The 57,671-nt window shown below is 41.8% G+C and carries 44 protein-coding genes and 1 other annotated feature (1 of these 45 only partly in view); of the genes, 22 read left to right on the top strand and 22 right to left on the bottom strand.

Translation table 11 applies throughout. From position 1 onward, the window contains the following. From rsxC to nth, 5 genes are all read left to right on the top strand, one after another. A protein-coding gene (gene rsxC, locus PSI14_RS05065; protein ID WP_273574757.1) for an electron transport complex subunit RsxC crosses the window boundary here: on the top strand, positions 1-95 show its 3' portion. The gene continues 2,149 nt to the left of window position 1, outside the view; 95 of the gene's 2,244 nt are visible here — the last part of the coding sequence; the start codon falls outside the window, past its left edge; the stop codon is at positions 93-95. 12 nt (positions 96-107) lie between these two features. Beyond that, a complete protein-coding gene (gene rsxD, locus PSI14_RS05060) occupies positions 108-1,187 on the top strand; it encodes an electron transport complex subunit RsxD (RefSeq protein WP_273574756.1) in 1,080 nt (359 codons plus the stop codon). 16 nt (positions 1,188-1,203) lie between these two features. After that, on the top strand, positions 1,204-1,830 hold the full coding sequence (gene rsxG, locus PSI14_RS05055; RefSeq protein ID WP_273574755.1) for an electron transport complex subunit RsxG: 627 nt from the start codon (positions 1,204-1,206) through the stop codon (positions 1,828-1,830). A gap of 2 nt (positions 1,831-1,832) precedes the next feature. Further along, positions 1,833-2,519 (top strand): electron transport complex subunit E, encoded by a 687-nt coding sequence (locus PSI14_RS05050; RefSeq protein ID WP_273574754.1) that lies wholly within the window; start codon positions 1,833-1,835, stop codon positions 2,517-2,519. Positions 2,520-2,583: 64 nt separating this feature from the next. Beyond that, positions 2,584-3,216 carry an endonuclease III gene (gene nth / locus PSI14_RS05045; RefSeq protein ID WP_273574753.1) on the top strand — a complete coding sequence of 211 codons (633 nt, stop codon included), beginning with the start codon at positions 2,584-2,586 and terminating at the stop codon, positions 3,214-3,216. A 151-nt stretch (positions 3,217-3,367) separates the two neighbouring features. On the opposite strand, the gene PSI14_RS05040 is transcribed toward nth, so the two are convergent. From PSI14_RS05040 to PSI14_RS05015, 6 genes are all read right to left on the bottom strand, one after another. Next, positions 3,368-3,820 (bottom strand): SMI1/KNR4 family protein, encoded by a 453-nt coding sequence (locus PSI14_RS05040; protein WP_273574752.1) that lies wholly within the window; start codon positions 3,818-3,820, stop codon positions 3,368-3,370. A 134-nt stretch (positions 3,821-3,954) separates the two neighbouring features. Then, positions 3,955-8,292: an RHS repeat-associated core domain-containing protein gene (locus PSI14_RS05035; protein WP_273574751.1), complete on the bottom strand. Its 4,338-nt coding sequence runs from the start codon at positions 8,290-8,292 to the stop codon at positions 3,955-3,957. Positions 8,293-8,302: 10 nt separating this feature from the next. Next, positions 8,303-8,659 carry a DUF4150 domain-containing protein gene (locus PSI14_RS05030; RefSeq protein ID WP_273574750.1) on the bottom strand — a complete coding sequence of 119 codons (357 nt, stop codon included), beginning with the start codon at positions 8,657-8,659 and terminating at the stop codon, positions 8,303-8,305. Further along, positions 8,649-9,869 carry a DUF2169 family type VI secretion system accessory protein gene (locus tag PSI14_RS05025; RefSeq protein ID WP_273574749.1) on the bottom strand — a complete coding sequence of 407 codons (1,221 nt, stop codon included), beginning with the start codon at positions 9,867-9,869 and terminating at the stop codon, positions 8,649-8,651. The genes PSI14_RS05030 and PSI14_RS05025 overlap by 11 nt, the downstream gene beginning before the upstream one ends. A 12-nt stretch (positions 9,870-9,881) precedes the next feature. Next, positions 9,882-11,771, bottom strand: a complete 1,890-nt coding sequence (gene tssI / locus PSI14_RS05020; protein ID WP_273574748.1) for a type VI secretion system tip protein TssI/VgrG — start codon at positions 11,769-11,771, stop codon at positions 9,882-9,884. A gap of 11 nt (positions 11,772-11,782) precedes the next feature. Beyond that, positions 11,783-13,519, bottom strand: coding sequence for a type VI secretion system baseplate subunit TssF (locus PSI14_RS05015; protein WP_273574747.1), 1,737 nt, complete (start codon positions 13,517-13,519; stop codon positions 11,783-11,785). A gap of 877 nt (positions 13,520-14,396) precedes the next feature. Between PSI14_RS05015 and PSI14_RS05010 the strand changes: the two genes are divergently transcribed. Together PSI14_RS05010 and bla are read left to right on the top strand one after the other, a co-directional pair. Further along, the gene (locus tag PSI14_RS05010; protein WP_273574746.1) at positions 14,397-16,334 is read left to right on the top strand and encodes an exoribonuclease II; all 1,938 of its coding nucleotides are present in this window, start codon (positions 14,397-14,399) and stop codon (positions 16,332-16,334) included. A gap of 275 nt (positions 16,335-16,609) precedes the next feature. Continuing rightward, entirely contained in the window at positions 16,610-17,443 is an 834-nt protein-coding gene (bla, locus tag PSI14_RS05005) for a class A beta-lactamase (protein ID WP_370688818.1), read from the top strand. A 72-nt stretch (positions 17,444-17,515) separates the two neighbouring features. Here bla and yciH read toward each other — a convergent pair whose 3' ends face one another. From yciH to PSI14_RS04985, 4 genes are all read right to left on the bottom strand, one after another. Next, positions 17,516-17,854 carry a stress response translation initiation inhibitor YciH gene (gene yciH / locus PSI14_RS05000; protein WP_273574745.1) on the bottom strand — a complete coding sequence of 113 codons (339 nt, stop codon included), beginning with the start codon at positions 17,852-17,854 and terminating at the stop codon, positions 17,516-17,518. Then, positions 17,847-18,587, bottom strand: a complete 741-nt coding sequence (gene pyrF, locus PSI14_RS04995) for an orotidine-5'-phosphate decarboxylase (protein ID WP_273574744.1) — start codon at positions 18,585-18,587, stop codon at positions 17,847-17,849. The genes yciH and pyrF overlap by 8 nt, the downstream gene beginning before the upstream one ends. Before the next feature lie 109 nt (positions 18,588-18,696). Further along, entirely contained in the window at positions 18,697-19,866 is a 1,170-nt protein-coding gene (gene lapB / locus PSI14_RS04990; protein WP_273574743.1) for a lipopolysaccharide assembly protein LapB, read from the bottom strand. A gap of 6 nt (positions 19,867-19,872) precedes the next feature. Continuing rightward, complete coding sequence (locus PSI14_RS04985; protein ID WP_273574742.1) at positions 19,873-20,187, bottom strand: LapA family protein; 315 nt, start codon at positions 20,185-20,187, stop codon at positions 19,873-19,875. Positions 20,188-20,600: 413 nt separating this feature from the next. Here PSI14_RS04985 and ribA point away from each other — a divergent pair, with 413 nt between their 5' ends. Beyond that, a complete protein-coding gene (ribA, locus tag PSI14_RS04980) occupies positions 20,601-21,197 on the top strand; it encodes a GTP cyclohydrolase II (protein ID WP_273574845.1) in 597 nt (198 codons plus the stop codon). 124 nt (positions 21,198-21,321) lie between these two features. Here the strand turns inward: ribA and acnA are convergent, their stop codons facing one another. Then, entirely contained in the window at positions 21,322-24,039 is a 2,718-nt protein-coding gene (gene acnA, locus PSI14_RS04975) for an aconitate hydratase AcnA (RefSeq protein WP_273574741.1), read from the bottom strand. A 294-nt stretch (positions 24,040-24,333) separates the two neighbouring features. On the opposite strand from acnA, the gene PSI14_RS04970 reads away from it, so the two are divergent. Beyond that, the gene (locus PSI14_RS04970; RefSeq protein WP_273574740.1) at positions 24,334-25,173 is read left to right on the top strand and encodes an Evf family palmitoylated virulence factor; all 840 of its coding nucleotides are present in this window, start codon (positions 24,334-24,336) and stop codon (positions 25,171-25,173) included. A 308-nt stretch (positions 25,174-25,481) separates the two neighbouring features. Here the strand turns inward: PSI14_RS04970 and cysB are convergent, their stop codons facing one another. Next, the gene (gene cysB, locus PSI14_RS04965) at positions 25,482-26,456 is read right to left on the bottom strand and encodes an HTH-type transcriptional regulator CysB (protein ID WP_273574739.1); all 975 of its coding nucleotides are present in this window, start codon (positions 26,454-26,456) and stop codon (positions 25,482-25,484) included. 360 nt (positions 26,457-26,816) lie between these two features. Next, positions 26,817-29,414: a type I DNA topoisomerase gene (gene topA, locus PSI14_RS04960; protein WP_273574738.1), complete on the bottom strand. Its 2,598-nt coding sequence runs from the start codon at positions 29,412-29,414 to the stop codon at positions 26,817-26,819. A 307-nt stretch (positions 29,415-29,721) separates the two neighbouring features. On the opposite strand from topA, the gene PSI14_RS04955 reads away from it, so the two are divergent. Beyond that, positions 29,722-29,973: a YciN family protein gene (locus tag PSI14_RS04955; RefSeq protein ID WP_273574736.1), complete on the top strand. Its 252-nt coding sequence runs from the start codon at positions 29,722-29,724 to the stop codon at positions 29,971-29,973. A 172-nt stretch (positions 29,974-30,145) separates the two neighbouring features. On the opposite strand, the gene sohB is transcribed toward PSI14_RS04955, so the two are convergent. Beyond that, entirely contained in the window at positions 30,146-31,192 is a 1,047-nt protein-coding gene (gene sohB, locus PSI14_RS04950) for a protease SohB (protein ID WP_273574735.1), read from the bottom strand. 206 nt (positions 31,193-31,398) lie between these two features. Between sohB and PSI14_RS04945 the strand changes: the two genes are divergently transcribed. Together PSI14_RS04945 and cobO are read left to right on the top strand one after the other, a co-directional pair. After that, the gene (locus tag PSI14_RS04945) at positions 31,399-32,163 is read left to right on the top strand and encodes a YciK family oxidoreductase (RefSeq protein WP_273574733.1); all 765 of its coding nucleotides are present in this window, start codon (positions 31,399-31,401) and stop codon (positions 32,161-32,163) included. After that, complete coding sequence (gene cobO / locus PSI14_RS04940) at positions 32,163-32,759, top strand: cob(I)yrinic acid a,c-diamide adenosyltransferase (protein ID WP_273574731.1); 597 nt, start codon at positions 32,163-32,165, stop codon at positions 32,757-32,759. The genes PSI14_RS04945 and cobO overlap by 1 nt, the downstream gene beginning before the upstream one ends. A gap of 116 nt (positions 32,760-32,875) precedes the next feature. On the opposite strand, the gene rluB is transcribed toward cobO, so the two are convergent. The 5 genes from rluB to PSI14_RS04915 form a co-directional block, all read right to left on the bottom strand. Continuing rightward, positions 32,876-33,799: a 23S rRNA pseudouridine(2605) synthase RluB gene (gene rluB, locus PSI14_RS04935; RefSeq protein WP_273574730.1), complete on the bottom strand. Its 924-nt coding sequence runs from the start codon at positions 33,797-33,799 to the stop codon at positions 32,876-32,878. A 69-nt stretch (positions 33,800-33,868) separates the two neighbouring features. Next, a complete protein-coding gene (locus tag PSI14_RS04930; RefSeq protein ID WP_273574728.1) occupies positions 33,869-34,489 on the bottom strand; it encodes an L-threonylcarbamoyladenylate synthase in 621 nt (206 codons plus the stop codon). A 30-nt stretch (positions 34,490-34,519) separates the two neighbouring features. Further along, positions 34,520-35,380, bottom strand: coding sequence for an RNase RNM (gene rnm, locus PSI14_RS04925; RefSeq protein ID WP_273574727.1), 861 nt, complete (start codon positions 35,378-35,380; stop codon positions 34,520-34,522). A 234-nt stretch (positions 35,381-35,614) separates the two neighbouring features. Continuing rightward, positions 35,615-40,708, bottom strand: coding sequence for a trypsin-like serine protease (locus PSI14_RS04920; protein WP_273574726.1), 5,094 nt, complete (start codon positions 40,706-40,708; stop codon positions 35,615-35,617). Between the two features lie 31 nt (positions 40,709-40,739). Further along, positions 40,740-42,542 (bottom strand): hypothetical protein, encoded by a 1,803-nt coding sequence (locus PSI14_RS04915; RefSeq protein ID WP_273574725.1) that lies wholly within the window; start codon positions 42,540-42,542, stop codon positions 40,740-40,742. 360 nt (positions 42,543-42,902) lie between these two features. Continuing rightward, positions 42,903-43,002: a sequence feature (Trp leader region), on the top strand. A gap of 68 nt (positions 43,003-43,070) precedes the next feature. Between PSI14_RS04915 and PSI14_RS04910 the strand changes: the two genes are divergently transcribed. From PSI14_RS04910 to PSI14_RS04880, 7 genes are all read left to right on the top strand, one after another. Further along, complete coding sequence (locus tag PSI14_RS04910) at positions 43,071-44,630, top strand: anthranilate synthase component 1 (RefSeq protein ID WP_273574723.1); 1,560 nt, start codon at positions 43,071-43,073, stop codon at positions 44,628-44,630. Next, positions 44,630-45,208: a glutamine amidotransferase-related protein gene (locus tag PSI14_RS04905; protein WP_273574721.1), complete on the top strand. Its 579-nt coding sequence runs from the start codon at positions 44,630-44,632 to the stop codon at positions 45,206-45,208. Before PSI14_RS04910 ends, PSI14_RS04905 begins: the two co-directional genes overlap by 1 nt. Positions 45,209-45,262: 54 nt before the next feature. Beyond that, on the top strand, positions 45,263-46,267 hold the full coding sequence (gene trpD / locus PSI14_RS04900) for an anthranilate phosphoribosyltransferase (RefSeq protein WP_273574719.1): 1,005 nt from the start codon (positions 45,263-45,265) through the stop codon (positions 46,265-46,267). Further along, on the top strand, positions 46,264-47,628 hold the full coding sequence (gene trpCF / locus PSI14_RS04895; RefSeq protein WP_273574718.1) for a bifunctional indole-3-glycerol-phosphate synthase TrpC/phosphoribosylanthranilate isomerase TrpF: 1,365 nt from the start codon (positions 46,264-46,266) through the stop codon (positions 47,626-47,628). Before trpD ends, trpCF begins: the two co-directional genes overlap by 4 nt. A gap of 31 nt (positions 47,629-47,659) precedes the next feature. Continuing rightward, positions 47,660-48,850: a tryptophan synthase subunit beta gene (gene trpB / locus PSI14_RS04890; RefSeq protein ID WP_273574717.1), complete on the top strand. Its 1,191-nt coding sequence runs from the start codon at positions 47,660-47,662 to the stop codon at positions 48,848-48,850. Beyond that, positions 48,850-49,656 carry a tryptophan synthase subunit alpha gene (trpA, locus tag PSI14_RS04885; RefSeq protein WP_273574716.1) on the top strand — a complete coding sequence of 269 codons (807 nt, stop codon included), beginning with the start codon at positions 48,850-48,852 and terminating at the stop codon, positions 49,654-49,656. Before trpB ends, trpA begins: the two co-directional genes overlap by 1 nt. Before the next feature lie 232 nt (positions 49,657-49,888). Beyond that, complete coding sequence (locus PSI14_RS04880) at positions 49,889-50,203, top strand: BON domain-containing protein (protein WP_273574715.1); 315 nt, start codon at positions 49,889-49,891, stop codon at positions 50,201-50,203. A gap of 213 nt (positions 50,204-50,416) precedes the next feature. Here PSI14_RS04880 and ompW read toward each other — a convergent pair whose 3' ends face one another. After that, complete coding sequence (gene ompW, locus PSI14_RS04875; RefSeq protein WP_273574713.1) at positions 50,417-51,058, bottom strand: outer membrane protein OmpW; 642 nt, start codon at positions 51,056-51,058, stop codon at positions 50,417-50,419. Positions 51,059-51,564: 506 nt separating this feature from the next. Here ompW and PSI14_RS04870 point away from each other — a divergent pair. After that, positions 51,565-52,323 (top strand): YciC family protein, encoded by a 759-nt coding sequence (locus tag PSI14_RS04870; RefSeq protein WP_273574711.1) that lies wholly within the window; start codon positions 51,565-51,567, stop codon positions 52,321-52,323. Positions 52,324-52,400: 77 nt separating this feature from the next. Here the strand turns inward: PSI14_RS04870 and PSI14_RS04865 are convergent, their stop codons facing one another. After that, entirely contained in the window at positions 52,401-54,107 is a 1,707-nt protein-coding gene (locus PSI14_RS04865; RefSeq protein ID WP_273574709.1) for a SulP family inorganic anion transporter, read from the bottom strand. 225 nt (positions 54,108-54,332) lie between these two features. On the opposite strand from PSI14_RS04865, the gene PSI14_RS04860 reads away from it, so the two are divergent. Both PSI14_RS04860 and yciA read left to right on the top strand, forming a co-directional pair. Further along, positions 54,333-54,869, top strand: coding sequence for a septation protein A (locus PSI14_RS04860; RefSeq protein WP_273574708.1), 537 nt, complete (start codon positions 54,333-54,335; stop codon positions 54,867-54,869). A 77-nt stretch (positions 54,870-54,946) separates the two neighbouring features. Further along, a complete protein-coding gene (yciA, locus tag PSI14_RS04855) occupies positions 54,947-55,381 on the top strand; it encodes an acyl-CoA thioester hydrolase YciA (protein ID WP_273574707.1) in 435 nt (144 codons plus the stop codon). Between the two features lie 242 nt (positions 55,382-55,623). Here yciA and fadD read toward each other — a convergent pair whose 3' ends face one another. Then, entirely contained in the window at positions 55,624-57,315 is a 1,692-nt protein-coding gene (gene fadD, locus PSI14_RS04850) for a long-chain-fatty-acid--CoA ligase FadD (protein ID WP_273574706.1), read from the bottom strand. Between the last annotated feature and the right edge of the window lie 356 nt (positions 57,316-57,671).

The following is a 57,671-nucleotide window of genomic DNA, read 5'->3' as shown; positions in this document are numbered from 1 at the left end:
ATCCACGTAAAGCCGCTGTCGCCGCAGCCATTGCTCGTGTCAAAGCTAAAAAAGCGGCTCAAGCTCAAGAAGAACAAAGAATTACAACAGAATAGTGAAATTTATCGATGAAATTTAGGCCAGTAAAAACTGACAACAACCTGTTAAAAGTCGCGAGTTCGCCTTTTACACATAATCAAAAAAGCACCAGCCAAATTATGTTTTGGGTGGTTTTAGCTGCCATACCGGGTATGGCAGTACAAACCTATTTTTTTGGCTATGGAACTTTGTTCCAGATTGCTTTGGCTGTCATTACCGCATTATTAGCTGAATCCGCGGCTATTGCGCTAAAAAAACAGTTGATACTTCCCTATCTCAAAGATAATTCTGCTTTAGTTACAGGATTGCTTTTAGGGATTAGCCTGCCACCATTAGCACCATGGTGGTTAATCGTGCTCGGAACATTTTTTGCCATCATTATTGCTAAGCACTTATATGGGGGACTTGGACAAAACCCATTTAACCCTGCCATGGTTGGCTATGTTGTTCTGCTAATCTCATTTCCTGTACAAATGACCAGTTGGATGCCACCGGATTCTTTACAGGCATTCACTTTAACGCCGTGGGATAGTCTGATGGTCATTTTCACAGGACATACGCCAGATGGTTCTACTTTATTACAACTGCAACAAGGCATTGATGGATTGAGTCAGGCAACACCGCTGGATAGTTTTAAAACTGGCAGACTGACCCATGATATTAATGAGGTATTGCAACAACCTATTCTACAGGGCGTTCTGGCAGGCATTGGCTGGCAGTGGGTCAATATTGCTTATTTGGCCGGTGGCCTGATTATGCTCAACCGAAAAGTCATTAACTGGCAAATCCCAACGGCATTTATTTTGTCACTGGGCGCTTGTGCATTGATGAGTTGGTTTATTGATCCTACTCATTATTCACCACCTTTATTGCAACTCTTTTCCGGTGCAACCATGTTAGGTGCCTTTTTTATTGCTACCGATCCGGTTAGTGCATCAACAACACCAAAAGGTCGTCTGATTTACGGAGCCATCATTGGTGGGCTTATTTGGGTAATTCGTGTTTATGGTGGTTATCCAGACGCTGTTGCCTTCGCGGTATTACTGGCAAACATATGTGTACCGCTTATTGATCATTACACTCAGCCTCGTGCTTACGGCCATAAATAGGAAAAGGGAGATTACTATGTTAGAAACTATGCGTCGTCACGGTATTACCCTCGCAATTTTCGCCGCCTGTACGACTGGATTAACAGCAATTGTTTATTCGTTGACAAAAGACCGCATCGCTGAACAAGCAGCTTTGCAACATAAGGTATTGCTGGATCAAGTTGTTCCTCCTAACTTTTATGACAATGATATGCAAAATGAGTGCTATCTGGTGACAGACAAGGCATTGGGCAATAATCAACCTCACCGTCTTTATCTCGCCCGTAAAAATGACGTTCCAGTTGCTGCTGCATTGGAAAGCACAGCGCCTGATGGCTATTCAGGCGCGATTCAATTACTGGTGGGTGCTGATTTCTCCGGCAAAGTATTAGGTGTTCGTGTGACTGAGCATCATGAAACCCCAGGTTTGGGAGACAAAATTGAAACCCGAATTTCCGATTGGATCTATGTTTTTTCTGGTAAGAAAATCATATCAAAGAACGATGACAACTGGGCGGTTAAGAAAGACGGCGGAGAGTTTGACCAATTTACCGGTGCTACTATTACACCTCGTGCCGTTGTTAATGCCGTTAAACGGACAACCCTTTATCTGGAAAAAGTACCAGCGCAACTTTCTTCGCTGCCAATTTGTGGAGAGAAATAATCATGAATGAAACCAAAAACCTATTTATTCAGGGGCTATGGAAAAACAACTCCGCATTGGTGCAGCTTTTAGGGCTTTGTCCCCTTTTAGCCGTTTCTTCTACTGCCACCAACGCATTGGGGTTGGGGTTAGCGACAACATTGGTTCTGTTCAGTACCAACATTGCAGTATCAGCCTTACGCCGCTGGGTTCCCCATGAAATTCGCATTCCGATTTATGTGATGATTATTGCCTCTGTCGTCAGTGCCGTTCAGATGCTAATTAATGCCTTCGCATTCGGGTTATATGAATCATTGGGGATCTTTATTCCGCTAATCGTTACTAACTGTATTGTTATTGGTCGGGCGGAAGCCTACGCATCCAAGAACTCAATCTACCACTCAATGATTGATGGGCTTGCGATGGGGTTCGGTGCAACTTTTGTCTTGTTCGTATTGGGCGCGATACGTGAAATTCTGGGTAATGGCACATTGTTTGATGGCGCGGATTTACTACTGGGCAGTTGGGCCAAATCCCTGCGTATTGAGATTGTTCATATGGATTCGCCATTTTTGCTCGCTATCCTGCCACCCGGTGCCTTTATTGGACTAGGCTTAATGCTGGCCGGAAAATATCTCATCGATGAACGTATGAAGAGCCGAACAGAAAACAAAGAACGCCAATACTATATAGAAAAAAATACAATATAAAAAAATACAATGTAGAAAAAGGCTGCGGAAGCCATATCACAAGAAGCTGAAGGTGCAATCAGATATGAATCAACAAAAACGGGTCGAGATACTCACCCGCTTACGGGATAACAATCCACACCCGACTACTGAGCTGGTGTTCAACTCCCCATTTGAGTTGCTCATTTCCGTATTACTGTCTGCACAGGCTACGGATGTCAGCGTCAATAAGGCAACGGCAAAATTGTATCCTGTGGCTAATACGCCACAGGCGATCCTTGATTTGGGGGTTGATGGTTTAAAAGAGTATATAAAAACCATCGGGTTATATAACACCAAAGCGGAAAACGTGATTAAAACCTGCCGGATTTTACTGGAAAAACATCAGGGAGAAGTGCCGGAAGATCGCGTAGCACTGGAGGCGCTGCCGGGGGTGGGGCGAAAAACAGCTAATGTTGTGCTGAACACCGCTTTTGGCTGGCCGACCATTGCCGTTGATACCCATATTTTTCGCGTCAGCAATCGGACGAAATTTGCGCCCGGCAAAAATGTGGATGAAGTGGAAAAGAATTTATTGAAAGTCGTACCCGATGAATTCAAGGTGGATTGCCACCATTGGCTAATCTTGCATGGACGTTATACTTGTATCGCCCGTAAACCTCGCTGTGGGTCTTGTATTATTGAAGATCTTTGTGAGTATGGGGATAAGACTGAGTGATGATTATCTCCCGCCAAATCAGGCGGGAGTTTAGTTTACTTAGTCAATTTTCTATCGCTGGAAATAAATATTTTTCAAGCAAATACCAACAGTCAAAAGTTTTTGAAATCAAATATCATATTAGAATACCTCTTACAGGCAGCAAAAATTGCTATTTCGACCTGTACTCCTTATAAGATTCAATTTCACCTAGTATAAAATTACTGAAAGTACATGTTGTTTCTTTTATTGATTCCCCTTCTGTATAACAATACACAATGGGATCTTTTTGAAACCTATCGACAAAAAATAAGGATGAATATCCTTGATGTAATAAGAAAGCAAACATATTTTCTGGTGGAATGATATCATCAGTCTCCATTAATGCTATAACACCTTCATTTATATCATCTATTTCACTAAATAATATTGAAGTGCCTATTATAAAATCTCCGGCTTCAATTCCCATAAGAGATAGAAAAAGTTTATAGCTTTCAGGCAATAAACCATATTTCTTTTCGAGCTCAACAAGTTGCTGATCATCACACCCTCGCACACTCATACCACTAGCTCTTATGTCATTAATAAGGTTATTAAGCTCTTTTAAAAAAAGGCAATTATTCATCCTTTGTTCCCATTTCTACTATTAATTCAATAAATATTAGAACACATTTTTAAAAGCTACTCGTACAAAATGTAAGCTTAAATAGATAATGATCAACCATTTTTCACTATTCAATCTTCATACTAATGTCCCAACTACCCTCTGGATAATACTCCTCCGAGATAAGTCCCAAAGTTTCTCCCATTGCCGTAAGTTACGTTTATTTGGATGTTCGGATAACGTGTACTAAATTGTGTAAAAACACCTTGACATGAATCACAAATTCGAAGCTTTGAATGTAGATTAATAGTACCGCTCACTTCAGTATTATTAAACTTCTTTGTTATCGCTTCTAAAATCTTCACTTCAGTGTCTTGGTTTCTAAGATTATTCAGGGAATCTCTTAGAGCAAAAGTATTATATTCCCCTGTTGCATTGGGTGTATTGTAATCACCAAGGTTAGGGTTCATCTTGCCTCCTCCACTAATTGCATCTAAAGATCCTTTTTGGCCACCAATATCATAATCAGCAGAAGCAAAATTTTTTTTGCCTATGATAGGATCATTTTCATATATTTTTACAAATCTATTGACTCTCTCCTGACATCCCACAAGCCCAAATGGATCAATAAAACTCACAGGATTATACACATACCCATACGGATTCACCCCGCCCATCAACCCGATGGGGTCCGACGTAAGATACTGCCCCGTATCACAGTCATAATACCGAAACCGATTATAATATAACCCACTCTCCTTATCTTCATACTGCCCGGTAAACCGCAAATTGCAACTAACATGATAATCCTCATCATTTGCAGCCAATAATGGCATTTGTTCAGCTCTACCCCAAGTTGTTAGCCGATTTGCCCATACCAACTTACCGGATTCACTCAATATTTCCCGCGGTGTTCCCTGATGGTCGCTGACAATATAATGCAGTTTGCCTTTTTCATAACGGGCGGAAGGGGTTAATGCTCCGGGCTTATATAACCAACAAATACTGCGGTTATAAGAAGGTGTACCATCTGCATAGATCGGAGTTTCTTCAACTAACTGGTCGCCACTCCAGAGGTAGTCATATCCCATAATGGTATCGTGTTTTGCCGTTAAATCCGGTTTACCCTCCAGCCACCGTTGCAGGTTAGCCGCGGCCAGTTTGCCATCGTGCACTTTCAGCTTGCGGATACGCCGTCCAAAGGCATCATAGCGATAGTGCCAGCGTGAACCATCCGGCGTTTCACAATGGGTTAACTGGTTCTGCGTATCCCAACGATAACGCCATACCTGTGGGCGAAAGCCATCACGGTGTTCGGTTTTTTCCACCTGTCGACCATTGTCATCATAGCGGTAAGTGACATTGCCGCGTTTAATAACTCGCCCTGCCTGCTGATGCTGTTCAAATTGCTTAATTGCTCCTTGTGCATCCACCAGCACATGTTGATTCAGATTACCATTGGCATCATAACTGAACTGTTCTTCATAGGGTAACCGGCCATTAAATGTGGCACTAATAATCTGGTCATTCTGGTTATAGCGGTAACGAGTCTGTCCCCAAATATCATCATCAATCCTTCTGACGCTGTACGCACGGTCATATTGCCAGCTACGGTTAACCGCGGTGGCCTGTGGTGGGAAATGGGGATCATTTTGTGCCAAAGTTTCACGAAACAGCGCTGTGGCTCGCCCGGCGGATTGGTGCGCCAGCAACCCTGTCGAGGTATATCGACTGGCAAGAATAAAACCTTCTGTACTTTCCCGAACAACTTCCCGCCCCAAAGCATCATGACTCAAGGTCAGCGGCGTATGTTGGTTAAACTGAAAATGGTTAACAGCACCCATCACGTTATAATCAAAGCGCAGGGTATGCTCACCGATAGTTTCCGTGGTTATTTGTTCAAAATCGTTCCATTCACGGGTAATTTCCCGCCCATTAATGCGTTCACAAACGGGCAAACCAGTCGCATCATATTCATATTCCACAACCGCATCGTCATTCGCTGCCCTGATAATCTGGCGACGGGCGTTATATTCATAAGTGGTAACCGATTTCAGCTCTTCCTTATCTCCCGCCTGATACCAAGTTTCCTGTCGGGTCAATAAACCTGCCGAAGAGTAATGCCAGCGCAGTGAGTGATTATCAGGGTAGCTGACCTGAATGCGACGCCCCAACGCATCATACTGATAATCAATGGTGCGGCCGGTAAAGTCTATTTCACGGATAATCTGACCAGCGGCATCCCGTTCATAACGATAAGTTTCTCCTGTCGAGGCAGTAACGGAACAAAAGCGGGTAAGGCGATCATAGCCAAAGTGTAATATCGTACCATCCGGGCGGGTAATGTGGGTAAGCAGATCAAAAGCGCCATAACCGTAGCGAGTGGTACACCCTTCCCCATCGGTCATAGCGATAACACGCCGTTCGCTGTCATATTCTAGGTGTTGAGTCACCCCATCCGGCCATTCAATTTCTGTCAGACTGCCATTATCAATGCTGGCATGAACAGGGCTATAGCGGTAACGGGTTTCGTGCTTAAGTGCATCGGTAGTACGGCGTAAACGCCCCAGTTCATCCAGTTCCAGACCGGTTGTTTGACCATCCGGCGTCATAATTGCAGCAAGCCGCTGATGTTCGTCATAGGCATAGTGCCATTGCCGACCATCCGGTAGCAGATGTTGCCGCAATTCACCGTGAAGACCGTATTGATACTCTTCTTTATGCCCTTGTGGATTAGTGACAGCCGTTAGATTGCCCTGCTCATCATGATGGAACTGCCAGATATCGCCTGTCGGTAAAGTTGCTTCAATAAGCTGGCCGTGTTCATCATAGTCATAGTAAAAAGCTTCACCGGTTGGCAGAATAATTTCGGTTAACGCACCGTCATTGTTATAGTCAAAAGTGGTGTAGCCTCCCAGTGGATCAATTTCCCAAACCTTCTGGTTGTAACGCCACTGTGTCCGTGTTTCACGCCCTAACGGATCAACCTCACGTATCACCTGATTATTCTGGTTGTAATAGGAAAGGGTTTTTTCGCCTTCAGCATCAAGATAAGTGGTAACGCGAGCCTCATCGTCATAGATAAAACGATCGTCCCAATAACCTGCGGAAGAATGGGTGGAAATTACCCGTCCACGTTCATCATAGTGAATATAAAAATCGGTCTTATCCGTATCATGCCAGCGGGTCATATAACCCTGTGCGGTGTATTCATGCCACAGATGGTTTTGCTGAAAGGCATCACATTCTGCCAGATAGCCGTGCTGGTCATAATGGCAGGTGACCAGACGCTGTTGTATCTGCTGAAAGTGGTAATCCACCGTTCGCAGTTGATGATTCTGGTAGTGAAGTGTTAATCGGAAACCGTCATTGCGTACAACTTCCATCAGCTGATGCTGGTCGGTATAGATAAACTGAATATGATTCTGATGGCGATCCGTGATAGCCGATAGCCGACGCCGATTGCCGTCAATATGGTTAAAGTGGAAAGTTTGCTGGTTCTGTTTGTTAATCAGGTACAGTTCACCATCAAGCTCTCCGGTCAACAAACAATGGGGAAGATGGAGATTACGTGCCAAAACCTGATTTTCAGGTGTTGAAAAATCATAAACCTGCCCATCGGCATCGGTAACATGGATTTTTTCATCGTCTATAACTAATTGACGTGACCAATCATCAGCCCATTTAGGTCCCAATAACCCATTTTGGGAAGCGGTAGAGCGATAGGTTCGGGTTAGGGTGATTGGTAATAGGCCGGGGATGACAATGACTGGGTAAGTTTGCAGATAATCACCGGAAGTAATATCGACAGGCTCGCCTTTTCCACAACTACCACCTTCACATTTAGAAGGATGCTCTTGATCAGATTGGTTGGCTGGATCTTTTTCTTTTCTTTTATTTGATTGAGTAGAATTTTCATTTTCTTGAGACTTAATTTTATTACCACTCGGTGATTCTTTAGGTTTTGTAGGCCCTGCATGTTCTTTAGGTTTTATATGTTCTTTATTAGATCCTATATGTTTTAATATCTGTTTTCCCCCACTACGAATACTACTACCAATAGCGCTGGATACTAGAAAGCCCCCTACCGGGATAGCTAGCGAGGCAACTGGTGGGACAAATACACCTAATAACCATAGCGCCCCTCCAATAATTAATTTTCCACCCATTACAACCATTTTACCTGTCTCTGCATTTGTTTCTTGTCCTGGATCCGCAGGAAAAAACTCATAGCCAGAGGGGGGAGGCGGAACAGGAATAGTATTGAAGAGCTCTTGCTTAACTCCCGCCTCAAAACCTTGCGAGTGGATTACGTCATACACTCCTCTCTTGCTCCTAGAATGGTTCTGAGATTGTAATTCTTGCGATGTTTCCGACTTAACGGGGGGATTAGCTTCTTTCAGACTTTTTTTTGCCCGCTCCGGCTGACCAACAATGGTTCCCACCGTATTCCCCGTACCAGTCGGACTATCATCCTTTGCCCCTTTTGCCATATTTCCCTCCTTACGCCCCATTCATCCAGAATTTATCCATATGGCGCAATGTCAATTTGCCACCCGCCCGTACCGTTTGCGTATGCTCTTTTGGGTGACATTTTCCCCCCACCGTGCCACTTTTAACCCCTGTAGCCGTACCCGCTTCATCCCCCAACGTCTGCGGGACAAAACTTTGCCCAAATACCACCACTGGCTGCCTGTTTGCCCGTACCGATGTGACGGGTGCAGAGGAGTCTTCCAGTTTGGCGATAACAGGATAAGGAATTGGAGGAGTGGCCGGTCCCATCGGGGTTTTGCAGACATCGGGAACCAGACTGATAATTAGCCATTGGGTATCTTTGCGGGCAATATAATTATCCGCCATGATCCTGCTCCTGTTCAGGTACAAATGTAATTAAGGGGGCTTTGGGGTTTATTTCAAACCGGGCTTCCGCCACTCGGATAGGGAAGTCAATGCTGAAATGCAGACGAAAAGTCAGCTCCAGTGTCATTGCATCGGTATCAATAATCAGGGTATCGAGGTTCATCAGAACCGGAAAAAGAGCACCATCCTCCATGCGGAACAGGATAAAAGGACGATGCCCCGGCAATTGGGTTTGCAAAGAGCCATCTGGAGTCAGGTTAGTCAGTTGCAGTGAAATATCGGTAGATGGCCAATTAATTTGTTGATCCTGCGGGGCACCATTCCAGTAACCGAAATCAAAATCCTGTGGCAGATAGGGATGGCGTTGTTCCAGCCATGTTTGATCATACGTTCCGGCCAGTGTTCGCCGTGGTAACCACGCCCGCCCAATAACGCCCATACCCTGCGGTTGACAGGCTGGCTCGGTGGCTGAGAAACGGCCTGCCAGCATATCAGTAAAATGGTGTGCGGTTATTGATGCATTCGGATGGATAATACGTGGTGCCGGATAACGAGGCAGATCTTTCGCCTTCGCATACCACGGCAAAACAAACCCTGCACCAATGGGATTGTATTCATAAACTGCATGAGCTATGGGAGCCTTTTCGCCATCGGGGTGTTGGCTGCGTTGTTCAGGAGAGAGCTTATCTTCCTCTGTTAATTCTTTCGCCGCTTTATCATCCTCGGCTTCAATCCGGCATCCCCCGCCAAAGGCATAACGATAATCAAGCGGTAAACGGTTAAATGGTTTAGGATCAGAAAGCTGCCATTGTCCGTTATCGGGGCGGAAAAATTCCCGTTCACCTGTAATATTCAGTGTCTTATCCAGTAAAATGTCGCCATTGGCATCCGTTACTGACAGGCGAATAGGAAAAGAGGGACAAGGCTTGCCTTCCGGCGCATAAGCCGTACCATTGACGATCACGTCACATTTAGGTTTAAACGGTGCCAGATCACTTTCCTGCAATACCTGCGAGATGTTCAGCCCTCCCCGATATTGATCCTGCACGCACAAATCCATCACCGGCAGCAGTTCAGCCAGATATTCACCCTTCCCTGCGGGCAACAGCTGATAACCCACTTTCATGGCAATAACATCGTATTCCTGATCTTCGGTATCCAACATCCGGTAGTTCATCACCGAAAAAGGGGTGAGATTTTTGAATTCCACCGTCCTGTCTCCTTAGTTCAAATCAATGTCTTTGCCATGGATTTGCACAGGGCCGCTGGCATCAAACAGAAACGTTTTCCCTTTGATGGTAATTTTACCGCTGCTGTCCATGCGCAATGTGCTGTTACCGCATTTCAGTTCGATCACCTTACCGGCCGAGATAGTCAGTTTTTGCCCCACGGAAATACTTTTTTGCATACCGACCGTTTCGTTTTGGCTCATGGAGACGGAGGTCTTCATATTGGCACCTACGGTAATGGTATAAGCCATACCCACCGTCAGGGTTTTGGCCTGCCCAACGGTTTCAGTACTGCTCAGTTGCACCATTTCCTGTTTATTTTTTTTCACAACAACGGCCTGATTACCGTCAATCGTTTCGGTGTGATTACCCTGCACCTGCGTGGTACGGTTATTTAACACTTTGGTATTCATATCCTTCTGGGCATGAATAAACACTTCTTCACTGCCTTTCGCATCCTCAAACCGCAGTTCATTGAATCCCTCACCTTTATGGGTACGCGTCTTGAAGGTGGTGCGGGTTTTCTGTGCGGGTAAATCGAGCGGCGGACGGTTCAGGCCATTGTAGTTACACCCCGTCACAATAGGACGGTCAATGTCACCGTTCAGGTAAGAGATAATGACTTCCTGACCAATACGCGGTATCGCCATAAAACCGAAGCCATTGCCGTTCCAGCCCTGTGCCACTCGTACCCAGCACGATGAGCCATCCCCCGCTTCATCATGACGATTCCAGTGAAAATGCACTTTAATGGCACCGTGCTCGTTGACAAAAATCTCTTCCCCCGGCGGTCCCACTACTGTTGCCAGTTCATCCCCGTCGGCCAGCGGTTTGTAACGGTACGGCGGCCGCCAGTCGTCTTTCCCCGGAATAAAAGTGACGTTATTGGTCAGCGTAGTGCCTTCACCCGCAATACCTGCCGCCTGTGGCTGGGAACCATAGTGATTCACGGTCACCACCTGCCAGCGGTCATTCATAGATGCAATGGGATGGGATTTCAGGATAAAAATTTTGCCGGGGCGCAACTGAATACAATTGGTTTGAGTTGAGCCCTGCTTACTTTCGCTGTTCAGTTGGTTAAGGCGCACTTCACCCAACGGATTACCTTCTTTACTCCCCGGAAAACGCCCATAACTTTCAAATATTGAATGACGTCCGCCTTGGGGTAGCTTTGTCTGAGTCTGCAAGGGCTGGGAAGGCCGAAGATAGTTGTAATCCTTATGGATATATTCATCCGGACAAAGGTATTCCCCGTATTGCCACTGCCAAGCGGTAGTATCTTTATCATCGGTATTGGGCTGAGTGTTGTAAGTCAGGTTAAGATCCGCGGTCATTCCCAAATGGGAGTCACTGAAAAACAGTTGTTCTTCCTCAAACCAGAAAGCAATCCCCTCTTCCGCCGCCAACCGGCACCAAAAGTCATAGGCAGATTCGCGTTTCTGTGTGGTGTATTCCCGAACGGGGTGGTGATCACTGTCATCATAAAACTTGCTGTCCGACTTGACGCGATGTTCTTTCAGCAGTTTTTTCAGCATGTCCGGTACGGATTCACGCTGAAAAAGACGACTGTCCTGATGAAGCGTCATCCGCCACATCTCCGGTCGGATGCTAAATGTATAGTAAGTCTGCCGCCCGTCCGTATTGCCCTGCGAAGCGCCAGCCACGATGCCTTTGACCGTGCGATCCACTTTGCCATTACAGGTAATGGTCAGAGAAGCATAGGTGCCCAATTGATCATTGAGTACCACACTGTTAAGCGGACTGACCACGGTCAAAGACAGGTGATAAAGCTGTGACAGCCCTTCCTGTAAACTGAAATTCACCACCTGAAAAGTTGTGGCTGGTAGCGCACCTATCTGGCAAGTAAACACTAATCCATCCATTTTGCAGCTCCTCACATAATCGGGCGATACCCTTGAAGCGGACAAGGCGATAAAAGCCAGCGGATATTGGAAGCATTCCCGATGACACTCATTCGCATACGCATATCTTCGGTAAGACAGAACGGCAAAAACTGGTACAAGGCATTGGCAAACCGGAACAGTTCTCCCTGACAGGTATAAACCGATTCCTCCAATGTCAGTTCGACATGCACACAGCGGTAAGGGACGCCACGGATCAGCCAGTCACCGGGCGTGGATTGAATCGCTAAAATACCTGCGGTTAACCGTTGGATATTGCGATGGGTATGACGGTCAAGGTCAGCATAAAAATCGTAATCCCACAGTAATTGCTTGAGAGCGGATACCGAGTTCAGCCAGAAACCGTTTGCGGCATGGTGTGACAGCAACCCCCAGTATCGTGAAGAGTCCGTGACCGGCGGATAGCTGGGCGCGGTGGGCGTCAGGTTTTTGACTTGCAGGCCATCAGGAATATCCTCGCTCGCGTGGCAGATATCGCCCACGGCCAATGTCGGCAAGCCTGTATCGAACGCCACAAAATGGCAGGTAAATTCCTGCTCTGGTGGCTGTTCCATCGGCCGGGCATGGCAGTCGTAAAACATGAGTGCATACTCCAAATGCCCCAACGCATCACGGGTAATGTCCAGTGCATAGAACCAAACTTCTTCATCAGCATTACGAAAAAAATGAGTGAATTGGCTCATCGGATAAAACTGAGATCGCTTGCCGCGTTCTTTACCGGGTTCATCTTTTAACCGGAGGTCAGTCATATGCAGGAGTCCCTGTCCAGACGGCAAAGGCAGGGGATAACGAGCAGTATCTGGCGCAAAGGTCTGTGTCACCTGCGACCGACGTTCAAGGTTTACGACGGGGACACAATGGGGCTGGAAAGCATCAGCCAATTGCGCCTCAGACAAAGGTAAGACATCATTAAGTTTCAGCGTCACGCTGAACTGCTGGCTTTCCGTCATGGATAATCGGCTGCGCATTACCGTAGGTAAGGCCAGCGTCAAAAAATGATGAACATGGGGCAAGTAGAGGGATTCCATCAGCATTTGCGGTGCCCAGTTACCTGCTGCTGAAATCGGCGGTGATAAAATCAGCCGGGAAGTACCGGACAGCGGTTCAAACCAGAAAGGTTCGACCGGATAAGTCAACCCGTTGTGGCGCAGCTCTGCGCGCTGTAAAAAGCGGCACAGGGCAAGCATCAATGTATCGGCCACCGCTTCATTGGGGCTGAGAAATAAGCTGATAGGACGAATAGGCCAGTGATCATCCTTGCCAATATATTGGAACGTGAGGGTGATTAGGGTGGTTTCTGCCTGATAAGTGATATTCCGCGCCAGCAATATCAGCGGTTCAATATGACAGTCTCTGGACGTCGCAAACGTCACTCCCGCCCCTGATGAAACTTCAGAGCCTCTCGGCAGTGTGCAGGAAAAGTCAAACCCTTCTCTTCCATCGAACTGAACGACACTTGTGGCAGGTATCCCTTTGATAGATTGAGCGGTTAATCGTTGCAACAGAGGCAGGGTAATTTCTGGAAATGCATCATCCACTTTCTGATGCACACGTGCGATTAAAGCAGCAAAGCCTTGATTCAATCTTTCAATATCAGGATCATAGCCATTAAAGTGTTCTGCCAAATGGGGCTTTTCTTCACCAACCATTTTTTCAAGTTGTCGCAGATAATCCAATTCCCACTGATAATAAAATTGAAAAGAATCCATATCAGCTCCATTTAAAAACGATGCCGAGTGTAATATTAATTTTCAGTTAAGATATTTATTTTTAAGGTTTAATATCAAAAAATTATTTATAACAATAAATCACATCGCTAAATTATCTTTACCAGTTTTAATCAAGAGGAATTTAAACCCATCAATAAATAACAATAACACCATGAAAAACAAAACAATATGCCGTTAAAACATTTATTATTAATTGCACTATTACATAACAATCTCACTAGGAAAAACAATTTTAATTAACGCAAACGTTACAATATTTAACACAAATAAATAAAAATGTAATATCATGACATCCATAAAAAAATAAAGGCTCATCATTAGCGACCTTTACATTTTTAATTATTTAAATAAATTTATTTAATTTAGTTTATATCAACAAGAAAAGTGAATTAAAGACAAGTTATTACATATAAAAAATGGAATTATGTCGAAAGTAAAATTTAACAATTTATCATTTTGTATTTTTCTGATGAATTTCCTTTAATTGTGCTAACACTTGTGACATTAACGTCAAATTCAACGAATTTACAATTCAGACGGTAACAGACATAATCGTATAAAATGATAGTTTCTTGGCAGAGCAATATTAAAACGCCTAAGCGATATTTCATTCATCATGGTGATTTTGGGGCGTACAACCCCATAACATTAATGTATGCATTAATCCAATAGCTTTCCTGATTCCGTGATGATTTTTCCATAAAATCACCTCATTCTATGTATATACCACATACAATTTTTAGGCTTACTCCACAAATTTTCCTGTTTTGTTAAGATGTTGCTTGCCCCATACCTTCGATTCGCGTAAAACTACTATCTAAAATTATCCATAATAACCCCATACTCTCCAGATATTATGTTTCAAAATAATCCGCTGCTTGCGCAGCTAAAACAGCAACTTCACTCTAAAACTCTGCGCGTTGAAGGCTTAGTTAAAGGAACTGAGAAAGGTTTTGGATTTTTAGAAGTCGATGGCCAAAAAAGTTATTTCATTCCGCCTCCCAACATGAAGAAAGTAATGCACGGTGATCGGATTACCGCTGCTATTCACACAGACAAAGATAAAGAGATTGCCGAGCCAGAATCTCTGATTGAACCATTCCTGACTCGTTTTGTAGGAAAGATCCTAAAGAAAGAAAATGACAATCGACTGTGGATTATTCCTGACCATCCATTATTAAAAGACGCCATCCTTTGCCGCCCTACAGACCAAGTTAACCATGCGTTTGAAAATGGCGATTGGGCTGTAGCCGAAATGCGCCGACATCCCCTGAAAGGCGATCGTGGTTTTCATGCTGAAATTACCGGTTATATTACGCAAGGTGATGATCATTACGCACCATGGTGGGTCACATTAACCCGCCACAGTCTGGAACATGAAGCTCCGGCAATGACAGATTGCCAGCTGGACGACAGTTCTGTCGAACGCATCGATCTGACAGATCTTGATTTTGTCACTATTGATAGTGCAACAACCGAAGATATGGATGATGCCCTGCATATCACCAAAAATGATGATGGCAGCCTGAAACTTTCTATTGCTATTGCAGACCCCACCGCTTATATCAAAGCGGGTAGCGAACTGGACAAAATTGCCTATCAGCGCTGTTTCACCAATTATCTGCCGGGTTTCAATATTCCAATGCTCCCTCGTGAGCTGTCTGATAACCTATGTTCTCTGCGCCCTAATGTGCGTCGCCCTGCTCTGGTTTGTCAGGTTTCTATTCTGGAAGATGGTCAGTTAGGCGATGATATTCAATTCTTCGCTGCATGGGTTGAGTCTAAATTTAAGCTGGTTTATGACGAAGTCTCAGATTGGTTAGAAGGCCAAGAGGGTTGGAAGCCAGAGTCAGACGCCGTTACTACCCAAATCACGCTTCTGAAAAAGATGTGTGAGCGCCGCAATAACTGGCGCCTGAAAAACGCACTGGTTTTCAAAGAACGCCCAGATTATCGCTTTATTCTTGATGAAGGTGGCAATGTTGTTGATATCGTTATTGAACAACGCCGCTCAGCCAACCGCATTGTTGAAGAGGCCATGATCGCAGCGAATTTATGTGCAGCTAAAATTCTGCGTGATAAGTTAGGCTTTGGTATTTATAACGTCCACACGGGCTTCGAACCTACCCAGATTGAACAAGCCGTTGAAGTTCTCAAAGAGCATGGGATTGAGGTTAATGCTGAAACATTGCTGAAACTGGAAGGTTTCTGTGAACTGCGTCGTGAACTGGATAGAAAACCAACGCAATTCTTGGATAGCCGCATCCGCCGTTTCCAAACTTTTGCCGAAATCAAAACAGAACCGGGTCCGCACTTTGGGCTAGGATTTGATGCTTACGCTACTTGGACATCTCCTATCCGTAAGTACAGCGATATTATCAATCACCGCTTGTTGAAAGCCACTATTCAGCAAGTTGAGGCAGAAAAACCAACTGAAGATCTTTGTCTGCAATTGACTGACCGTCGCCGAGCTAACCGCATGGCAGAACGTGATGTCGGTGACTGGCTCTATGCCCGTTTCCTGCAACCTCATGCTGGCACAGATAAAACATTCCCGGCAGAAATTATCGACATTACCCGTGGTGGCTTGCGAGTTCGACTGGTAGATAACGGAGCCATCGCTTTTGTTCCCGGACCATTCTTGCACGCTGTTCGTGATGAACTTCAATGCAGTCAAGAAACCGGTTCCGTATTGATTAAAGGTGAAACTGTTCACCAATTAAATGACATCATCAATGTCCGTATTGAAGAGGTCAGAATGGAAACCCGCAATATTGTGGCGCGTCCTGTATAAGTTAATACAGTTAACTTTACCAGTTAACAGCAATATCTATAAAACATCTCTGCCGCCATTTCTGGCGGCAGTTTAATAACTTGATTTCCCAATCAACCCTAAGGGCTTCCCACGTGCGACTTTCTTTATTAAACCGGATAGGTTTCACGACCGCTCTTGCTTCCTTGCTCAGTGTATTATTCACTTGTCCAACCAATGCGACTATCCAGCAAAATCAATTTGTTCACCGAGATCAAGCTTCTCATCAGAAAGATCAAACCTCTCACCAAAATGAGATATCGTCCCCAAGAAATTCCCTCAAGACAAAAGAGATTATCCACCAGCTTTCCATGCTAGAAAAAAATGCTAATGGCCGTCTTGGTGTGGTGTTGATAGACACGTCTGATCATTCCACCATCACTTACCGTGCAAACGAACGTTTTCCTCTATGCAGTACCAGCAAGTTGATGGCGGTATCCGCTATTCTGAAAAAAAGCGAAACAGATGCTCACTTATTAAACCAACGAGTTCACTATCAACAATCAGATCTTGTTGAGTACAGCCCGATTACAGAAAAACATCTCAAAAATGGTATGACATTGGGAAAATTGAGCGCAGCAACACTACAATATAGTGATAATGCGGCTATGAATTTGCTTCTTAATCAACTTAATGGTCCAAGTGAAGTTACAAAATTTGCTCGCGCTATTGGTGACAATTATTTTCGCCTCGATCGCCAAGAGCCTGAGTTAAATACCGCCATTCCAGGCGATGAACGTGATACTTCCACACCACAAGCCATGGCAAAAAGTTTGTATAATTTAGCGCTTGGAAATGCTTTGGCTACAACACAACGTGAACAATTAATTGAATGGTTAAAAGGAAATACAACCGGTAATGCCAGTATTCTCGCCGGAGTGCCCAAAGGTTGGGTTGTCGGAGATAAAACAGGCCGCTGCAATTATGGTACAACCAATGATATTGCGGTGATTTGGCCAGTCCCCAAGCGTGCACCTTTGGTTTTGGTTACTTACTTTACTCAGCCGGATAACAAAGAAGCCCATGCTCGTCCCGATGTATTAGCAGCAGCTGCACGCATCATGACTCAAAATGGGGAGCTGAATAAATAAAATTTTTTCGCCAAATAACAAGCTATGCAGCAAATAAACTACATAGCTTGTATTGTATGTAACAAACTGGAATTAACCTCCAGCCAGTTTCACCTTCATTCCCTTTGCTTCCAGCAATTGCTTCAACAAGTCACGTTTATCGCCTTGGATCTCGATTTCACCCTCTTTGACAGAACCTCCGCAACCACATTTTTTCTTCAATTCGGCTGTCAGTTTAGCCAAAGTTTGATCATCAGCATCAATACCCGTAATCACACAAACTCCTTTTCCTTTACGGCCACTGGTTTGGCGCTGAATACGCACAATACCATCACCTACAATACCAGCACCTTTCGGACGAGTAGGTTTTACTTTTTCTTCCTGAATGCGGCCGCCATCCGTCGAATAAACCAGGCGAGAGTTATTATCCATGAATGACCCCAATAGATTGATTAATCTGCTGTAATGCTAATGCTGGGTTTTCTGCTTGAGTAATTGGGCGCCCGATCACCATATAATCCACCCCAACCTGAACTGCCTGAGGAGGTGTCATAATCCGACGCTGATCTCCCGCTTCTGCACCTTCGGGACGAATACCCGGAGTAACAAGTTGGAACGCCTGCCCACATACCATTTTCAATTGTTGTGCTTCATGGGCTGAGCAAACCACACCATCCAGACCACACTGTTTTGTCAATAATGCTAAACGTTCAGCATGTTGCGCTGGAGTCATATCAATACCTATACCCAATAGATCCGATTGCTCCATACTGGTCAGCACAGTAACAGCAATCAACAGAGGCGCATCCTTACCGTAAGGCAACAACGCTTCTTTAGACGCTGTTATCATTCTTGCGCCACCACTAGCATGAACATTAACCATCCACACGCCTAGTTCAGCCGCCGCCGCGACTGCTCTTGCCGTTGTATTAGGAATATCGTGAAATTTGAGATCCAAAAACACATCAAAACCACGCTGATGCAGCGCCTGAACAAATTGCGGGCCATACAATGTAAACATTTCTTTGCCCACTTTCAGACGACAGGATTTCGGATCAATTTTGTCGACAAATGCCAGCGCTGCATTCTGGTTGTCATAATCCAATGCAACAATAACAGGTGAGTCAATCTGTTTAGCTAAAGTTTGAGCTGTGTGGGAAGTCATTTTTAGGCCCTTTGATTTACCAATTAACTTGAATTATTTATAAAAATGCGTTGCTAATACATGACATCGATCATAACGGTCGGGCATTGTAATAGTAATGGTGACAGTGTCACTGACCATCCAATCCCCGAATCGGTTTAATAGAGTCCCATGAGCGACATGATGGGCAATGCCAATATAACGAGCGGGAAGTGAAGCCACATTTATGGCATCGATAATCAGGTTTCGTGCGGATTTGTTCACCGACCATATTGCGCAAAAGAATCAAGCTTTCTTTAGCTCGCCCTTCTTCCGCCTCCGTCAGATGGTAATCCATCAAACGATAAAATAGTCTCATTGTTGGATGGCGTTCCAACTGACGGTTAATGTAGTTCTGAGCAACATCACGCCCTTCTTTCTTCTCAAGGATATCAGCCATATGCAATTCAGCAATTGCACCGCACTTTTCTTCTACACAACGTTGTATAAAAGCTTGCCACTCATCCGGTTGGGATAGATGTTGATAACACTCTTGCAGCATCGGCAAAGATTCACTGATCACTTGTTTATCCTGCTCAAGAATACGTTTCAAAGCATCAGTTGCTTTAGAGTATTCCTCCTGAGCCATATAAATACGGCCAAGCATAATAGAAACACGGGCGCAGTTTTTGTCTGCTTGGGCCGCTTTGTTCAAGTAGCCGATCGCATTAGTAAAATCGTCACTGCCCATACATTGCAGAGCTAATTCACAATAGAAATGGGCGATATCTTCCCGAAAATGGTGTTTGCCCAATTTTACTAGTTTCTCAGCGATATCAATGGCTTTATTCCACTCACTGGTGGATTGATAGATGGTTAACAAGGAGTTGAAGGCGTTTTCACGGAAATCTGTTTCGTCAATTAGCTGAATAAACATGTTTTCAGCTCGATCATAGACCCCGGCAGCCATATAGTCCCGTCCAAGCTGCTGGATCGCAAGCAAACGCTGTTCAAATGTCAGAGAAGCACTTTCCATCAGGGACTGGTGAATCCGGATAGCTCTTTCAACTTCACCACGGGAGCGGAATAGATTTCCCAGTGTTAAGTGAGCCTCAAATGTAGAACTATCTTCTTTCAGCATATCAAGAAATAAATCTACCGCCTTATCCTGCTGATTGGAGAGCAAAAAGTTAACACCATCAACATATTCACGTGAAAGGCGGGCAGCCGATTGTTGTTTATCTTGTTGAGCACTTCTGCGCCCCATATACCAGCCATAAGCGGCAGCAATGGGAAGCAACAGAAATAACAGCTCTAACATGGAGAATTATTCCTTGTTTAATGCTACGGTAGACATGGCTTTTGTGGATGATTCAGATGGCTGCTCCATTTGAGTTTCCAGTCGCTTGATTTTGCGTTTTGCATGTCGCAAAGAAAAGCAGGCGCGCAGGTAAAAAACGCCACAAATACTCCAACCGAGAATAAAACCAACAGCAAACAGCGTCGCCAACAGTGTGGACACAGGGTAGTTCCCCTTAGCAATCAAATAATTAAATGTTACTATTTGATTATTATTCGCTCCCAATGTCACTGAGATAATAAAAACAACCAATGCCAGTAATAAAATTAGAAAATATTTCACATTTCTTCCTGTTATCTATTGTTACTGATTAATTATGCCAAATAACAGACATAGTGGCGTGTTAAATTAGCATTTCTCGTCTACGCAAAGGAAGCAATTTATTGTAACAAACAATGATTTCCTTCTTTTTGTGATATTATCCTGCTTGTTTGCATTCAGTTCTACTGTTTTTCAAAAACAAGACCACACAATACACCTTCAAAACTCTACCTACAGTTTAGTTATCATTAAAAGAACCCGGCACTTTATATGCATAATATGCAAACGTATTAATAATTTCTGTTACAATGTGTCGGCATGCATGCGTTGTAATCAGAGAGATTTTTTTACGTAATTTCAGCTAATTTCTCAACCGGTATTGTTCTAGGTATCGCAATATTTATAACGGATCAAATCAACATATGAATACAAAAATGCAGCTAAAACGAATAGCTGAAGCGAAATTGCCTACGCCATGGGGCGAGTTTTTAATGATTGGGTTTGAGGAAATCAATACAGGTCGCGATCATGTTGCCCTTGTTTTCGGCGATATTACTGGCGATAAACCTATATTATCGCGGATCCACTCAGAGTGCCTTACTGGAGATGCTTTATTCAGTCTAAGATGCGATTGTGGTTTTCAATTAGAAGCCGCTCTTTCACAAATTAGTCAGGAAGGTCGCGGTGTTTTGCTATATCACCGCCAGGAAGGCCGCAATATTGGCCTGCTAAATAAAATCCGTGCCTATGCTTTACAGGATCAAGGTATTGACACTGTTGAAGCCAATCATCAATTAGGTTTCGCTGCCGATGAGAGAGATTTCACCCTTTGCGCAAACATGTATAATTTATTGAATATTAGTGAAATTCGTCTTCTTACCAACAACCCTAAAAAAGTTGAAATAATGATAGAAGCGGGTATCAATATCATTGAACGTGTTCCGCTAATTGTAGGGCGTAATCCCAAAAATGCTCACTACTTAGATACCAAAGCCAATCGAATGGGTCACCTACTGTTCAAATCAAGCTAAAAGTTCTCTAATTATTTTCTGCAAGATCTGCAAAAAACTGCGTCGGTGTGGGCGCAGTTTTTATTTCTGAGACAATTTTTTCTAAGTACGATTTTTTCTGATTGACATTTATTTAAATTTTATGTCATTTCAACATGTTACGAATAACATAATGCAAAATGCCATCATTATAGAAGTAAGCCAGTTCTGTTGCTGTATCAATGCGGCAACGGGCATCAAGCATAACTTCCTGTCCATTGACATAGATAATTTTCACCTTAATTGTTTGCCCAGGCTGAATATTAGCTAATCCAGTAATATCGATTCTCTCCTCCCCCGTCAGATTTAAGGTCTTACGGCTAATGCCTTGAGGAAACTCCAATGGCAAGACACCCATACCAATCAAGTTAGAACGATGAATGCGCTCAAAAGACTCCGCAATCACAACCCTAACCCCCAACAATCTTGTTCCTTTCGCCGCCCAATCGCGGCTTGATCCTGAACCATATTCTTTACCCGCAATAACGGCTAACGGTATTTTTTCTTCTTGATAACGCATAGCGGCATCATAAATAGCAAGTTGGGATTGTGAAGGAATATGGCGGGTATATCCTCCTTCAATTCCTGATACCATTTCGTTGCGAGTACGAATGTTGGCAAACGTTCCTCGCATCATAACTTCATGATTGCCACGCCTTGAGCCATAAGAGTTAAAATCTTTTGGTGCAACACCATGTTCTTGCAAGTAGCGTCCGGCAGGGCTGTCGGCATTGATATTTCCAGCCGGGGAAATATGATCCGTCGTGACTGAATCCCCCAAGATCGCCAAAATGTGGGCCTGATGAATATCTGTAACCGGTTTAGGCTCAGCCGTCATTTCACTGAAGAAAGGGGGATGTCGTATATAGGTAGAGTCCGGCTGCCAAGAATAAGTCGCTGAGCTTTCGACGTTCAGCGATTGCCAACTTTCGTCACCATCAAATACGGCATTGTATTCTTTATGGAACATTTCAGTTCTGACTTTTCCAACCGCTTCTGCAACTTCTGCACTGTTAGGCCAGATATCTTTTAAATAAACATTATTACCTTGTTGATCCTTTCCGATAGGCTCCCGCGTCAGATCCTTTGTCATACTGCCAGAAAGAGCATAAGCCACTACCAATGGCGGTGAAGCCAACCAGTTTGTTTTCACCAATGGGTGAATGCGTCCTTCAAAATTACGGTTACCGGAAAGCACGGCCCCAACAGTCAAATCATATTGTTTGATCGCTATTTCAATAGGATCAGGCAATGGACCAGAGTTACCAATGCAGGTAGTACAGCCATATCCCACTAAATTAAAACCAAGTTTTTCCAGATATGGCATAAAGCCTGCCAGAGCCAGATAATCTGTCACTACTTTCGAGCCAGGGGCCAGTGAGGTTTTAACCCATGGTTGACGCTGCAACCCCTTCTCAACTGCTTTTTTGGCAAGTAAACCTGCTGTCATTAATACACTTGGGTTAGAAGTATTTGTGCAGGAGGTAATGGCCGCAATAACCACAGCACCATCTTGCAGTGAAAAAGTTTGATTATCTAAAGTAATCGCTGCTGTAATTGGTACTGCTGATGAAGGCTCTTGGGTTTTATGGATATCCAATTCCATGGCAGATTGAAAAGCCTGTGGTACATTACCCAATGCAACCCTGTCTTGAGGGCGTTTCGGCCCAGCCAGACTTGCTTCAACCGTTGACATATCCAACTCAAGGGTACTAGTAAAGATAGGCTCATCCTCCGCGTTACGCCACAAACCCTGAGTCTTGCAATAAGCTTCAACCAAGGCAATTTCTGCTTCATGGCGCCCCGTTAAACGCATATAGCCTAATGTGATGTCATCAACAGGGAAAAAACCACAGGTTGCGCCATATTCAGGAGACATATTGGCAATGGTTGCCCTATCTGCCAGCGGCAAATCAGATAATCCATCACCGTAAAATTCAACAAATTTACCCACAACACCGTGTTTGCGCAGCATCTGTGTCACAGTCAGTACAAGGTCAGTTGCCGTAATCCCTTCTTGCAATTTTCCGGTCAGTTTAAAACCAACAACATCCGGGATCAGCATGGAAACGGGTTGCCCCAGCATGGCTGCCTCGGCTTCAATGCCTCCTACACCCCATCCAAGAACCCCCAATCCGTTGATCATGGTCGTGTGTGAATCCGTTCCGACCAGCGTATCAGGATAAGCAAAATCCTTACCATCCTGATTTTCATACCAAACGGCTTTCCCCAGATACTCAAGGTTAACCTGATGACAAATTCCTGTTCCGGGGGGTACAACGCGGAAACGATTAAAAGCCTTTTGTCCCCAACGCAAAAACAGGTAACGTTCATGGTTGCGTGCCATTTCTATCTGAACATTTTCTGAAAATGCTTGCTCAGTACCAAATTTATCAACCATCACCGAGTGATCAATAACCAAATCAACAGGAGATAACGGATTCACTTGTTCTGCATTTCCACCGAGTCTCAGCACGGCTTCCCGCATCGCAGCAAGATCCACTACGGCTGGTACACCCGTAAAATCCTGCATGAGTACACGAGCAGGACGATAAGCAATTTCTCGGTCTGCATGACCGTTTTTTTGCCATTCCACCAACGCTTTCAAATCGTCTTTTACAACAGACTCACCATCAATATTGCGTAGAAGATTTTCAAGCAGAACTTTCAGAGACTTTGGCAGGCGGGATATATCGCCCAATCGTTCAGATAACAGAGGTAAACTGTAATAGTGATAGGTTGTACTGCCAGCGGATTTGTTGCCACTCGATTTACGACTAATCGAGAGCGTTGAAGCACAGTCCGTTTTCAATTTAAACGACATAACTCCTCCTTTCTTATTATTTATGGTCAGCTACACCATTAAACATAACATATAAGTAAGTATTTGTTATTCTGCAACCACACATTTTGCTAAATAGCTGTAAATCCTCATTTATTGATAAATTTTAATGATGACACCTCCAAAGTAGATATGCTTTATTTACGTCATAAGAGTTTGATTGAATTGGCTATAAAGTTTCTACACATTTCTGGTGAATAAATTTCAAATTACAACTTAAAAAATGAAGGTATATTCAGAGTTCTCAATGAGTTTGTTAAATATTGGAGATAAATTATGGATACAGAAAAAAATAAAGATTACCAGTATTATTTAAGCCATATACAGCAAGCAGATAAATTCTTTTCCACTGGCATTAAAGATAAATTTTCCTTATCAGATTACCAGTTGAAAGATACAGATGGTCTTGTTCAATTTATTATTACTTCAAACATTGTTGACAAGATCAGTATTATACAGAAAATGAATGAAATCAAAAAAATACAGATCGCTCTTTCTTCAATAGCCGCCGACTACATCACTAAATACACCAATGTTCATGGCAAAGAGTATAAGACTGACATTCAATTTTGGGGAGATATCATGGCAAAATTGCCATTGATGAGCGTCATGAATATCGAAAGTCAAACTTATCAACATGAAATGAAAGGAGTTTCAATTGCAACAAATTTACTCGAACTCATCATGGATATTATTTTAAATGCAGGCTCTCCTAGCCTTAACAGTTTTTCCAATTTCCTGCAAAAACAAGGTGATGCCATCAGGCTAGGTTTAAAACGAAATGGAGATCATTATTCCACCCTCACATTAGCCAGTGCCATTGAGGCAATTGGTGTTGAAGATCGAGTCACGTATATCCCTAAAATAAAACTGTATAAAATAGATTTTAATAGAACCAACTCAGAAGTGACGTCAAACTGTGCTTCTAATGAAAATATTAATGTTGAATTTACTTACTCCTCTTGTATTTCATTATTTAATTATCAAGCGTTAGAAGATCATGATATCAAAACAGCCTTCGATAATTTCATTCTTAAAAACCAAAAATCCTCTATCGAAGATTCTGATGGTTTTTTCAGTGGTGAGTTTAAGACTGAGATTCCAAAAAAGTCATAAGTTAATTGTGGTTTCAGAAAGTTTAAGATATTTTTGATTAAATAAAAATCAGAAATTCTAACTTCAATTTATATGGAGCTACAAGTCTATGTACGTACCGCGTAAAATGAAAATGACGGAAAAAACAATGGCGTTAAAAACAATGGCGTTAAAAACAATGGCGTAAACAAGTAACTATTAAGAATTAGCAGAGGCCCTGCAAAGATTTTTGTAATCAAAGAATGGAAAGAAGATAAAGATCAACCACCCCCTTACATTCCAGGAGGTGGTTTAATCTTATAATCCATTCTTTATACTATCTATATTATCTATACTATCGGTAGTTCAATATCCTTGAACATTTCTTCGATTTCTTCATTGGAGCGCAATGCAATAGCTTTATCTACAACATCACGCGTCAAATGAGGGGCAAAGCGCCAAATAAAATCGTACATATAACTACGTAGAAAACTGCTGCGGCGGAAACCGATCTTAGTGGTGCTATAACTGAATTTCCCACTCATATCAATACGTACTAGATCACTGTCCTGAGTTGATTCTACAGCCATACTGGCAATTACACCAACCCCCAACCCTAACCGCACATAAGTCTTAATTACATCAGCATCTGTTGCTGTAAATACGATCTTAGGTTTCAAATCAGCCCGCTCAAAAGCAACATCCAATTCAGAGCGCCCAGTAAAACCAAATGTGTAGGTTACTATCGGATATTCTGCCAATTCTTCAATCGTCACATTCTGTTTATTGGCAAGAGGATGTTCTTTTGTTACCACGATAGAACGGTTCCAATGATAACAAGGCAACATAATCAGATCGCTATAAAGATGAAGTGCTTCTGTTGCTATCGCAAAATCACTGTTTCCTTTACATACCTCTTCCGCAATCTGAGTTGGAGAACCTTGGTGCATATGCAGTGATACATTAGGGTAACGTTCAATAAAGCCCTTGATAATAGGGGGCAAGGCATATCTTGCCTGTGTGTGGGTGGTCGCGATATATAACGAACCACGATCGGGATAGGTATGTTCGCTGGCAACAGAACGAATTGAATCGATTTTTGACAGAACCTCACGTGAAATACGGACAATTTCTTCACCAGCCGGAGTCACGTGAGTCAGATGTTTACCACTACGAGCAAATATCTGAATCCCTAACTCATCTTCGAGCATTCTGACTTGTTTGCTTATCCCTGGTTGAGAGGTATACAATCCTTCTGCCGTAGAAGATACGTTCAGATTGTGATTAACCACCTCTACAATATAACGCAATTGCTGTAGTTTCATATCAGCACTGTCCCTAATAATGAAATGTATGAATGTTTTGCAGTCTAATTAATATCTATATTGCTAATCGTTACTCACTTATAACCATACAGAATATATATTTGTCAATATATAACCACTATAACACCTGCTGTATATTTATATAACAAATAATTAGATTGAGTAACTATTATCAAACGTTTGTTGCAGATATATTGTGTTTAAATTTTGCTGAAATACAAAAAAAGCCAGTCCAATGGACTGGCTTTTTAGAAAGAAAAGTTACATTTCTGCCAAAAAAAGAAATATCCCTCTAAATATATATCTATGATATATACTCAATAAATGAGGGTATAACACATAGACTAATCATCAGATCAATTATTTCTCTTTCACAAGCCAAGCACCTTCAACAAAAAATGCTGCCCATCCGGTAGCTTTACCATTTTTCTCAGAAGAAACGTATTGCTGTTTAGTTTTACGGCTAAAACGGACAATTGTTTTATTTCCCTCTGGATCAGCAACAGGTGCTTCCGCTAAATAACGCAATTTCTCCGGCAAACGATCTTTAAACTGAACAAGCTCTTCAACCAATGGTGCGCGCGTTTCACGAGATTTAGGGAAAGTGTTGGCCGCTAAAAAGACTCCAGCTGCACCATCACGCAGGACAAAATAAGCATCTGATTTTTCACATGCCAGTTCAGGTAACGGAACAGGGTCCTCTTTCGGTGGTGCTACTTCCCCACTACGCAAAATCTTACGGGTATTTTTGCACTCTTCGTTTGTACAGCCCATGTATTTACCAAAACGCCCCACTTTTAGGTGCATTTCTGAACCGCACTTATCACACTCAACTATTGGACCATCATAGCCCTTAATACGAAACTCACCTTCTTCAACTTCATAACCATCACATGCAGGATTATTACCGCATACATGCAATTTCCGCTGGTTATCAATCAAATAACTGTCCATCGCTGTACCACACTTTTTACAGCGACAGCGAGCACGCAATGCATTGGTTTCAGCATCATCCCCTTCCAGAATATTCAGAATTTCATTTTCTGGAATAAGGTTAATAGTCTGCTTACATCTCTCTTTAGGTGATAACGCGTAACCAGAGCAGCCAAGAAATACGCCTGTTGTTGCAGTACGAATCCCCATTGGGCGGCTACAGGTCGGACACTCAATTGATGTAATCACCATCGGATTCGGGCGCATTCCACCTTCATCAGGATCTTTATTGGCTATATCAAGCTGCTCACTGAAATTAGAGAAAAATTCGTCCAGAACGCCTTTCCAATCCACCTCATTATTGGCTACATGATCGAGCTGGTTTTCCATTCTTGCCGTGAAATCATAGCTCATCAATTCGTTGAAATTCTCTCCCAAACGATCATTGACGATTTCACCCATTTTCTCTGCATAGAATCGGCGGTTTTCTACTCGAACATAACCACGATCCTGAATAGTGGAGATAATTGATGCATAAGTTGATGGGCGACCAATTCCGCGTTTTTCCAACTCCCTGACCAAGGATGCTTCACTGAAACGCGCAGGGGGTTTTGTAAAGTGCTGACTTGGTATCAATTCTTGCAAATCAAGTTCTGTTCCCACTTCAATTACCGGCAAAGTATTATCTTCATCCCCTTTGCGCAAAGTCAGCATCACTTTTGTCCAACCATCAAAACGCAGAGTACGGCCTTTGGCGCGCAGCTCAAAATCGCCAGCTTGAACGGTCAGTGTCGTGGAATCATATTTCGCAGGCATCATCTGACAAGCGATGAACTGACGCCAGATAAGCTGATACAATTTTTGAGCATCAGCTTCCATATCTTTCAGTTCTTCTGCCATGACATCGACATTAGAAGGTCGAATCGCTTCATGGGCTTCCTGAGAATTTTCTTTACTGCTGTAAATATTGGCACTTTTCGGCAAATATTTGTCACCGAAATTGCTGCTGATATAACCACGAACCATTTCCAAAGCATCCTGACTCAAGTTAGTCGAGTCAGTACGCATATAAGTGATATGCCCTGCTTCATATAAGCGTTGTGCCATCATCATGGTTTTTTTAACCCCAAACCCAAGCCGTGTACTTGCAGCTTGTTGCAATGTTGAGGTGATGAACGGTGCACTCGGTTTACTGGACGTCGGACGATCTTCACGATCAATCACTTTGTATTTCGCTTTCTCAAGCAAAGATACTGCTGACTGCGTTTGTTGAGCATTTACAGGTTTAAACGGCTTTCCCTTCTCATGGGTGACTTCCATATGGAGAGGAGTATCTCCCTTAGCCATTAAATCCGCATATAACTGCCAATACTCTTCCGGCACGAATGCCTTGATTTCACGTTCCCGCTCAACAACAAGGCGAACCGCAACCGATTGAACTCGCCCAGCGGACAACCCTCTGGCAACTTTTTTCCACAGTAGCGGGGAAACCATATAACCCACAACGCGATCCATAAAACGACGCGCTTGCTGAGCATTAACGCGATCAATATTCAATTCACCAGGTTTATCAAACGCCTGTTTGATTGCATTTTTGGTAATTTCATTGAATACCACTCGACTAAAACGGGAATCATCCCCACCAATCACTTCCCGCAGATGCCATGCAATAGCTTCTCCCTCTCGGTCAAGGTCTGTTGCAAGATAGATGCGATCAGCTTTTTCAGCCAGCGTTTGCAGCTCTGAAACAACTTTTTCTTTGCCTGGCAAAATTTGATAGTTCGCTTCCCAACCATGATAGGGATCGACGCCCATACGATTTACCAGCGCCGTTTTCTCATCTTTTTTTACTTTCTTTTTATTCTTATCGGTAGATGAGCTTGAACTCTTTTGACTCACTGTTCCACTTGTCGGCAAATCACGGATATGACCCACACTGGATTTCACAACGTAGTCATTCCCCAGATATTTATTGATTGTTTTGGCTTTTGCCGGGGACTCCACTATAACAAGAGCTTTAGCCATAGTTACCTTTACCTAATTATCTTCTTTTCAGATGGCGAAAATCACGGCGTTATGTTGCGATATATAAAATAAAACCTCTTTTTATATTGCGATAGATTTGCAAGATATCAACTAATTTTTATCTTGTACTTTTGCTTAAGCGCAAAACCCTTTGAAATATTTAGGGTATTTTATATATCAACACAGGCCATGCAATTGTATGATTTAACAGTTGTAAACAAAATCTTCCATCTGCATGACGAAAAGCCCACACTCTACCTGATAAAAAACGATGCGCAACAACTTATTTCTTGAAGGAGCACAATAAATGCAAACTGAAACCATGCCAATTAAGCGAGAACAGTTACTGAAAAAAGCAAATGAAATCATTAAGACACATGACGATTTTATACAGGGTATGTGCGCAGAAGGTGTGGAACAAAAAGGTGGAATATTAGTATTTCGAGGCAAGTATTTTCTGGATGAAAATGGATTGCCTACCGCAAAAAGTACCGCTGTGTTTAATATGTTTAAACATTTAGCACATATATTATCCGAAAAGTATCATTTAGTAGATTAAAAATCTAACAATACCACTCCTGCCTGATTGATTAGCTAACCATAAATATGCGGGCATAAAGGATATAACAAAATTTCCTCTATTAACCCGCATTACTCGTATGTTTGTCACCATATTACAGGCAAGAATAACCATTTGTAGCTATAACAGCTTTCCGTTATAACCATTTCCTTCATAATAAAGGCTTTTCTCCTCTTTGCCACCAACGCATAAACAATTTATCAACGTTTTCCATCGTACTACCCATAAAACGCTCTATGACACGTTTGCGGCGAGAATAGTTGACGCCAATAACTTCATAGTGTTTGATTTTTTCGATCAGGAAATCATCGCTAACACCCATGTCATCAATCAGTCCATTCTCTTTTGCCTGTGTGCCATACCAATACTCACCAGTTGCTACTTTTTCCATATCCAAAGACGGACGATGTTGATGAATAAATGATTTGAATAACTTATGCGTTTCGTTCAGATCTTCCTGGAATTTCTTACGGCCCTGTTCAGTATTTTCGCCCAGAACAGTCAAAGTGCGTTTGTACTCGCCAGCAGTATGTAACTCCACATCAATATCATTTTTCTTCAACAACTTATGGATATTTGGCAATTGCGCCACAACGCCAATGGAGCCAATGATCGCAAACGGTGCGGCTATGATACGATCAGCTACACAAGCCATCATATAACCACCACTTGCAGCAACTTTATCCACAGCAACCGTCAGATGTACCTCTTTCTGGCGCAAACGAGCCAGTTGAGATGCGGCCAGCCCATATCCGTGTACCACTCCACCAGGGCTTTCCAGACGCAGTAACACTTCATCATTTTTGTCTGCTACTGCCAGTATTGCACTGATCTCTTCGCGGAGAGAATCCACCTCATGAGCGTCCATACTGCCTTTAAAATCCAAAACATAAAGATTCGGCTTCTGTAAACCTTTCTGGCCAGTTTTGGCTTCCGTTTTTTTCTGTTTAGCATCACTCTTTTGCTGCTTTTTTAATGCCTTTTGCCAGATTTTCTGTTCTGCTTCGCTCATTCGAGCCTGCTGCATTTGACGCTGCCTTTCCTTGTATGATTCACTCAGATTAGTCAGTTTCAATTCCCCTTTGTGCATTGTTTTACGCACACCTAAGCCGATGCAAACTACCGCCAGAACAGCGATTGCTAAAACCACCGTGAGTACTTTAGCTAAGAACAATCCGTATAGAGACAAATATTCCACAGATCCACCTTTCATTAATTTATGATGAACAATATGTTTCATTCTAACTAAAAATCGAAAGCCTTACTCTAATAGTTTGTTGAATACTGCCGTAACCATAAGCACAAATTTGACGGGAACCTTAAGTTTTGTTCTTATGATAAACCGCATGTGCCATTCTGAAATGGCAAATCATAGATTCATAAGCAATACAGGAAGATTGTCCGATGTTTGATTACCAACCCAATAACGATCTGCTGCAACAAAAAATTATTTTAGTCACTGGTGCGGGTGATGGAATTGGGCGTGAGGCCGCACTGACTTATGCCCGTCACGGCGCACAGGTTATTTTGCTGGGACGTACAACAGCGAAACTGGAAGCAGTGAAGCAACAAATTGAAAACATTGGCGGTTTGCCTGCTGATATTTATACGATGGATCTGCTGACTGTGACCGCAGAAGAGTGTCAAACTTTCGCCAACGACTTAGCACAGCGTTATTCACATTTGGATGGTGTTTTGCATAACGCGGGGCTTCTTGGTGCTGTTGCTCCTATCGTAGAACAGCCTGTCCAACTTTGGCATGAAGTGATGCAAGTGAATGTTAATGCCACTTTTATGCTGACTCAGGCGTTAATTCCTCTTTTATTGAAATCCACCAGCGGTTCTTTGGTATTTACCAGCTCCAGTGTCGGTCGTGAAGGCAGAAGTGGCTGGGGAGCTTACGCTGTATCCAAGTTTGCCACAGAAGGCTTAATGCAGGTTTTGGCGCAAGAATATCAAAATACACCCCTGCGCATTAACTGTATCAACCCCGGCGGAACACGCACCGGTATGCGAGCAAATGCCTTTCCTGATGAAAACGCTGCCAAGTTAAAAACACCAGCGGATATTATGCCTGTCTACCTTTATGTAATGGGAGATGACAGTCGAAATGATTCCGGTATCAGTTTTGATGCCCAACCCGGTCGCAAAGCGGGGCCTGCCGAATAATGACCAGAGATAACAGCCAGTATCAAAAAAGGCAACAACGCCTGAAAGAAAAAGTCGATGCCCGCATTGAAGCTGCACAGCAAGAACGGGGGATCGTCATCGTATTCACCGGAAACGGTAAAGGAAAAACCACTGCTGCATTTGGCACAGTTGTTCGTGCAATCGGTCATGGACAGCGTGCTGGCGTTATCCAATTCATCAAAGGAACTTGGGAAAGCGGTGAAAGAAACTTGCTGGCGCAACAAGATGTTGAATTTCATGTGATGGCAACTGGTTTCACTTGGGAAACACAAAATCGTGAAACAGATACCGCTGCCTGCCAAGCCGCATGGAAACATGCTGTGAGAATGTTATCCGATCCTTCATTGCATCTTGTGATGCTGGATGAATTGACTTACATGATCAGTTACGGTTATTTAGAACTTGCTGATGTCCTGACAGCCCTCAAACAGCGCCCTTCACATCAAAGTGTGATTATCACAGGCAGGGGATGCCATCGAGAATTACTGGAATATGCCGATACAATTACGGAAATGCGCCCGGTAAAACATGCTTTTGATGCCGGAATCAAAGCACAGAAAGGGGTTGATTGGTAGTTAATTGATGTAGTTGATGAGTGTAATTGATTGATAAATGAATCCGCTGTTTCAATATTGATTAGCATAAATTTAGTATAAATGCTGATCTAGGCTGAAACAGCGGCTTAGGCGTATTATCGACCTTTAGATGTCGTCTTCCTGCCCGCATTCTGGCGAGAACTGCTTGCAGGACGCTTCCCAGCAGGGCGGGATGCAACCTGTGCATGTCTTCTTACTGCACGGCGGATTTGGTTAGCTTTAATGCGACGCTGATCACGTTCAACTGCAACCTTTGTCACAACTTCTTCATCCAAACCAACCAACTGACGTAAATAGTTAGTCTGTTCCAGTCCCAACTCAGTCCAGCCAGCACGCGGCAAGCCTTTTGGCAGATCAATATCACCATAACGCACACGGATCAGGCGACTGACCTGTACACCAACCGTTTCCCACAAACGTCTGACTTCACGGTTACGACCTTCTGTCAAAGTGACGTTGTACCATTGGTTGATCCCTTCACCACCTTTAAAAGCAATGGTTTTGAATGAAGCCGGGCCATCTTCCAATTGCACACCCTGTGTCAGTTGACGCAATTTTGCATTATCCACTTCACCAAAAACGCGAACTGCATACTCACGCTCAACTTCGCAGCTTGGGTGCATCAAACGGTTAGCTAACTCCCCATCGGTGGTAAACAGCAACAATCCACAAGTGTTAATATCCAAACGCCCTACTGCAATCCAGCGCGCGCCCTGCATTTTTGGCAGGCGATCAAATACTGTCGGACGGCCTTCAGGATCATGTCGGGTACACAATTCACCTTCCGGCTTGTAATAAGCCAGAACACGACAAACTGATTTTTGTGGTTCTTTGATATTCAAAATCCGTCCATCCAGACGAATTTTTACTGAGAGTTTAACCTCAATTCGATCACCCAACTTTGCGGTCTTGCCATCAATACTAATGCGCCCTTGTTGGATATATCCCTCGATTTCGCGACGGGAGCCATGGCCAGAACGCGCGAGAACTTTTTGTAACTTTTCTGTTTTATCGCTCATTGAGCAACCTCTATTGTCGCCTTCACAGGCGTCGTATGCATTAATAAATAAAAAATTAAATCATGTACTTTATAAAAAAGGCGTGATATCACCTTCGCCTTCACGAAGAATTACTGGTGAATCCCCAGTTAAATCTACTACCGTTGTCGGTTGCTGCCCAAGATAACCACCATGAATAATTAAATCAACTTGTTTACCTAATGTATCCTTTATCTCTTCGGGATCGGATTCGGCAAAATCATTACCGAGTAAAATCAGGCTGCAAGACATCAAAGGTTCACGCATCTCTTCCAGCAGCGCCAAAGCGATAGAATTAGAAGGAACACGCAGACCAATAGTTTTACGTTTTTCATTCATCAATCGGCGAGGCACTTCTTTTGTCGCCTGTAAAATAAATGTGTAATTACCCGGCGTGTTATTTTTGATCAACCTAAACGCCTGATTGTCCACATGGGCATAAGTTGCAATTTCAGACAGATCACGACACATCAGAGTAAAATTGTGATGTCCTTCCACTTGACGAATACGACATATACGGGTCATTGCATCCTTATTTTCAAGACAACAACCAATGGCGTAACCTGAATCAGTAGGATAAATGACAACTCCGCCCTTTTTCAGCGCTTCCACACATTGGTCAATAAGACGTTTCTGTGGATTATCAGGGTGGATATAAAAAAACTGGCTCATAACGATAACCTCTATACTTCTACGCAGTCCCTAACGTGACCAGTCGTGCCATATCGGTACAACATCACCGGGTAACCATAAATTGCGCCCAAGTTCTATCCATGAACAAGGTTGGTGAAAATCCGATCCTAATGATACTTTCAAGCCATATTCTTTTGCCAGTTGACCAAGTTGTTGCCTTTCATTAGGTGCTTGCTGGCACTGTGCAACTTCCATTGCATCACCACCATGTTGTTTGAACCAGGCTATTAACCGTTTCAGCCACTTCATCGACAAATCATACCTGCCGGGATGAGCAATCACAGCCTGTCCCCCTGCCTGATGAATGGTTTCAATAGCCTGCTCAATTGTACACCATTGCGGCGGGACATAACCGATTTTCCCCCTTGCCAGATATTTTTTAAAAACTTTCGGAATAGTGGGTTCAATGCCTGCTTCTATCAAATAACGGGCAAAATGGCCTCGTGTGATCTGCCCACCATTCGCCAATCGAGATGCGCCTTCCCAAGCATCGGGAATACCCGATTTGGCTAACCGACGCCCGATTTCGATACCACGCTGTTTTCTTAAATCAACCTGATTAGTCAAAAGTTTTCTTAAGGAAACAGAGTTGATATCAACATTTAAGCCAACAATATGAATTTCAAAATTTTCCCATAATGTCGAAATTTCGACGCCGGATACCAAAGTTAATGGCAGATTATTTTGCTGTATATGGTTTAAAGCAGGCGGAATACCTGCCATCGTATCATGATCGGTGATTGCCAGTACATCAATGCCCATAGAGATGGCTCTGTCCACGAGCAGCTCTGGTGATAACACACCATCTGAAGCAGTCGTATGGCTATGCAGATCGTAGCGTCTTGTCATTTCACTGACGGCTTCAGTCATTGTCCTGTACCTGTTTGTCGGGTGGGAAATCAGGGCACTCTCTATCAAGCGATCAACTGATATTAAGTACAAAGCGCAAATGATAACACAGGGGATGGAATTAAAGAGGGAATTTACTTGTTAGAGACTTAATTTCTATAATGGGGGGATGTGGTTTAAGTTGAGAACAAAAAGCTGCACATCACCTGATGTACAGCTTTCTCAAAAAATAGAACGACTATTGATAACATTTAATCAACATGGAGGTGGAGGTGGATGGAAGCCAATTGCCAGATCTCCCACGACCCGAAATTGAACACTGTCCGATGACTTTAAACCACATATTTTCTCTTCATAAGAAGCTTTGATCGTACTGTATCCAACTGATGGAATTACTGAAATTACTGACCAATTTCCCTGTTGATCAACCTTGATTTTTTGTGAAAAACTTTGCTTCGGCCATTCCACTAAAACTTCAGCTCCAGGCTCTCCTATACCTGTTATTTTCCACTTATCATGATCATATTTATAGTGATAACAATAAGCTTTATTATCCTGAGGGAAAGTAATTTTCAGGTTATTATGAGTAACATTATGAACAACATAAATATCTTGATTAGTGGCAGAACCTACAGGGTTACTATTTGGTGTAAGCGCCTGTGTTGCGGTTAAATGATATAACCCTAACTCGATATCATCCATGCGGCAACTCCACTTGCCATCTATCTCTGACACCTGTACAGGCCCACAAGATCTAATATTCTGATTGCCTCGTTTCACTCTCAGAGAAACATACATACCTTTTGTTGCAGTCCCTGTAATTAACGCAGAAAAAGTTTCATTATTCTCCATAATGGGGGTATATACTGCTGGTTTTTTCGTTTCTTCGTTCAAATCTGATACTGAACAAGTCGCCTCAGCCGTACCATCAATGGTAATATCCGACATCCCATATATTACTTCATAGTTCCGCGTCACTGGCTTACCTGAAGGTACACCATCCACCCATTGCTGCCCTAAAAGCTTATGCGATCCGAGAATGGCTTTATAATCATATGGACAAACCCAATCTTGATTTTCATTGACCAATACATCACATTTTATTGTACCATCAATAGTTACGCGTGCCCCAACCTGCCCTTTACCGCTGATCAAATAAGAATATTTGTCAATTTGCTCCCCTTCTGTTGGGTTTAGTATACGCATTTGCAAATTATCCCCATAACGTACTTTGAAGCTTCTGTTAATCCGAGAGCCAGCATCATCTACCACCGCCACATCATAATCTCCCGGTACAGAGCTGTAAGGCCCGCATGTCCACGTGTAATCTTCTTTATTGAGCTTAGCGACACAATCGTCATGACCGCCAAATCCTTGCACTGTGACCGTCTTGGCATTACTCGGCATCATACCGCTGAACATATAGGAAGGTGTTTTTATCACCTCATCTTCCTTGGGTGTTTCCACGGTCAACGTAGTCTCACCGGGAGCGGGTTCTATCTTAAATGTGATTTTCGCTGTGGATTGACTCACCTTGTCCAAAAAGGCCGTCGCCACCAGCTTTTGCTCCCCTTTGACTGCGGTATCCAAGCCATAGACCCACTCCCAATGGCCTTGTTCATTGATGGTGGCACCATCCTGACAAATCTGTGACAAAGCTTTCTGAGCCAGACAAACCGTTGTACCCGGCTCACCCGTTCCTTTCGGCAAGATATTTTCAAGATGCCGATATACCCCGCCATTATGCGGTTGTGTAATAACGACTGGTTTGACCGTTTTTGTCTGGATCTCAAAAGAAATGACGGCTTTTGAATCTAATGCGTTATCAATAAACTGATCGGCTGAAACGCTATATTTCCCCTCTTCAGGTTGATAAGACCCACAAGACCATTTACCCGATGAATCAACGGTAGTATTACAATCTTCAGCACCACCAAAACCTTCGATATAGACCTGAGCATTTTGTTCTCCAGTACCTGAAATCGTAAAAGGCAATGTTGTTATTTTCGTGCCATGCACAGGGGTTGTAATTTGTATTTTGGTTTTCGTGACTTCGTACTTACGTGTAACTTGTGAGGTTCTTTCATAAGTATCGCCTAATTGCCCTAACTGGGCTGAGCCTGTTTTTTTATACTGGGCGGCATAAAGGAAGAATTTCCCTTCGCTAGCCGCTTTCAGGACAGGGTTATTAGGACATGACCATTTTCCTCCTTTATCCACTGTTGTGGTGCAAATGATCCCCCCACTTGAAATTGGTAAGGTCATTTTTTCTGGTGGTAAGAGATATTCAGAACCTGTAACAAAAACCAGTTGACCAGGGCTTCCCTGACCTTTAACAGAAACTCCATCCTCTAATCTATATTGTGCATCCGGTTTAGGCTCAGTAATACGCATCGGAACAGTAAAAGTCCATTTAATCGGATCACCCACGTTCACTCCATTTTGAGTTTCCTGTAACTCCATCGTATAGGTATCGCCACCTAAAATATCTTCAGGATGAATCATAAACTCCCAAAAGAAACCGAAAGCCCCGCTGAATAAGGAGGCAATGCCTTCAACTGCTCCAAAAATTGCTCCAAATATACTACTTATAAAACCACCAAATCCGCCGCCTCCGCCTCCAGAACCACTAAGTGTGCCAGAAAAAGTGATGGGGTTATCCGGATCAACAGTTGAATTATTCTTAGGGTTCTTTACTTCAAATTTTTTCTTTTCTGGCTCATCATCATTTTCATCTTTAACAGTAATATGTATAACGTCTGTAGCGACTATTTTTCCTTCTTTAATTAATTCAGCAGTTAATTCATAAGTACCTGCTGGAAAAGTTATCGGTTTTTTACAGCCCCAGTTACCATTATCACTGACGACAGCCCTCGAACAAATTATCGTGTCTTGTGTTATGTTTTGATTATTATCCACCAACTCTGCCGATGAAGAATCAATCTTACGTCTTTTAACATCGACTTCATCTCCTGGCTCATTAGAACTTCCTGATAAAAAGCTTGGAGCACCTACAATTTCAGTTTCTCCCTCAGAGATACTTTTAATTTCAACACTAGGCTTTTTTATATGAAAATAACTTTTATTAAATGACAATTCTCCTAAATTTCTTTTAATATTCTCCAATCCTAATGGATGATATTTATCTGCCAATTCAATATAATACAGCCCATCTTTCAATGAGGAAGGAAGGGAAACATTCCAATTTGGGAAGTTAGGCTTACCAAAATAAGTTCCATGCCCTATTGATATTTCAGAAAAGTTTTTACCATTTTCTAATGGAATTTTTAAATAAATATCATTATCCTTTTCTCTATAACATTGAACTTGACCTGAAGATAAAGGTAAATCGTCATTTTTCTTCATGCATATTGAATATTCTGAAGGTAAAAACAAATCATTATTAGGTAAAGTATAATAATTATCATCACCGCCATAACCAAAGAACTTTTGATCTTTAAGTGAAGAAAATTCAATTTCTTTTGGATTGGTTTCTTCATACCTGTTATTTTTATAAAATGCAGGAGAAAAATAAGAATCAAAAAAATTACTTTGACTCCACAATATTGAAGAAAACGGATCAACGTTTTCAATTTTCTGCATTATTCCCATAACAGGATACTTTAGCTGAGAATTAGGATCATCTCCTCTTGAATTCATTAGCCTAAATTTGTCTTTATTATCATTAGCATTTCTACAATCTAAAAAACTTTGGCTAAAAATACAAATCAACTTGGCTGCTTGATCGTAGCTAACGTTAAAATCCAGCATTTTTCTATATGTGCTATTTATATCTTTTTCAGCTTTTACTTTTGTATTTTTGTTAGGTTTAAAGACTATATTAACTTGATCAAGTAAATTTATATTATCTGTCTTTTGGCTTGCTATTATTTTATATTCAACCTCATTATTACCATATTCAATACCATCAATAAATTCATTTTTTATAGTACATGACCAAAATCCATAATCAGTTGTTTCGATTTTATTTTTATTATTTAAGTTTTCACAAGCATCAACTTGAGTATAATTATTCTCACTTGTATTAGTTTTCAATATAAGTGTAACACTTGAGCCAGGATCAGCGTACCCACGAATCATAAAATTTTTAGTAAATACTGTTGTTTTATCTGCTGGATAAACAATACCAAATTCTTTAGATATAGCAGGTATTTTTGCTTGAACAGTATCTTCTCTCCATGGTTTATCTCGTGCATTTACCTCTTTCGCTGTAATAGTTACTTCATGGTCTTTTTCTTCACTAAGATTTTCAGTAAATAAATCATTATGTGGAATCTTGCACTGCCATTCTCCTTGAAAATTAACTTTTTTCTCACATGCAACTGATTTTTCTTTACCTTCATTAATAGAATAAGAAAGCTGAATTTCACTGGATGGCTTTCCCCAACCCTTGACAAGAATATTATCACTTCGTTTCGTTAAGTTTTCCTGCCAATCCGGAGTGCTAATCCAAATCTGATTCATATTTTCAGCAAACCATTGGCCGGGAAAAAATTTCTTGTTAAAACCAATATCATCATATTTCCCAGTGATATCTGAAACCACAAAAAAAGGATAATAATGCTTATCATTTGTTGTCTCATTCACTTTAAACGCTTCAAATCCTAAAGAAGATACACCAATAATTGTATCCCTCCATATTATTGGCCCACCAGAATCTCCCGCTTGTATAATTCCTGATTTCAACCCTTTCTTTTCATTTGCTTTTATTATCAATCCTTGTCCTCGAAAACCGTCATAAGCCGGATTAATTATTTTTACATCAGCTCGGTGCTGAACTCCATCACTTCTTATTGGTTGCCCTGTTGTTTTATCGATTCCCAGAAAGCCATAACCATAAATACTCGATTGATAATAATCTTCATCTAACGCTTCATAAGCAGCATCATAATTAAAGAAGCGACGAACACGTCCAAATCCTTCATTTTTTACTTCTTTCTCCAGCTTTATAAGTGCAAAATCATGATAATGACCGTAGACATTATTTTTATATTTTATAAAATCGCTGGCTAATGCAGTGCCAATCGTTTCTTTTCCGAAGTCCATCACATAATATTTTTTTGCGGTGCTCTCTTCACAATGCCCAGCAGTTAAAACATAGTTTGGCGCGATTAGTGAACCACTACAGAGAAAATTCTTTTGGCTATTTTCATTTTCATAATAAATACTCACAACCCAAGGTTTGCATTTGTTATCCCCAATATCACTACAACTCTCCTCGCCTCCAGCAATAGTCTCTAAAGGTGGATTTTTTAATGCGGAATCGGCAAATGATTGACTGAAATAAAATAAAATAAATAATATAAAAACAGCTCTAAAAACAATCATAACACCCCCCCTTTAACATGGACGATAGTTACTATTGATTAATGCAACTCATTCCGGAATCACCACCTGTACATTTTATTTTCTTTTTATCTCTCGCTGCATAATTTTCGCTTTCGTTGTATTCCTGAAAAGTAAAAAAATATACTCCTCTCTTTGCATAATGTTTATTTTTTGCTTTCCAGTCACCGTTCTCATCTGTGATGTTCCTTTCAAGAAAACCAAACTCATCAGATAATATTTCGACTTCAGGACTAAAATCTTCATCCTCAATATATGGCATTGATGTTCCATAAAATTCAGTAAACACATTATCTTTTTTAGCTTTTACAGAAAAAAGCTTAGAACTCAGTATTGTCACTTCAGCACTACTGCTTTCAATAGGAACCTCTGCTGTTTCAGTATTACTAACAGTAATTTTCATAAAGCCCAAAGGTACATTTTGAGCTATGGTATGCCATTTATTGTAACCAACACCAGTAATAGATAAACTACTTGAATAATTTCGAGAGATTAACTCATTAATATTACCATCAATAAGGGTTTCATTAGCAGCTTTACCCTCAATTAAGATATTTTGTACATCATCAATTGTTGAGGAAACTACTTCATAATTTTTAGGCTTAGTTATCTCAATTGGACATAATGGCACCATATAAGAAACTTCTTTTCGTCCCGATAAATTAGTAAAGTGAGACTGGCGATTAGCCTGTAGATCTAATTTACTGGATACAGAGGCTTTATAAAAAACAAAGCAAACAGCTTCTAAGTTATCTAATCTCCACTCACCAGTTTCAATATTAACTTCTGGTGTGTATTCTTTCGTAGGAGAATAAACTGAATTATCTTCATTATACCCTGTTATATGTACTTTAATGCTTTTAGCATCAGGAATATTATCACTATAAACCAAACCCGATAAGCTATATTCACCAGCAGAAATCACCTGACCATCTTGCATTGAAGTAATAACTTCTTCACATATTGGTCCATTAATAATCACATCAGTATTTTTTATATCTTTAATACTAATTATTCTGTATATACCACAATTTATCCAGACTTTCGCACTCCACTGATCTTCTGATCCGTCTTCAATCTCAACTTTATATACTTTATTATCAAAACTAGTTACCAACAAAGGTAGTGATTTATCTTTCATCAACCCTTTTCCCATTACCTCAATATAATTATGTGGAGCACTATATTGTGTATTGGGAGAAGTAATTTTTGGTATTTCCCAGTTATTATCATCTGCAATAGTTATAACAACATTGCGAGGTGGTGTACTAACGCCATATTCTATATTTAAACAATCTACGCCATCACAGGTAGCAGTGACTTTAAGTTTGCAACTACTAGTATCAACTCGAGTATACCATTCACTCATATTTCCAGTAACTATTGGAAAAGGAATAAAATTAACATAAAACTGTATATCACATGATTGATATTTTTCGCCATCCATATACGTTTCAGCCGTCCAATTGATATACTTATCCAGTTCAAAGCAAAATGGTACACCAAAAGTATTCTTATCTTCAATTTCTTGGTCTATTCTTTCACCAGCTATTAGATTAATATCACCACTCCCTGTTTTATACATACAATCCTCCTTAGTACGTTTAATATTCAGCATGTCATATTTACTATTGTTTATGAAAGTTAAATTATAATTTCTAGATAAATCACTCTTCTTGTTATTTGGTTCTTTTTCACTAATTTTGTTATCTAATATCATTTCGCCTTTGGCCATTTCTATTGCATTTGCATTATGATAAAAAGTTAATACAATAAAAAATAACATGGCACATAATTTTGTTTTACTTATTTTCACAGTACTACCCCCTTACTTAAAAGGAAATTTCTTTATACGATATAATCGAGATTATTAATTACACTAATACTATGAAATTAAATTTTTAATTGGATTATTCTTATAAATACAAACAATATTAATTAAATTGCATGAAAAAATATAGGAAAGTAATAAAAGTACATGCCAGAAAAACCAAAATAAAAGAGAGTCTTAGTATCTTATCTACATTCTCAGGTAACTTCACTACTATAAACATCAAAAAAACCGTTGACAAGTTAAATTCGTTCCAGTTTACTAGTACGCGGGTTGATTGAAAGATTCTCTATAAAAATCATTGGACAAATGAGGCACTCTAAAATGATCGTATTTATGCAAATCAGTCGTTGGTGGCACAACTTCCCATTCAGGGCGGTTGGCTCACGCACATAAGTATAGATACGTAAGTGCCGAAACCCGCCAAAAAGGCGGGTTTTTTTATAACTATTTTTTTATTGATATCCCATAACGTAATTTTTTTGTGGATGAAGTTAGCAACGAGGGATGAAAATGATTGGTAAAGAATTTAATATCTCTATAAATCAAATGGATACTCTCTATCAGACAGATCCGACTCTGCTTTTTCATCAACTTTGCAGTAATCGTCCAGCGACGTTATTGCTAGAGTCTGCTGAAATTAAGAGCAAAAATAATATCAAAAGCATTTTGATCATTGACAGCGCTATGCGCATTACAGCCAACGAGCGTCAGGTTACTTTTGAAGCTCTCACCAAAAATGGTCAAAACCTGCTTCCCATACTCGCTGATTTACTTACAGAAAAAGCCCAATTGAATGTGGAGTCACAGGTTATACGAGCACAATTTCCTGTTACTGAACACAATCTGGATGAGGACAGCCGGTTAAAATCCGATTCAGTTTTTGATGCACTGCGTGCTCTGACAGACTTGGCAGCCTTTTCAGAATCACCCGATGCCATTTTCGTTGGCGGACTGTTTGCATATGATTTAGTCGCTGGATTTGAACCATTACCCACAGTAAAAAAACACCAACACTGCCCTGATTTCTGTTTTTATCTCGCAGAAACGCTATTGGTGATCGACCATCGGTATGGGCATTCACGTCTGCAAACTTCATTGTTTGGCGAATCCAATTCAGAAAAAAAACGCCTTCAAGAACGTTTAACAACATTAGCTTCTGCCATTTCAAAACCACTTCCACCACTTCCGCCTACCACATTGCCCAACGTCACTATTAACTGCAATCAAAGTGATGAACAATACGCGAATATCGTGCGGAAATTACAGCAATCTGTCCGTCAAGGTGATGTTTTTCAGGTGGTTCCATCACGTCGTTTTACTTTACCGTGCCCTTCTACGCTAAACGCTTACCATGCATTAAAAAAACAAAATCCAAGCCCCTATATGTTTTTCATGCAAGATCAGGATTTTTGCCTGTTTGGTGCTTCACCAGAAAGCGCTCTTAAATATGATGCCAGCAACCGCCAGATCGAAATTTATCCAATAGCCGGAACCCGGCCACGCGGACGTGATGACAACAGTGAACTGGATGCGGATCTCGATAGCCGAATTGAGCTGGAAATGCGTACTGATGCGAAAGAAATGTCTGAGCATGTGATGCTGGTTGATCTAGCCCGTAACGATTTAGCACGCATTTGTGAACCGGGCAGTCGCTATATTGCCGACTTAACCAAAGTCGATCGCTACTCATTTGTCATGCACCTCGTTTCCCGTGTTGTCGGTACACTCCGCCATGATTTGGATATCTTCCATGCCTATCAAGCCTGCATGAATATGGGGACGTTGACAGGAGCACCTAAAGTTCGTGCCATGCAACTCATCGCAGAACATGAAGGTGAGCGGCGTGGTAGCTATGGCGGGGCTGTCGGCTATTTCACTGGCAAAGGAGACTTTGATACCTGCATCGTGATTCGCTCTGCCTATGTGGAAAATGGGAAAGCTACCGTTCAAGTGGGAGCCGGTGTGGTATTGGATTCCATTCCCCAGTCAGAAGTGGATGAAACTCACAGTAAAGCCAGAGCCGTTATTCGCGCAATTACGCAAGCTCATCATGTGGAGGTATTATTCTAATGGCTAATATTCTCCTACTCGATAATGTTGATTCCTTTACATATAACCTCGTGGATCAACTGCGTACTCATGGTCATCATGTCATTATTTACCGTAATACGGTCTCAACAGACATAATTATTACCAAACTCAATGAGATGGAATCACCTCTTCTGATGTTATCTCCCGGTCCGGGGAAACCATCAGAGGCAGGCTGTATGCCTGAATTGCTCAAACATATGATAGGCCAGATTCCTATTATCGGGATTTGTCTTGGGCATCAGGCAATTATTGAAGCCTATGGGGGAAAAGTTTCCGCAGCCCAGAAAATACTGCACGGCAAGGCAACACCAGCTACACACGATGGGAAAAGTATGTTTTCCGGTCTGCCAAATCCTTTGCCCGTCGCCCGTTACCACTCCCTTACGGCTGTGGATGTTCCGACAACTCTCCTAGTCTCTGCCTCATATGGCGATATGGTCATGGCTGTACGTCATGATGAGCACAAGGTTTGTGGATTCCAATTCCACCCCGAATCCATTTTGACCACACGGGGTGCCAAACTGCTCGAACAAACTCTGGCGTGGGCACTGAATTAAAAATCTTGAGTTAAAGGTATCGAACTACAGACATGAACTTGAAGGAATGGGAAAATGCAGTTGATTTTTGACAAATTATTTAGTGCCCAAACACTGACACAGCAAGAAAGCCAGCAGTTATTCACTGCCATTATTCATGGTGAGTTGAGCGATGCGCAACTGGCGGCTGTATTGATTAGCCTGAAACTGCGTGGCGAACAGCCACAAGAAATTGCAGGCGCAGCCCAAGCGTTCTTGGCAAATGCAGCTCCCTTTCCTCGTCCTGATTATATGTTTTGTGATATCGTCGGCACAGGTGGAGATGGCACAAATAGCATCAATATTTCAACAGCCAGCGCCTTTATTGCTGCTGCCTGTGGTCTCAAAGTAGCAAAACATGGAAACCGCAGTATTTCCAGTCGGTCTGGCTCATCTGATTTATTGGCCGCATTCGGTATTGCATTAGATGCCCGTGCCGAAGAGTCACGCAGTGCTTTGGATGATATTGGGGTCTGTTTCTTGTTCGCTCCTCAATATCACACTGGATTTCGTCATGCAGTGCAAGTTCGCCAACAGTTAAAAACTCGAACATTATTTAATGTTCTTGGCCCACTGATTAATCCAGCTCGACCTCCCGTGTCACTCATTGGGGTCTACAGCCCTGAATTAGTTGAACCCATAGCACGCACTTTACAAACCTTAGGTTATCAGCGTGCCGCCGTTGTACACAGCGGAGGAATGGATGAAGTTGCTTTACATGCACCAACTCATGTTGCAGAACTCAATCACGGAAAAATTAGCCAATATCAGTTAACAGCTGTCGATTTTGGTTTGCCGAGCCATCCAATATCTTCACTGAAAGGCGGAACACCTGAAGAAAATCGCGACATGTTGGCAATGTTATTACAAGGTCGTGGCAACAAAGCCCATGCCGATGCCGTAGCGGCAAATGTGGCGCTTTTGATGAAAATTCATGGGCAAGAAAATCTGCGGGAAAATACTCAATTGGCACTCAATACTATCTACAGCGGTCAGGCTTATGAAAAAGTAACAGCATTGGCAGCAAGGACTAAATCATGAAAACCAGCGTATTACAGAAAATTGTTGATGATAAGGCGGAATATCTGATTACTCGTAAGGCAGAACAACCGCTGGAGAATTTTATTGATGCGATTGTACCGAGTCACCGTCGGTTTTATCAGGCATTAACCCATAAACAAACAGTTTTTATTTTGGAATGCAAAAAAGCGTCTCCTTCAAAAGGGTTAATTCGTGAAAATTTCGATCCTGTTCGCATTGCTAAAACTTATCAGCCTTATGCTGCCGCAATCTCTGTCTTGACCGATGAAAAATATTTTCAAGGCAGTTATGATTTTCTCGCAATGGTCAGTTCAGCCGTGCATCAACCTGTTTTGTGCAAAGATTTTATTATTGATGCCTATCAAGTTTACCTCGCTCGTTATTATCAAGCCGACGCTATTTTACTTATGCTCTCCGTTCTTGATGATGCCACGTATCGCGAATTGTCATCACTGGCACACAGTCTTGGCATGGGGGTATTGACCGAAGTCAGTAATGAAGATGAACGGCAACGGGCCGTGATATTGGGAGCAAAAGTTATCGGTATCAATAATCGTGATCTACGTGATCTGTCCATTGATTTAGAACGTACGCGCAAACTGGCTGTGGGTTTACCCGAAGACACCATTGTCATCAGCGAATCCGGCATCCACCAACATCAACAAGTGCGGGAATTAAGCCAATTTGCCAATGGTTTTCTGGTTGGTAGTTCTTTAATGGCGCAACAGAATTTAGAGCTCGCTTTACGTCGCCTGATCTTAGGTAACAACAAAGTTTGCGGTCTGACTCGTCCACAAGATGCCAAAGCTGCGTTACAGATGGGAGCAGTCTACGGCGGTTTAATTTTTGCCGAGAAATCACCGCGCAGAATCAGTCTGCAAAAAGCCCAACAGATTATCAATGAAGCTTCTTTGCAATATGTGGGCGTATTTCAAAATCAACCCATTGATTTTGTCAGTAGCATAGCCCAAACACTTTCACTTACTGCCGTTCAACTTCATGGACATGAAGATGAAAACTACATCAACACTCTGCGCTCAGTGCTACCTGAGCATTGTGAGATTTGGAAAGCCATTGATATGTCTAAAGCCGCGGAGTTTTCCGAAATGCCCAATGTTGATCACTTATTGCTAGATAATGGTTCAGGAGGAACAGGAAAACCGTTTGACTGGCAGTTAATCAACTCTCAGTTTCAATATAACAGTTTTCTGGCTGGTGGCCTGAATACCGAAAACTGCCAGCAGGCAGCAACATTTGGCTGTTATGGATTGGATTTTAACTCAGGAGTCGAAGTTGCTCCGGGTATCAAAAGTAGTCAAAAAATCAAGCAGATATTTCAACAATTACGCTGCTATCACTAATTTTTCAGACAAAAAATGGATGAGTAGAATAATGAGTAAATTGAATCCTTATTTTGGCGATTTTGGTGGACAGTTTGTTCCTCAAATTTTAATCCCTGCACTTAATCAGTTAGAAGAAGCCTTTATTGATGCACAAAGAGATCCTGAATTTCAGCATGCTTTTCAAGATCTCTTGAAAAACTATGCAGGTCGGCCCACCGCTTTAACTCTGTGCCAAAACCTGACTAAAGGAACAAAAACACGTTTGTATCTGAAACGCGAAGATTTGCTCCACGGTGGTGCTCACAAAACCAATCAGGTTTTAGGGCAAGCCTTGTTGGCAAAACGAATGGGAAAGAATGAAATCATCGCTGAAACAGGTGCGGGTCAACACGGCGTCGCAACCGCTCTGGCTTGCGCCCTGCTGGGGTTAAAATGCCGTATTTATATGGGAGCAAAAGATATTGAGCGTCAATCACCCAATGTCTTTCGTATGCGTTTGATGGGGGCTGAAGTGATCCCTGTCCACAGTGGCTCAGCAACATTGAAAGATGCCTGTAACGAAGCGATGCGTGACTGGTCTGGTTGTTATGAAAAAGCCCATTATTTATTGGGAACCGCTGCTGGCCCTCATCCCTATCCGACAATGGTGCGAGAATTCCAGCGTATGATTGGCGAAGAAGCCAAAGCTCAAATTCTGGAAAAAGAAGGCCGCCTACCCGATGCAATAATTGCCTGTATTGGTGGTGGCTCAAATGCCATTGGCCTGTTCGCTGAATTTATTCCAGAAAATGATGTTCGTCTGATCGGTGTTGAACCTGCGGGGCACGGTATTGAAACTGGAGAGCATGGTGCTCCATTGAAACACGGAAAATTAGGAATTTATTTTGGCATGAAATCGCCAATTATGCAGACAGAAGATGGACAAATTGAAGAATCTTATTCTATTTCGGCTGGGTTGGATTTTCCTTCCGTTGGTCCCCAGCATGCCTATTTAAATAGCATCGGTAGAGCCGATTACGTTTCAATCACCGATGATGAAGCTCTGGAAGCCTTTCAGGCTCTTTCACGCAATGAAGGCATTATTCCTGCATTGGAATCATCTCATGCATTGGCCTATGCCTTGAAAATGATCCATCAGGCTCCAGACAAAGAACAATTATTAATTGTCAATTTATCTGGCCGTGGCGACAAAGACATCTTTACCGTTCACGATATTTTGAAATCCAGGGGGGAAATCTGATGGAACGTTACGAACAACTTTTTAAGCAACTGCAAAACCAAAATCAAGGAGCTTTTGTTCCTTTTGTCACCCTCGGTGATCCTAATCCCGAACTGTCATTGGAAATTATTGATACATTAATTTCAGGTGGTGCTGATGCGCTTGAATTAGGCATTCCATTCTCAGATCCCCTTGCCGACGGCCCAACCATCCAAAATGCCAATCTACGTGCACTATCAGCCAAGGTCACTCCCACATTGTGTTTTGAACTGCTGGCTAAAATCCGGGCTAAACACCCTGACACGCCGATTGGTTTGTTAGTTTATGCTAATCTTGTCTTTCATAATGGGATTGATGAGTTTTACCGGCGTTGTAAGGATGCGGGTGTTGACTCCGTACTTGTTGCTGATGTACCGTTATCCGAGTCATCTCCTTTCCGTTCGTCAGCCACGAAGCACGGTATCGCGCCAATCTTTATTTGTCCACCTAATGCAGATGACGATTTATTGCGTGCAATCGCTTCATTTGGGCGAGGATATACTTACTTGCTGTCGAGGGCGGGAGTGACGGGTAGTGAAAATCGCGCGATACAACCACTTAACCATATTGTTAATAAACTCAAAGAATATCACGCAGCTCCTACCCTACAAGGTTTTGGTATTTCAGAACCAGAGCAGGTCATAACCGCTCTCAACAGTGGTACAGCGGGAGCAATTTCAGGTTCTGCCATCGTCAAAATCATTGAAGATAATTTGCATCAACCTAAAATCATGCTGGAAAAATTAATGTTTTTTGTTCGTACCATGAAAGACGCTACACAATTATGATCTTACTATTTATGTTATGATCCCATTTGTGAATTCTCTTTAGTTTCACTATTCCCCTATAAGATTTTTATGGGGGAATGCATAAATTTTTTCCACTGAGTTTGCCGCTTCTCTGATTTGCTTCTCTGATTTTCAACAATACTGACAGCTAAAGTTAAAAATAAAGAACGATATGTTACAAAAGGTCATTTTCCTCTCTTACTAATTTCTTTTGATAATAATGGAGTTCATCATGAAACAATTAAAAACAATCTCTGCATTTTTTATTGCAATCTTCATGGCAATGGCAATATCTGCATGCGCCCCAACTGCAACAACAGAAAGCACAGGAAACTACATTGATGATACGGTGATCACCACCAAAATAAAATCAGCACTACTTTCAGACAAAGTGTTGAAATCGACAGAAATCAATGTCGAAACTTTTAAAGGCCGTGTACAACTAAGCGGATTTGTCCGTTCTCCTGAAGATATCAATCGCGCAATTCAGATAGCAAAAGAAGTAAAAGGAGTTAATACAGTAATTAATTCAATCAAACTCCGCTAACGATCTATTAACATGATTTATTATAGAAAGGTTTTTTATAGAATGGCTTATTGCGCTACAGCCTGAAAAATAACGGGTATATACAAAAATGGGGCAACTACGCCCCATTGATTCTCTCTTATGCCAAACACATTCGTAACCTACTTACTTTTTCACTATTATTTTCTTCAACATTACTTTCTTCAACATTATTTCTTTAAAATATTCAAACAGTTAGAAACTATAACCAACACCAAACATAAAGACCCACGGGTCAAGACGGGTTTTATATTTTTTATCTATATCACCTACTTTGAATTTCACATCAGTTTCAATATTCATCCACCAAAGAGAAGTGTTCAGCACCCAGTTTTTGTCCAGTTTATAATCCAGACCAACCTGACCCGCTACACCCCAAGAATCTTTCAAATCCAGACTATTTAAATCAGCAGACTTTACCGTTGCATTATTATTAAATTTTTCGCTAAAAAATGTCGTGTAGTTAATACCAATCCCAACATAAGGACGTAATTTATTTTCTGTGTTACCAAAATAATATTGTGCCATTAGAGTTGGTGGCAAATGTTTAACCTCAGCTATTTCACCTGCTGCTGGTAAACTGACTTTATGTTGAAATGGTGTCGCTGCCAATAATTCAACACCAATATTATCGGTGATCATATAGCCAAAAGTTAAACCTAATTGAGTATTATTATTGACATCAAAAGATCCCAACCCTAATACATTATCAGAACCAGCATGTGGCCTTACCGTTGCTGTACCTGTACGGAACAGGAAGTCACCCGCTTCATGGGCAAAAGTCACTGACGGGGCTAACGTAGCCGCAGCCAATACAAGCGCAGAAATCTTTTTCATTATCCATCCCATTTTTGTGGTTTTAAAACAGTCAGAAATATACCCGTTTGTTTACTGTTGCGATCCAAGATAGATCACATCTTTTAAAGATTTTTGGCAAAGTAAGGTATTTACCATTTTATTATTTCATTTGCGGAATATTTTAAATTGATCCAAATCAAGATTCTCTTAGAATAAATTTTATTATCATCCATGTTTTATGTCTTAATATCAATTTTTGAGTTATTAACAATAAATAACAATAGCGATTTTATATTAAAGACATTTATCCAATATTTTAATTCGCCATAAGTTTATTAACACATAATTAATAAATTTATCATTTCCATAAAATCCATGATAAGAGTGAGGACAAAAAAAGAACATTCATTCTTCCGCCAACCTCGAGTTACAGAGTGGAGACAAAGGGGCAAATCTTAGGTATCCAATAATCCCTCGAACAAGGTACAATTAGCTACTATTGTTGTTTTATTTGATTGTTGTTTTATTTGATAGGAGCCACTTTCATGCCCATTACGGCAAATACCCTGTATCGTGACAGCATCAACTTTTTAAAGAATCAACTGTTGAGTATTGTCATTCTCTCTGCCTTTGCCGCGTTGGTGACAACATTGCTGGGGCATTTACTCATGCCGAATGGTGAGCAACTCAAGTTATTGGCAGAAATACAAAATATCGTCAGAGAGTCCGGCAATTCAGGTATCCAACATTTTGTGGCGCAATTAACGCCAGATGAACAACTCATGTTAATACGCACAATGTTCGGGATTTTATTTACCAGCGTATTTGGCAATACTTTACTTACTGCCAGTGTGTTGATACTCATCAATGCCATCTCTAACCGTCAGAAAACCAATGCCATTCATGCCAGCCTATTATCAATAACACTGCTGCCTAAAATGTTTTTGCTAATGTTGATCTGCAATCTGTTGGTTCAAATTGGCTACGCTTTGATGCTCCTGCCAGGAATACTATTTTCTATTGCTTTCGCACTTGCTCCTATCTTCTTATTTGAAAAAGGTAAAAATGTTTTTTCTGCCATGCAAAATAGTTGGAGGTTAGCATTTGATAATCTACGTCTGTTGATCCCTGCTGTGCTGTTATGGCTTACCACCAAGCTGATACTGGTTCTTGTGCTGGCTAAAATGCCCAGTATTTTATTGTCAGTGCTAGATAATTTATTAGCATCTCTGCTACTGGTTTACCTGTTCCGTTTATATATGCTGGTCAAACCACAAAATAAAACCACAAATAGCATGCAATAAACACCAAATAGTTCACCTCGCTCCAATACTGCGAGGTGAACTATAATCGAGACCAACTATCATAAATTGAGCCACAATTATTTTTCTTGTTTTTCCTTGGCTTGCCACTTACTTTGAATCAACCGAATGGCAAAATAGAGATCAGGCACGACTATTAAATCTTCATCACTGCGACTCAATTTGTTTTGTTTAATCCAGCGATTCAGTTCTGTTCTGCGCCCCGCTAAAACCAATGTCACCCCTTTCTCTTTTAATTCTGTGATTAATTCATCCAGAACAGCAAAAACACTAACATCATCGTAGGTAAAACTGACCGTCGCATCGACTACCAACCATACGGGGCTATTCGCAGCACTATTCACATGCTGTAATACCCGCTTTTTGAAATATCCGACGTTGAAATAAGTAAGAGGTGAGTTAAAACGATACATCATAATGCCATCCACAGGTTTGATATCACTATGTTGATGGATGGAACGAACCATGCCTTGCTCATTTACGCCCAGCAACTGATCCGAAGGTCGAAAAACTATCAGTAAAAATTGAAATAGTCCCAACAAAACAGCAAAACCGACACCACCGATCACACCTACCAACAAGACAGCAATCAATGTGAAAATTGACAGTGTAAAAGCCTGACGATTACGTTTTCGATAAGACCAAATACTCTTGAAACTCAATAACGACCACGAGGAAAAGATTAAGACAATACCCAGTGATGACAGAGGGATATATGCCAGAAACTCCGTCATAAACAGCAATACCAGCAAGATAGTACAAGCAGCAATCACAGACACCATTTGCGTTTTACCACCTAATGCATCGTTGACAGCAGTACGACTACCGGCAGCACTGACAGCAAAACCTTGTGATAATGATGCAGCGATATTGGCAATCCCCAGTGCCCTGAGTTCTAAATCTGCATCAACTTGATAGCCATTTTTACTGGCAAAACTACGAGCGGTCATCATAAAGCTGACGAAGCTAATCACTGCTAAGTTAATGGAAGGAACAACCAAGTCACGGATTTCGCTAAGTTTAAATTCAGGCATTGGTACAACAGGCAAACCGCTGCCCATATTACCGACAATCTGGATCTCGTATTTACTGAGTTCAAATTGCCAGCTGATATAAGTCAATACGATCATTGCTACCAATGGTGCAGGCCAGCTTGAGCGAAGGAAACGCACACTGAGTAACACCAATAGCGTCATTACTGACATTCCCACCGTCGGCCAGTGAGATTTTAATAATGCATGAGGAAACGCAATCAATCGTTCGATCAATTCCTCAGGCAAGCCATACAGTCCAAAAACTTTAGCAAGTTGATCAGCAATAATAGTAATCGCAACACCGTTGATAAAGCCTTTTAAAATGGGACGAGATAGAAAATCAGCAAAAGCACCCAGTCGGAAATGACTGGCCAAAATGCACCAAAATCCTGTCATTAACGTCATAATTATAGCGAGCTGCCAACGGACATGCTCATTTCCATTCGCTAATGGTATAACAGTTGCAGCAATAACTGCGCAAGTTGCTGCATCAGGCCCTACAATTAACTGCCGGGAAGTACCAAACAAAGCATAAGCGAACATGGGTAAAATACAGGCATATAAGCCAATAATGGCACTAATCCCCATTAATTCAGCATAAGCAATTGCAACAGGTAGTGCGACCGCAGCTACGGAAAGGCCCGCTCGCATATCATAACTAAAATAGTCTCTACGATAATGACAGATTCTTTTTAAGCCCGGCATCCAGCGATTCAATCTTTCCCACAACATGGCCTTTACGTCCCTTCGTGAAAATGGAGCTGATTATAATGCGTTGTTAAATGGAAACTCACAAGTTTCTCGCCCACGCACAGTTTTTTGCTCATTGTGATAAAATTACACAAAACAGATGAAAAATGTTTTTTACCTGATAAATAAACCATTTCATTGAGATCTGATACACTCTGGCACAAATTCAAAAACATGCCATTATTGACTTCACAATGGATTCAACTTATGAAACAACTCTTAGACTTTTTCCCACTGGTCGTTTTTTTCATCGTCTACAAAATGTATGACATTTTTTATGCATCTGGTGCCTTGATTGCCGCAACAGGATTAACCCTTGTCATCAGTTACCTCATTTATCGTAAAGTTGAAAAATTCTCCTTAATTACATTTGCTATGGTTGCTGTCTTTGGCACATTAACGCTAGCCTTCCACAGTGATCTATTCATTAAATGGAAAGTAACTGTAATTTACGGCATTTTTGCTCTGACTCTGTTTATCAGCCAGTGGATTATGAAAAAGCCACTGATTCAACGCATGTTAGGCAAAGAATTAAAATTACCTGATTTTGTCTGGAACAAACTGAACATAGCTTGGGCTGTCTTTTTTCTTGCCTGCGCACTCGCGAATATTTATGTCGCTTTCTGGCTACCTCAAAATGTTTGGGTAAACTTTAAAGTGTTCGGGTTAACGGCATTGACACTGGTCTTTACAGTATTGAGTGTGGTATATATCTACCGTCATCTGCCTCGCGAACAAAAATAATGTAATGACCCTCATATGGATACCTGCCGATGCAGAGGCAGGTATTGTTATATTCACCAAATAAAGCAAGTTTTCTAATGACACAACAACAATGCTTACCAAACGGAGAACTGGTTCTCCGTACACTGGCCATGCCTGCTGATACTAATGCCAATGGGGATATTTTCGGTGGCTGGCTGATGTCTCAAATGGATATTGGCGGCGCAATTCTGGCAAAAGAGATTGCACTGGGACGCGTAGTAACTGTTAGCGTAAATGGCATCAGTTTTCTGAAACCAGTTGCGGTAGGTGACGTCGTATGCTGTTATGCCCGTTGCCTCAAAACGGGAAATTCATCTATCACCATCCATATTGAGGTTTGGGTGAAAAAAGTGGCTTCCGAGCCAGTTGGTCAGCGTTATCGTGCAACAGAGGCTGTTTTCACATATGTTGCTGTTAATGAAAATAATAATTCCCGATCTTTGCCTGAAGATAAAAGACACTTCAAATTGGAAAGCAGTGATTCCGAATAATGACTCATTAAGAAAGTAACTAATTTGTAAATTGAATAATTGTTAATAATCAGCTGGTAATTAAAAACATCATTCTCTTGGCATTCATAAGACATGCACAACAACGCCGGTAAAAACCGGCGTTGTTAATGTGATAGGCAATTTTAAAACATTTCATTTATCCCTATATCCGCCTCTTTCAAGCAGTTGCTTGTGTTAACTACCTATATGTGAAATTAAGAGGGATATAGCAATAAACGTAATCAATTTGTAGTAACATTATTCACTTTTGCCAATTCTTCATTGCGTAGCTCTTTACGAAGAATTTTACCCACATTGGATTTTGGTAACTCATCGCGAAATTCAATGAGTTTCGGCACTTTATATCCTGTCAGGTAACGACGGCAATGTGTCTTAAGTTCATCCTCTGTCAGGCTGGGATCTTTACGAACCACAAATACTTTGACCGTCTCTCCTGAGTTTTCACTCGGAACGCCCACGGCTGCCGACTCTAACACTTTAGGATGGGAAGAAACAATATCTTCTACTTCATTTGGATAGACATTAAATCCGGAAACAAGAATCATGTCTTTTTTCCGATCAACAATATGGAAAAAACCTTTTTCATCTATGTTGGCAATGTCCCCAGTTGCTAACCAGCCGTCTTTCAGCACTTCGTCCGTTGCATCATGGCGGTTCCAGTAACCTTTCATTACCTGTGGCCCACGTACCCACATTTCACCTGCTTCGCCCAGTGAAACTTCATTATCATCACTTCCTACCAGCTTAATTTCTGTTGAAGCAACGGGGAAGCCAATACTGCCACTGTAATAAGACAAGTTATGTGGATTAGCTGCAACCAGAGGAGAACATTCTGTCAGCCCATAACCTTCCAGTAAATGGCAACCCGTCAGGTTTTGCCATTTTTCGGCCACCACTCTTTGCACAGCCATGCCGCCGCCAACAGATAAACGTAATGAGGAGAAGTCCAGTTTCAGGAATTCTGGATTATTCAGCCAGGCATTGAATAATGTGTTAACACCCGATAACGCAGTAAAGCGATAACGAGATAGTTCCTTGACCGTGCCGCTTACATCGCGAGGATTGGTAATCAACAGATTTTGACCGCCCAACTCAATGAAGAACAAGCAGTTTATTGTCAAAGCAAAGATATGGTACAACGGCAATGCAGTTACCACTAACTCTTGCCCATGCCTCAACAACGGAGAATAACTGGCTTTGGCCTGTTCGAGGTTTGCCAGCATATTACGGTGAGTCAGCATTGCACCTTTGGCTACGCCTGTAGTTCCGCCCGTATATTGCAGGAAAGCCAGATCCTCGCCTTTCACATCCGGTTTAACATATTGCATACGATAGCCTTTTTGCATCGCACTACGGAACGAAATGGCATCCGGTAAGTGATACTTAGGCACGAGCCGTTTGACGTATTTAACGACAAAATCAACAAGAGTTCCTTTGGGGCGGGAAAGTTGGTCACCCATGCGGGTTAAAATAACGTGCTTGACCTGCGTGTTGAAGACAATCTTTTCTAAGGTATGTGCGAAGTTAGAAACGATAACAATAGCAGATGTCTCACTGTCATTAAGCTGATGTTCCAATTCACGTGGGGTATAGAGTGGGTTAACATTTACAACAATCATGCCTGCACGCAGAATGCCAAATAATGCCACGGGGTATTGCAGTAAATTTGGCATCATTAATGCCACGCGATCCCCTTTTTTCAACCCCAATCCATTCTGTAAATAGGCAGCAAACGCGCGGCTACGCTCTTCCAATTTACGGAAAGTCATTACCTCGCCCATATTGATAAATGCGACTTGATCGGCATAACCCGCCACAGCATTTTCAAACATTTCAATCAACGACGAATAACGATCGGGATCGATCTCTACCGGAACATCTGCCGGATAATGTTTTAGCCAGACTTTTTCCAAGTTGAATACTCCTGAAATCTAATTGCGATGTAATCACTGACCATAAAACAAACTAGATCTGTATATTTAACAAATTATTAACTCAGCGTACCAGTTTGAAAAGAAACAATGTTCAGGTTGGCGATACACATCACTAATTTAATACAATCAATTACTGCAAAAAATAAGGCGGCTTTTGCCGCCTGAATGTTTTTTGTTATTTATCAATAAATTAGTCAAATTATTAACACTTGGATTTATAATCCATTGATTATACACTGATTTGCTAATTTTTGACTTAAAGTCTTCCATTATTCCTAATGGTTATAAACAGAATACTCCAATAAAAGATAATTATTGAGAATAGAATTTATAAT

The sequence above is a fragment of the Xenorhabdus anantnagensis genome (genome assembly GCF_028598555.1).
Lineage (GTDB): Bacteria > Pseudomonadota > Gammaproteobacteria > Enterobacterales > Enterobacteriaceae > Xenorhabdus > Xenorhabdus anantnagensis.
This window is presented reverse-complemented; position numbering and strand designations above follow the sequence as displayed.

Coding starts and splice junctions, on each gene's coding strand:
- rsxD (WP_273574756.1), top strand. CDS start 108: ATGAAATTTAGGCCAGTAAAAACTGACAACAACCTGTTAAAAGTCGCG.
- rsxG (WP_273574755.1), top strand. CDS start 1,204: ATGTTAGAAACTATGCGTCGTCACGGTATTACCCTCGCAATTTTCGCC.
- PSI14_RS05050 (WP_273574754.1), top strand. CDS start 1,833: ATGAATGAAACCAAAAACCTATTTATTCAGGGGCTATGGAAAAACAAC.
- nth (WP_273574753.1), top strand. CDS start 2,584: ATGAATCAACAAAAACGGGTCGAGATACTCACCCGCTTACGGGATAAC.
- PSI14_RS05040 (WP_273574752.1), bottom strand. CDS start 3,820: ATGAATAATTGCCTTTTTTTAAAAGAGCTTAATAACCTTATTAATGAC.
- PSI14_RS05035 (WP_273574751.1), bottom strand. CDS start 8,292: ATGGCAAAAGGGGCAAAGGATGATAGTCCGACTGGTACGGGGAATACG.
- PSI14_RS05030 (WP_273574750.1), bottom strand. CDS start 8,659: ATGGCGGATAATTATATTGCCCGCAAAGATACCCAATGGCTAATTATC.
- tssI (WP_273574748.1), bottom strand. CDS start 11,771: ATGGATGGATTAGTGTTTACTTGCCAGATAGGTGCGCTACCAGCCACA.
- PSI14_RS05015 (WP_273574747.1), bottom strand. CDS start 13,519: ATGGATTCTTTTCAATTTTATTATCAGTGGGAATTGGATTATCTGCGA.
- PSI14_RS05010 (WP_273574746.1), top strand. CDS start 14,397: ATGTTTCAAAATAATCCGCTGCTTGCGCAGCTAAAACAGCAACTTCAC.
- yciH (WP_273574745.1), bottom strand. CDS start 17,854: ATGGATAATAACTCTCGCCTGGTTTATTCGACGGATGGCGGCCGCATT.
- pyrF (WP_273574744.1), bottom strand. CDS start 18,587: ATGACTTCCCACACAGCTCAAACTTTAGCTAAACAGATTGACTCACCT.
- lapB (WP_273574743.1), bottom strand. CDS start 19,866: ATGTTAGAGCTGTTATTTCTGTTGCTTCCCATTGCTGCCGCTTATGGC.
- ribA (WP_273574845.1), top strand. CDS start 20,601: ATGCAGCTAAAACGAATAGCTGAAGCGAAATTGCCTACGCCATGGGGC.
- acnA (WP_273574741.1), bottom strand. CDS start 24,039: ATGTCGTTTAAATTGAAAACGGACTGTGCTTCAACGCTCTCGATTAGT.
- PSI14_RS04970 (WP_273574740.1), top strand. CDS start 24,334: ATGGATACAGAAAAAAATAAAGATTACCAGTATTATTTAAGCCATATA.
- cysB (WP_273574739.1), bottom strand. CDS start 26,456: ATGAAACTACAGCAATTGCGTTATATTGTAGAGGTGGTTAATCACAAT.
- topA (WP_273574738.1), bottom strand. CDS start 29,414: ATGGCTAAAGCTCTTGTTATAGTGGAGTCCCCGGCAAAAGCCAAAACA.
- PSI14_RS04955 (WP_273574736.1), top strand. CDS start 29,722: ATGCAAACTGAAACCATGCCAATTAAGCGAGAACAGTTACTGAAAAAA.
- PSI14_RS04945 (WP_273574733.1), top strand. CDS start 31,399: ATGTTTGATTACCAACCCAATAACGATCTGCTGCAACAAAAAATTATT.
- cobO (WP_273574731.1), top strand. CDS start 32,163: ATGACCAGAGATAACAGCCAGTATCAAAAAAGGCAACAACGCCTGAAA.
- rluB (WP_273574730.1), bottom strand. CDS start 33,799: ATGAGCGATAAAACAGAAAAGTTACAAAAAGTTCTCGCGCGTTCTGGC.
- PSI14_RS04930 (WP_273574728.1), bottom strand. CDS start 34,489: ATGAGCCAGTTTTTTTATATCCACCCTGATAATCCACAGAAACGTCTT.
- rnm (WP_273574727.1), bottom strand. CDS start 35,380: ATGACTGAAGCCGTCAGTGAAATGACAAGACGCTACGATCTGCATAGC.
- PSI14_RS04920 (WP_273574726.1), bottom strand. CDS start 40,708: ATGATTGTTTTTAGAGCTGTTTTTATATTATTTATTTTATTTTATTTC.
- PSI14_RS04910 (WP_273574723.1), top strand. CDS start 43,071: ATGATTGGTAAAGAATTTAATATCTCTATAAATCAAATGGATACTCTC.
- PSI14_RS04905 (WP_273574721.1), top strand. CDS start 44,630: ATGGCTAATATTCTCCTACTCGATAATGTTGATTCCTTTACATATAAC.
- trpD (WP_273574719.1), top strand. CDS start 45,263: ATGCAGTTGATTTTTGACAAATTATTTAGTGCCCAAACACTGACACAG.
- trpCF (WP_273574718.1), top strand. CDS start 46,264: ATGAAAACCAGCGTATTACAGAAAATTGTTGATGATAAGGCGGAATAT.
- trpB (WP_273574717.1), top strand. CDS start 47,660: ATGAGTAAATTGAATCCTTATTTTGGCGATTTTGGTGGACAGTTTGTT.
- trpA (WP_273574716.1), top strand. CDS start 48,850: ATGGAACGTTACGAACAACTTTTTAAGCAACTGCAAAACCAAAATCAA.
- PSI14_RS04880 (WP_273574715.1), top strand. CDS start 49,889: ATGAAACAATTAAAAACAATCTCTGCATTTTTTATTGCAATCTTCATG.
- ompW (WP_273574713.1), bottom strand. CDS start 51,058: ATGAAAAAGATTTCTGCGCTTGTATTGGCTGCGGCTACGTTAGCCCCG.
- PSI14_RS04870 (WP_273574711.1), top strand. CDS start 51,565: ATGCCCATTACGGCAAATACCCTGTATCGTGACAGCATCAACTTTTTA.
- PSI14_RS04865 (WP_273574709.1), bottom strand. CDS start 54,107: ATGTTGTGGGAAAGATTGAATCGCTGGATGCCGGGCTTAAAAAGAATC.
- PSI14_RS04860 (WP_273574708.1), top strand. CDS start 54,333: ATGAAACAACTCTTAGACTTTTTCCCACTGGTCGTTTTTTTCATCGTC.
- yciA (WP_273574707.1), top strand. CDS start 54,947: ATGACACAACAACAATGCTTACCAAACGGAGAACTGGTTCTCCGTACA.